General features: G+C 72.3%; 50 protein-coding genes and 1 pseudogene (1 of these 51 running past the window's edge). 14 read left to right on the top strand and 37 right to left on the bottom strand.

Annotated features, from left to right (window positions below; translation table 11 throughout):
• The 4 genes from V6U77_RS14245 to V6U77_RS14260 form a co-directional block, all read right to left on the bottom strand.
• The coding region (locus tag V6U77_RS14245; RefSeq protein ID WP_334606787.1) for an acyltransferase domain-containing protein at positions 1 to 2,474 on the bottom strand (2,474 nt) is incomplete at its 3' end.
• Between the two features lie 9 nt (positions 2,475 to 2,483).
• A complete protein-coding gene (locus V6U77_RS14250) occupies positions 2,484 to 3,689 on the bottom strand; it encodes a cytochrome P450 (protein ID WP_334606788.1) in 1,206 nt (401 codons plus the stop codon).
• A 63-nt stretch (positions 3,690 to 3,752) separates the two neighbouring features.
• On the bottom strand, positions 3,753 to 5,096 hold the full coding sequence (locus V6U77_RS14255; RefSeq protein WP_334606789.1) for an FAD-dependent oxidoreductase: 1,344 nt from the start codon (positions 5,094 to 5,096) through the stop codon (positions 3,753 to 3,755).
• A gap of 661 nt (positions 5,097 to 5,757) precedes the next feature.
• Positions 5,758 to 5,934 carry a hypothetical protein gene (locus V6U77_RS14260; protein ID WP_334606790.1) on the bottom strand — a complete coding sequence of 59 codons (177 nt, stop codon included), beginning with the start codon at positions 5,932 to 5,934 and terminating at the stop codon, positions 5,758 to 5,760.
• A 722-nt stretch (positions 5,935 to 6,656) separates the two neighbouring features.
• On the opposite strand from V6U77_RS14260, the gene V6U77_RS14265 reads away from it, so the two are divergent.
• Together V6U77_RS14265 and V6U77_RS14270 are read left to right on the top strand one after the other, a co-directional pair.
• On the top strand, positions 6,657 to 7,202 hold the full coding sequence (locus V6U77_RS14265; protein ID WP_334606791.1) for a hypothetical protein: 546 nt from the start codon (positions 6,657 to 6,659) through the stop codon (positions 7,200 to 7,202).
• Entirely contained in the window at positions 7,202 to 7,639 is a 438-nt protein-coding gene (locus tag V6U77_RS14270; RefSeq protein WP_334606792.1) for a helix-turn-helix transcriptional regulator, read from the top strand. The genes V6U77_RS14265 and V6U77_RS14270 overlap by 1 nt, the downstream gene beginning before the upstream one ends.
• A gap of 111 nt (positions 7,640 to 7,750) precedes the next feature.
• Here V6U77_RS14270 and V6U77_RS14275 read toward each other — a convergent pair whose 3' ends face one another.
• Complete coding sequence (locus V6U77_RS14275) at positions 7,751 to 7,924, bottom strand: hypothetical protein (RefSeq protein WP_334606793.1); 174 nt, start codon at positions 7,922 to 7,924, stop codon at positions 7,751 to 7,753.
• Between the two features lie 74 nt (positions 7,925 to 7,998).
• Between V6U77_RS14275 and V6U77_RS14280 the strand changes: the two are divergent.
• Together V6U77_RS14280 and V6U77_RS14285 are read left to right on the top strand one after the other, a co-directional pair.
• Positions 7,999 to 8,292 (top strand): annotated as a pseudogene (locus tag V6U77_RS14280) (glycosyl hydrolase family 18 protein); the annotation flags it as partial.
• Between the two features lie 49 nt (positions 8,293 to 8,341).
• Positions 8,342 to 8,947 (top strand): glycoside hydrolase family 18 protein, encoded by a 606-nt coding sequence (locus tag V6U77_RS14285; protein WP_334606794.1) that lies wholly within the window; start codon positions 8,342 to 8,344, stop codon positions 8,945 to 8,947.
• Between the two features lie 187 nt (positions 8,948 to 9,134).
• Here V6U77_RS14285 and V6U77_RS14290 read toward each other — a convergent pair whose 3' ends face one another.
• Positions 9,135 to 10,097, bottom strand: a complete 963-nt coding sequence (locus tag V6U77_RS14290) for a TauD/TfdA family dioxygenase (protein WP_334606795.1) — start codon at positions 10,095 to 10,097, stop codon at positions 9,135 to 9,137.
• 169 nt (positions 10,098 to 10,266) lie between these two features.
• Here V6U77_RS14290 and V6U77_RS14295 point away from each other — a divergent pair, with 169 nt between their 5' ends.
• Together V6U77_RS14295 and V6U77_RS14300 are read left to right on the top strand one after the other, a co-directional pair.
• On the top strand, positions 10,267 to 11,130 hold the full coding sequence (locus V6U77_RS14295) for a phytanoyl-CoA dioxygenase family protein (protein WP_334606796.1): 864 nt from the start codon (positions 10,267 to 10,269) through the stop codon (positions 11,128 to 11,130).
• Complete coding sequence (locus V6U77_RS14300; protein ID WP_334606797.1) at positions 11,114 to 12,049, top strand: TIGR03621 family F420-dependent LLM class oxidoreductase; 936 nt, start codon at positions 11,114 to 11,116, stop codon at positions 12,047 to 12,049. The genes V6U77_RS14295 and V6U77_RS14300 overlap by 17 nt, the downstream gene beginning before the upstream one ends.
• A 58-nt stretch (positions 12,050 to 12,107) precedes the next feature.
• On the opposite strand, the gene V6U77_RS14305 is transcribed toward V6U77_RS14300, so the two are convergent.
• From V6U77_RS14305 to V6U77_RS14325, 5 genes are read right to left on the bottom strand one after another with little or no spacing between them, the layout of a single operon-like run.
• The gene (locus V6U77_RS14305) at positions 12,108 to 13,250 is read right to left on the bottom strand and encodes a glycosyltransferase (RefSeq protein WP_334606798.1); all 1,143 of its coding nucleotides are present in this window, start codon (positions 13,248 to 13,250) and stop codon (positions 12,108 to 12,110) included.
• Positions 13,247 to 14,440 (bottom strand): hypothetical protein, encoded by a 1,194-nt coding sequence (locus V6U77_RS14310; RefSeq protein ID WP_334606799.1) that lies wholly within the window; start codon positions 14,438 to 14,440, stop codon positions 13,247 to 13,249. Before V6U77_RS14310 ends, V6U77_RS14305 begins: the two co-directional genes overlap by 4 nt.
• 28 nt (positions 14,441 to 14,468) lie before the next feature.
• Positions 14,469 to 15,740, bottom strand: a complete 1,272-nt coding sequence (locus V6U77_RS14315; RefSeq protein WP_334606800.1) for an ABC transporter substrate-binding protein — start codon at positions 15,738 to 15,740, stop codon at positions 14,469 to 14,471.
• Positions 15,741 to 15,774: 34 nt separating this feature from the next.
• Complete coding sequence (locus tag V6U77_RS14320; protein WP_334606801.1) at positions 15,775 to 16,629, bottom strand: carbohydrate ABC transporter permease; 855 nt, start codon at positions 16,627 to 16,629, stop codon at positions 15,775 to 15,777.
• A complete protein-coding gene (locus tag V6U77_RS14325; RefSeq protein WP_158241964.1) occupies positions 16,626 to 17,585 on the bottom strand; it encodes a carbohydrate ABC transporter permease in 960 nt (319 codons plus the stop codon). The genes V6U77_RS14320 and V6U77_RS14325 overlap by 4 nt, the downstream gene beginning before the upstream one ends.
• Before the next feature lie 722 nt (positions 17,586 to 18,307).
• On the opposite strand from V6U77_RS14325, the gene V6U77_RS14330 reads away from it, so the two are divergent.
• Genes V6U77_RS14330 through V6U77_RS14340 form a run of 3 tightly spaced genes read left to right on the top strand, consistent with a single transcriptional unit; the run spans position 18,308 to position 21,512 of the window.
• Positions 18,308 to 19,969: a carbamoyltransferase family protein gene (locus V6U77_RS14330; protein WP_334606802.1), complete on the top strand. Its 1,662-nt coding sequence runs from the start codon at positions 18,308 to 18,310 to the stop codon at positions 19,967 to 19,969.
• Entirely contained in the window at positions 19,966 to 20,853 is an 888-nt protein-coding gene (locus V6U77_RS14335; protein WP_334606803.1) for a PHP domain-containing protein, read from the top strand. The genes V6U77_RS14330 and V6U77_RS14335 overlap by 4 nt, the downstream gene beginning before the upstream one ends.
• On the top strand, positions 20,853 to 21,512 hold the full coding sequence (locus V6U77_RS14340) for an L-threonylcarbamoyladenylate synthase (RefSeq protein WP_334606804.1): 660 nt from the start codon (positions 20,853 to 20,855) through the stop codon (positions 21,510 to 21,512). Before V6U77_RS14335 ends, V6U77_RS14340 begins: the two co-directional genes overlap by 1 nt.
• Before the next feature lie 6 nt (positions 21,513 to 21,518).
• On the opposite strand, the gene V6U77_RS14345 is transcribed toward V6U77_RS14340, so the two are convergent.
• The 13 genes from V6U77_RS14345 to V6U77_RS14405 form a co-directional block, all read right to left on the bottom strand.
• The gene (locus tag V6U77_RS14345) at positions 21,519 to 22,289 is read right to left on the bottom strand and encodes a class I SAM-dependent methyltransferase (RefSeq protein WP_334606805.1); all 771 of its coding nucleotides are present in this window, start codon (positions 22,287 to 22,289) and stop codon (positions 21,519 to 21,521) included.
• Complete coding sequence (locus V6U77_RS14350; RefSeq protein WP_334606806.1) at positions 22,286 to 23,158, bottom strand: phytanoyl-CoA dioxygenase family protein; 873 nt, start codon at positions 23,156 to 23,158, stop codon at positions 22,286 to 22,288. Before V6U77_RS14350 ends, V6U77_RS14345 begins: the two co-directional genes overlap by 4 nt.
• Positions 23,159 to 23,205: 47 nt before the next feature.
• A complete protein-coding gene (locus tag V6U77_RS14355) occupies positions 23,206 to 24,156 on the bottom strand; it encodes an SDR family NAD(P)-dependent oxidoreductase (protein ID WP_334606807.1) in 951 nt (316 codons plus the stop codon).
• Positions 24,157 to 24,211: 55 nt separating this feature from the next.
• Entirely contained in the window at positions 24,212 to 24,958 is a 747-nt protein-coding gene (locus V6U77_RS14360) for a phytanoyl-CoA dioxygenase family protein (RefSeq protein WP_334606808.1), read from the bottom strand.
• Between the two features lie 33 nt (positions 24,959 to 24,991).
• Entirely contained in the window at positions 24,992 to 25,921 is a 930-nt protein-coding gene (locus tag V6U77_RS14365) for a TIGR03621 family F420-dependent LLM class oxidoreductase (protein ID WP_334606809.1), read from the bottom strand.
• A complete protein-coding gene (locus V6U77_RS14370) occupies positions 25,918 to 27,942 on the bottom strand; it encodes a hypothetical protein (RefSeq protein WP_334606810.1) in 2,025 nt (674 codons plus the stop codon). Before V6U77_RS14370 ends, V6U77_RS14365 begins: the two co-directional genes overlap by 4 nt.
• Positions 27,939 to 28,784 carry a class I SAM-dependent methyltransferase gene (locus V6U77_RS14375; RefSeq protein WP_334606811.1) on the bottom strand — a complete coding sequence of 282 codons (846 nt, stop codon included), beginning with the start codon at positions 28,782 to 28,784 and terminating at the stop codon, positions 27,939 to 27,941. The genes V6U77_RS14370 and V6U77_RS14375 overlap by 4 nt, the downstream gene beginning before the upstream one ends.
• Complete coding sequence (locus tag V6U77_RS14380) at positions 28,781 to 29,818, bottom strand: HAD family hydrolase (RefSeq protein WP_334606812.1); 1,038 nt, start codon at positions 29,816 to 29,818, stop codon at positions 28,781 to 28,783. Before V6U77_RS14380 ends, V6U77_RS14375 begins: the two co-directional genes overlap by 4 nt.
• Complete coding sequence (locus tag V6U77_RS14385; protein WP_334606813.1) at positions 29,811 to 30,956, bottom strand: enolase C-terminal domain-like protein; 1,146 nt, start codon at positions 30,954 to 30,956, stop codon at positions 29,811 to 29,813. The genes V6U77_RS14380 and V6U77_RS14385 overlap by 8 nt, the downstream gene beginning before the upstream one ends.
• On the bottom strand, positions 30,953 to 32,026 hold the full coding sequence (locus V6U77_RS14390; RefSeq protein ID WP_334606814.1) for a hypothetical protein: 1,074 nt from the start codon (positions 32,024 to 32,026) through the stop codon (positions 30,953 to 30,955). Before V6U77_RS14390 ends, V6U77_RS14385 begins: the two co-directional genes overlap by 4 nt.
• A gap of 5 nt (positions 32,027 to 32,031) precedes the next feature.
• The gene (locus tag V6U77_RS14395; protein ID WP_334606815.1) at positions 32,032 to 32,718 is read right to left on the bottom strand and encodes a hypothetical protein; all 687 of its coding nucleotides are present in this window, start codon (positions 32,716 to 32,718) and stop codon (positions 32,032 to 32,034) included.
• The gene (locus V6U77_RS14400; RefSeq protein WP_334606817.1) at positions 32,715 to 34,355 is read right to left on the bottom strand and encodes a B12-binding domain-containing radical SAM protein; all 1,641 of its coding nucleotides are present in this window, start codon (positions 34,353 to 34,355) and stop codon (positions 32,715 to 32,717) included. Before V6U77_RS14400 ends, V6U77_RS14395 begins: the two co-directional genes overlap by 4 nt.
• 420 nt (positions 34,356 to 34,775) lie before the next feature.
• Positions 34,776 to 35,582 (bottom strand): phytanoyl-CoA dioxygenase family protein, encoded by an 807-nt coding sequence (locus V6U77_RS14405; protein ID WP_334606818.1) that lies wholly within the window; start codon positions 35,580 to 35,582, stop codon positions 34,776 to 34,778.
• Positions 35,583 to 35,853: 271 nt separating this feature from the next.
• Between V6U77_RS14405 and V6U77_RS14410 the strand changes: the two genes are divergently transcribed.
• Positions 35,854 to 36,747: a metallophosphoesterase family protein gene (locus V6U77_RS14410; RefSeq protein WP_334606819.1), complete on the top strand. Its 894-nt coding sequence runs from the start codon at positions 35,854 to 35,856 to the stop codon at positions 36,745 to 36,747.
• A gap of 112 nt (positions 36,748 to 36,859) precedes the next feature.
• On the opposite strand, the gene V6U77_RS14415 is transcribed toward V6U77_RS14410, so the two are convergent.
• Positions 36,860 to 37,699 (bottom strand): class I SAM-dependent methyltransferase, encoded by an 840-nt coding sequence (locus V6U77_RS14415; protein WP_334606820.1) that lies wholly within the window; start codon positions 37,697 to 37,699, stop codon positions 36,860 to 36,862.
• A 434-nt stretch (positions 37,700 to 38,133) separates the two neighbouring features.
• Here V6U77_RS14415 and V6U77_RS14420 point away from each other — a divergent pair, with 434 nt between their 5' ends.
• The 4 genes from V6U77_RS14420 (at position 38,134) to V6U77_RS14435 (ending at position 43,493) form a co-directional block, all read left to right on the top strand.
• Positions 38,134 to 39,447, top strand: coding sequence for a condensation domain-containing protein (locus V6U77_RS14420; protein ID WP_334606821.1), 1,314 nt, complete (start codon positions 38,134 to 38,136; stop codon positions 39,445 to 39,447).
• A gap of 43 nt (positions 39,448 to 39,490) precedes the next feature.
• Positions 39,491 to 41,293: an ABC transporter ATP-binding protein gene (locus tag V6U77_RS14425; RefSeq protein WP_334606822.1), complete on the top strand. Its 1,803-nt coding sequence runs from the start codon at positions 39,491 to 39,493 to the stop codon at positions 41,291 to 41,293.
• Positions 41,287 to 43,146, top strand: a complete 1,860-nt coding sequence (locus tag V6U77_RS14430) for an ABC transporter ATP-binding protein (protein WP_334606823.1) — start codon at positions 41,287 to 41,289, stop codon at positions 43,144 to 43,146. The genes V6U77_RS14425 and V6U77_RS14430 overlap by 7 nt, the downstream gene beginning before the upstream one ends.
• A gap of 80 nt (positions 43,147 to 43,226) precedes the next feature.
• Positions 43,227 to 43,493 carry an acyl carrier protein gene (locus tag V6U77_RS14435; RefSeq protein WP_334606824.1) on the top strand — a complete coding sequence of 89 codons (267 nt, stop codon included), beginning with the start codon at positions 43,227 to 43,229 and terminating at the stop codon, positions 43,491 to 43,493.
• 22 nt (positions 43,494 to 43,515) lie between these two features.
• On the opposite strand, the gene V6U77_RS14440 is transcribed toward V6U77_RS14435, so the two are convergent.
• The 12 genes from V6U77_RS14440 to V6U77_RS14495 all read right to left on the bottom strand — a co-directional run.
• Positions 43,516 to 45,252 (bottom strand): hypothetical protein, encoded by a 1,737-nt coding sequence (locus tag V6U77_RS14440; RefSeq protein ID WP_334606825.1) that lies wholly within the window; start codon positions 45,250 to 45,252, stop codon positions 43,516 to 43,518.
• A gap of 343 nt (positions 45,253 to 45,595) precedes the next feature.
• Positions 45,596 to 46,369 (bottom strand): glycosyltransferase family A protein, encoded by a 774-nt coding sequence (locus V6U77_RS14445; protein ID WP_334606826.1) that lies wholly within the window; start codon positions 46,367 to 46,369, stop codon positions 45,596 to 45,598.
• The gene (locus V6U77_RS14450) at positions 46,366 to 47,010 is read right to left on the bottom strand and encodes a histidine phosphatase family protein (RefSeq protein WP_334606827.1); all 645 of its coding nucleotides are present in this window, start codon (positions 47,008 to 47,010) and stop codon (positions 46,366 to 46,368) included. Before V6U77_RS14450 ends, V6U77_RS14445 begins: the two co-directional genes overlap by 4 nt.
• Positions 47,011 to 47,036: 26 nt before the next feature.
• Positions 47,037 to 48,098, bottom strand: a complete 1,062-nt coding sequence (locus V6U77_RS14455) for a hypothetical protein (RefSeq protein ID WP_334606828.1) — start codon at positions 48,096 to 48,098, stop codon at positions 47,037 to 47,039.
• Positions 48,099 to 48,198: 100 nt separating this feature from the next.
• Positions 48,199 to 49,380, bottom strand: coding sequence for an MFS transporter (locus V6U77_RS14460; RefSeq protein WP_334606829.1), 1,182 nt, complete (start codon positions 49,378 to 49,380; stop codon positions 48,199 to 48,201).
• Positions 49,381 to 49,553: 173 nt separating this feature from the next.
• The gene (locus V6U77_RS14465; protein ID WP_334606830.1) at positions 49,554 to 50,948 is read right to left on the bottom strand and encodes an enterotoxin; all 1,395 of its coding nucleotides are present in this window, start codon (positions 50,946 to 50,948) and stop codon (positions 49,554 to 49,556) included.
• A 26-nt stretch (positions 50,949 to 50,974) separates the two neighbouring features.
• Positions 50,975 to 51,742, bottom strand: a complete 768-nt coding sequence (locus tag V6U77_RS14470) for a helix-turn-helix domain-containing protein (protein ID WP_334606831.1) — start codon at positions 51,740 to 51,742, stop codon at positions 50,975 to 50,977.
• A 162-nt stretch (positions 51,743 to 51,904) separates the two neighbouring features.
• The gene (locus V6U77_RS14475) at positions 51,905 to 52,315 is read right to left on the bottom strand and encodes a nuclear transport factor 2 family protein (protein WP_334606832.1); all 411 of its coding nucleotides are present in this window, start codon (positions 52,313 to 52,315) and stop codon (positions 51,905 to 51,907) included.
• Positions 52,312 to 53,499: a cytochrome P450 gene (locus tag V6U77_RS14480; protein ID WP_334606833.1), complete on the bottom strand. Its 1,188-nt coding sequence runs from the start codon at positions 53,497 to 53,499 to the stop codon at positions 52,312 to 52,314. The genes V6U77_RS14475 and V6U77_RS14480 overlap by 4 nt, the downstream gene beginning before the upstream one ends.
• On the bottom strand, positions 53,493 to 54,851 hold the full coding sequence (locus V6U77_RS14485; RefSeq protein ID WP_334606834.1) for an amidase: 1,359 nt from the start codon (positions 54,849 to 54,851) through the stop codon (positions 53,493 to 53,495). Before V6U77_RS14485 ends, V6U77_RS14480 begins: the two co-directional genes overlap by 7 nt.
• A complete protein-coding gene (locus tag V6U77_RS14490; protein WP_334606835.1) occupies positions 54,848 to 55,753 on the bottom strand; it encodes a ScbA/BarX family gamma-butyrolactone biosynthesis protein in 906 nt (301 codons plus the stop codon). The genes V6U77_RS14485 and V6U77_RS14490 overlap by 4 nt, the downstream gene beginning before the upstream one ends.
• Positions 55,735 to 57,671, bottom strand: partial view of a beta-galactosidase gene (locus tag V6U77_RS14495; protein WP_334606836.1) — the 3' portion only. The gene runs 19 nt beyond the window's last position; only the last 1,937 of its 1,956 coding nucleotides appear in the window; its start codon lies beyond the right edge, outside the window; it ends in the stop codon at positions 55,735 to 55,737. The genes V6U77_RS14490 and V6U77_RS14495 overlap by 19 nt, the downstream gene beginning before the upstream one ends.

The following is a 57,671-nucleotide window of genomic DNA, read 5'->3' on the forward strand; positions in this document are numbered from 1 at the left end:
ACGTGCGGTGTCGGCTCATCCACATGCAACGTCGCCGGCACCACCCCATGCCGCAACGCCAGCACCATCTTCATCACCCCAGCCACCCCCGCGGCGGCCTGCGTGTGCCCGATATTCGACTTCACCGACCCCAACAACAGCGCCCGCTCCCGGTCCTGCCCATACACGGCGAGCAACGCCTGCGCCTCAATCGGATCACCCAGGGTCGTACCCGTACCGTGCGCATCCACGACATCCACGCCGGAGGCCGACACACCCGCCGACGCGAGGGCCGCCCGAATCACCCGCTGCTGCGACGGACCATTCGGCGCCGTCAAACCATTACTCGCACCATCCTGATTCACCGCCGAACCCCGCACCACCGCCAACACCTGATGCCCAAGACGACGCGCATCCGACAACCGCTCCACCAACAGCACACCGACGCCCTCACCCAGCCCGAAGCCGTCAGCCGCCGAGGAGAACGCCCGGCACCGCCCATCCGCCGACAAGGCCCCCTGCCTGGAGAACTCCTCAAAGATCCCGAGCGACGACATCACCGTCACACCACCGGCCACCGCCAACGAACACTCACCCAGCCGCAACGACTGAACCGCCGAGTGCAACGCCACCAACGACGACGAACACGCCGTGTCCACCGTCATCGCCGGGCCCTCCAACCCGAAGACGTACGACACCCGGCCCGAGACCACACTGCCCGTGTTACCGGTCAGCAGGTAGCCGCCGACCTTGCCGGACGCCTGCGCGAGCCGAGGGCCGTACTCCTGCGCGGTCGCACCGATGAACACACCGGTCGCGCTGCCCCGCAGCGAGAACGGGTCGAAGCCACCACGCTCGAAGACCTCCCACACACACTCCAGCAACAACCGCTGCTGCGGATCCATCGCCAACGCCTCCCGCGGCGACACACCGAACAACCCCGCATCGAACCCGGCCGCACCACGCAGAAAACCGCCACCGCGCTGCACCGACCCACTCCCGTCGACATCCCAGCCCCGCTCGACCGGAAAGTCACCCACCGCATCGCCGTTCGCAAGCAACAACTCCCACAGCGCCTCCGGCGAATCCACCCCGCCGGGCAACCGGCACGCCATCGACACGATCGCGATCGGGTCGTCGAGGGCCACCGTGGCCGGCCGCGATGCGGTGCCGTCGTCGCGCCCGTCGAGGAAGCCCGCCAGCGCCCGTGGCGTTGGGTAGTCGAAGACCGCCGACACCGGGATCTTGCGGCCCGTCTCGGCGGCCAGCCGGTCACGCACCTCCAGCGCGGTCAGCGACGTGACGCCCCAGTCCCGGAACGGCCGGTCGGGGTCGGCCGAGCCCTCACCGCCCAACACGTCGGCCACCGCCCAGGTCACCAGGTCGACCAGGTCGCCGGAGGCCGGCGCCGGTGGCGGCGTCGCGGCGCGCTCGGCCGGGGGCGGCCACTGCGCGAAGACGGCGTCCCAGTCCACCGGCACACCCCGCAGGTGCAGGGTGGCCAGCGCGCGGAGCACCTGGTCGGGTGCCGTGCGGCGCAGCCCGGCCACCACGACGGCGTCCGCATCCTCCGCGTCGATCGTCTCCTGCACCCCGTAGGTGAGCACCGGGTGCGGGCTGATCTCCACGAAGACGTCGTAGCCGTCGGCGACCAGACCGCGGGTGGTCCGGGCGAACTGCACGGTGTTGCGCAGGTTGCGGAACCAGTAGGCGGCGTCCAGCGCCGGCGGTTCGCCCGGCGTCGTCGTCGACCGCATCGGGACCGTGCCCAGCCGCGGCGACACCGTGGCCAGCCCGGTCATCAGCTCCTCGTGCAGGTCGTCGATGTGCGGCGAGTGCGCGGCCAGGTCGACCGGGATCAGCTTCGCGGCGACGCCCTCGGCGACCAGCTCGGCCGTGAGCTCGTGCAGGCTGTCCCGCTCCCCGGAGAGCACCACCGACCGGGCACCGTTGACCGCCGCCAGCGAGACGCGTCCCTCGTACCGTGTGATCCTGTCGGTCAGCGCCCCGGGCGGCAGCGGGACCGCCGCCATGGCGCCGCGGCCGGCCAGCCGGGCCTGTGCCCGGCTCCACAGGGCGACGGTGCGCGCGCCGTCCTCCAGCGACAGCCGGCCGGCGACGCAGGCCGCGGCGATCTCGCCGTTGCTGTGCCCGATGACCGCGTCCGGCTCGACGCCGTAGTGCCGCAGCAGGTCGGCGAGGGCGATCATCACGGCGAACAACGCCGGCTGCACGACGTCGTCACGGCTCAGCCAGGAGTCGTCACCGCGCAGCGTCGCGAGCAGATCCCAGTCCGTGTACGGCCGCAGCGCCACCGCGCAGCGATCCATGGCCGCGGCGAACTCCGGCGAGCGGTCGATCAGGTCGAGGGCCATGCCGGCCCACTGCGACCCCTGGCCCGGGAAGACGTAGACGACCTTCGGGTCGGTCGTGGCGGTCCCGGCGGCCGGTGCGAGCTCCCGGGCCCACCGGTGGAGGGTGTCGGCGCTGGTCATACGTTCGAATCACCAGGTGACCGGCAGGCCCCAGGGGCCGCGGACCAGCATCGTGGTGCGCCACTGCACGTCCTCGGCCGGCACGGCCAGGGCGAGGTCGGGGAACCGGGTGATCAGGGCGGAGATCCCGATCTGCAGCTCCATCCGGCCGAGCTGGGCGCCCAGGCAGTGGTGCGCGCCGTGCCCGAAGGCGAGGTGCGGGGGCCGTTCGACGAACTCGATCTTCTCCGGGTTCTCGAAGACGGTCACATCCCGGTTGCCCGAGGCCATCGACGGCAGGACGGCCTCGCCGGCCCGCACGAGCTGGCCGCCGAGCTCCACGTCCTCGGTGGCGACGCGGGCCATGAACGCGTTCGGGTTGAGCGGGGTGATCCGCAGCAGTTCCTCGACGGCCTCCGGCAGCAGGTCGGGCTGGTCCCGTAGCGTGGTGTAGGTGCCGGTGGTGAGCAGCAGGTAGACGAAGTTGCTGAGGAAGTTGGCGGTGGTCTCGTGCCCGGCGACCAGCACGTCGACGCCGAGCCCGATGATCTCGTCCTCGGTGAGGCCGCCGTCCTCCCTCATGCCGGCCACCAGAACGCCGAGCAGGTCGTCGGCCGGCTCAGCGCGCCGCTGGTCGACCAGTTCGCCGAGGAACGCGCGCAGGTCGAGCTGCGCCTTGACGATCTGCTGCGGGTCGATGCCGACGTCCGGCGAGTTGACCAGGATGGTGTCCGCGTACCCGCGGAATCGTTTTTGCTGCTCGAAGGGCACACCGAGCAGGTCGCAGATGACCCGCATGGACACCGGAAGGGAGAAGCCGTGCACCAGTTCCGCGGGCGGGCCGGCCTTCTCCAGTGCGTCGAGGTGCTCGGCGACGACGCTCTCGACGGCGCCGCGCAGCGCCTCCACCCGCCGGGCCGTGAAGGCCCGGCCGACCGCCCGGCGCAACCGGGTGTGGTCGGGCGCGTCGGTGGTGAAGATGCTGTCGGGGCGCTGTACGAACGGCAGCACCCGGGGCTCGTCGTCGCCGACCGCCTGGGCGCGGCTGAACCTGCGGTCACCCAGCACGACCTTGACATCCTCGTACCGGACGGCGAGCCAGGCGGGCTGGCCGTAGGTCATCTTGACCCGCTGCAGGCCGGGCCTCTCCCGCAGCTCGGCGTAGCGCGGGTCCAGGTCGAGCGCGACCGGCACGCTGAAGGGGTAGGCAACGGGTTCGTTCTCGGTGCTGGTCATCGCGACTGTGCTCCTTCGGCGTACGCGGTATGGCGTGTGCTGGTCGTCGTGGTGTGCGGTTGTTCAGCCGACCTCGGTCACGGCGGGGCGGTGCCGGGCGGACCGGAGGACGCGCCAGACCATGTCCGGTGCAACCATCCGCTGAGGAGGGTCGAGCAGGTTCGCCACGCGCAGCAGCGCCCGCCCGACTGCCGGGTCGCGGCCGACGGCGGCGCCGACCGCGTTCAGGTAGAAGCCGGTCAGCCGACCGGCCAGGGTGCGACTCTTCGCCGGGTCGGTGAATCGTTCGTCGCCGCTGGTCGCCATCGACCATGGGACGGTGAGGATGCGGGCGGTCGCCTTGAAGAAGCGGCGGCCGATGCCGGTCGTGCCCTGTCGCAGGCAGGCCCGGAGGATCAGCGCTTCCTCGCCGGCCACGGTCATGCCCTGGCTGTAGACCGGGTTGAAGCTGCACACCGCGTCCCCCAGCACGAGGAAGCCCTCCGGCAGGCGGGTGAGGCGCTCGTACCGCCGCCGGACGCTGGCCGGAAACCGCGCCCGCAGGGCGTCGTCGATCGGCGTCGCGGCCGCGATGACCTCGGCGATCGCGGGGTCGGGCAGGCTGGCGGCGAAGGCCCGGAAGCCCTCCGGATCGAGCGGCGCTGGGTCGTCGGCGAGGCCGGCGAGGGTGACGACCCAGCGGTCGCCCTCCTCCCGGGCCAGGGCGCCGCCGCGGGGGTTCTCCAGGGACATAGTGACCACAGCGCCCTTGCTGCCGACCAGGTGCCCGGGCTCGCGCCGGAAATGCTGGGTGGCGTAGGTGATGCCGATCGGCACCCGGTCCTCGACGGGGGCGTCGTAGCCGAGGTCGGTCAGCCAGGTCGGTGCCCGCGAACCGCGGCCGGAGGCGTCCACCACCAGTTCCGCCGCCAGATCGACGCGCGCGTTCCCGTCGGCCAGCCGCACCGCGTGGACACCGGTGACCCGGCCGGCATCAGCGCCGGTGGTCAGGCCGGTCACCTCGTGACACGGGAGCAGGGTCACGCCGGGCAGCGCGAGCACCCGCGCCCGGACCCTGCGTTCCAGCAGGAGCCGGCTCATCGAGAGCCCGCTCAGGCCACAGTGGTGACGCACCAGCCGCCGGCCGTCGATCGTCCATCGGATGTCGTTCTGCAGGTCCGCGACGGTGGCGCCGTCGTCGATCAGGTCCTGGCTCAGCCCGGGGAAGAGCTCCTCGAGGATCTCCCGGCCGCGGGCCAGCAGACCGTGCAGGTGTTTAGCCTGCGGTACGCCGCTCCGGTACCCGTCAACGTCGGCGTGGTCGCGGTCCAGCAGCAGCACCCGGTCGTACTCGTCGCTGAGCACGCGGGCGGCGAGAAGGCCGCCCATGCTGGCACCGATGACGACCGCCGTTCGTACCGCGCTCACCATTGACGAAGAGACGACTCACAGTGCCCCATCAAGTGTCTCGACATATATCTCCCCCGCTCCACGAGCCGCCGTACCGTACATATGCTCCCTGGTGAACGACTGGAAGCCATCGATTCGGTTCATGCCGAATACGGATCATCCGCTGCACGACCGCAGGAACCTGAAGCCCTTGACGCGATCAGTTGCATGATGACCAGTGCGGCGGGGTGGGCCCGGTCTCGTGCGTCGGCCCCGAGCAAGGCATGGGTCCTGCATCGCCTGCGGATCGTCGTGACCCTCCCGTTCTGCAAGCGACCAGCAGGTGTTGCGTTCTACGCCCGACCGCAGCCCATCCACGAACTGCCCGGCGGTCCGACGGGGCTCCACCCGCACGAACCGGTCAGCGACACGCGTCACCGCCTCATCCAGGATGACCCGCCACCCGACGGGGTCTACGCTGTGGCACACGGCCACCGCGCGATTTTCGGTTGTCCTCACAAACATCGACGATCAAGGCGGTGGCCGGGGGCTATCTCGCTAACGGTGTTCTCGGCGATGTTGTTAGTAGGTTTCAACGGCTGGGAAGCGGTCGCTCAAGGTGATGGCAAAGGCGTCCAACGCGGGTTTCCAGCGCATCGTCCATCGGGTTTGCCTGCTCCGGTGGGGTCCAGGGATCGGGTCACGCCATCCAGAACTTCGCGCCTTCACCACCGGTACCGGCCCACAGCCCGAGGATGCCCTTCAGCGACAGGCCCTGCTCCTTCGCCCCTCGGACCAGCTCGGCCGCAGCTTTCGCCTCGGCCGACGGCTCGGGCCGCTTCCTCCGTCCGTTCTGGTCGTTCAGTGTCGCGGTCATCACGACACCCTCCTCACCAGGCACAACGCCCGTCAGGACGGAAACACCTTTAGATCCACAGACCCCCGGCCGGTCAACACACGATGACCGGGCAGTGGTGTGCGTCGGCGACATCTCTGGCAGTCGGGCACTTGGCCCTCCAACCGGGCGGGCGGCGAGAAGCGGAGAGCCCACGCGCGCAAGACTTCCTGCACTCCTGCTGATCTTCACCAAACGAGCACAGCAAGGTGCATGTGCGGCCCGGTGAACGGCACCCGGACCGGCCACGGCGAGCCGGATGGACGTGCCCGCTGCTACCGCAATCGTGTTTCGCGTGCAGGGCGCGGCGCAGCATGCCGGGCAGGCAGCATCCCGTGTGGGGCCACAATTCCGGCTGCGACCGGCACACCCAGGGACGCAACCCTCGCCCGCTCGGCGAAGCCGTGTGACGGTCAACCGACAGGTCTCATCGCCACCTGCAGCGTCGGCATCGATCGGCGGCTGTCGGTGGCCTGGGCAGCGACCAGACCGTGGGGTGGGAGGCGGGTGGCCTTGCCCGGCTGCTTGACCAAGGCACCCGCCGGATCGCCCCGGCAACGCCGCGAGGGGCGATCCACCTCTTGCATATCCGCCGTCGAAGCCCCATCGCCACGGGGACGGGCGGCGCACTACGCCTGTCGGGAAGGTGATGCGTATCGTGGATAGAAGGGTCGCCCGGAGTGTGGGGCGGGAGAGGCGTTGGCATGACAGATGGCACGGTCTACTCCGGCTCGCACTGGCAGCGCTACGCCACCGGCGACACCGATGAGGCGCACGCCTACATCCGGCGGGCCTTCTTCGACGTCAGGGTGCGGTTCTCGGGCGAGGGCCGCGACGGATTCGGCCTCCGTACCATCACGACCGGGCTCGCCGACGTCGGCGTGACCCGCCTGCACTATTCAGCGCGCACACAGCTCCAGACCGCCCCGGACGGGGACCTGAACATCACCCACATGATGACCGGCCGCTTCACCATCGCCAGAGACAAGGACGACTACCGTTTACGCCCCGGCGATGTGGCGCTGATGCTGCCGGATCATGCCCAGGACGCCGATTTCGACGACATCGACGCGTTCATCACCCGCCTTCCCCGCGCCCTGCTCGAAGAGGTCGCCCACGCCCAGACCGGCATCAGCGGCGCGGACTTGCGCTTCGACAGCTCCCGGCCGATCTCGGCGGCGCTCGGCCGGCACTGGACCCAGGCTGTTCTCCCACCTGACCCGCAGTGTGCTTGTCCGACCCTGCCCTGATGGCCAACCCGCTGGTCGCCGCGAACACCCGCCACCTGCTCGCGGCGACAGCCCTTGCCGTGTTCCCCCACACCGGCCACGCCGGGGCCCTGGGGGCCGCCGGCGAGGTCACTCCCCGGGCGTTACGCCGAGCCGTGGCCTACGTCAACGACAACGCCGAACAACCGATCACGGTCGACCAGATCGCCGCCGCGGCCGGTGTGCGTCCCCGTGCGCTGCAACTCGCCTTCCGCCGCCACCACGACACCACCCCGATGCGATACGTCCGCCAGGTCCGCCTCGAACGCGCGCACCGCGACCTGCAGGCCGCAGACCCGACCACCGGTGTCACCGTCACCATGATCGCCACGCGCTGGGGCTTCACCCACCTCGGACGATTCAGCACCGACTACCGCGTCGTCTATCGCAGCAGCCCCAGCCACACACTGCGCACCTGACGCCAGCCTCACCGTCGGGAGTGCGGGAAGCGTGTGCACCGACCGACACCACCCCAGACCCGCATGCAGGGTCAGCTTCCCTCCGTTTGCCACTGCCCCATCCGAGTGGGATCACCGACCAGCGGCCGTTGTCGGCACGTCCGAGTTCATACGGATGCCGGTTGCCGCCAGCAGGTAGGTGACGCACGGGGCGGCCCCGCGCAGGGTCAGCGTGACCCCGGCGCGGGTGGCGGCGTGCTGTGCTCGTAGCAGGACGCTGATGCCGTGCGCGCTGAAGAAGGTCACCCGCCCAGGCATCGCCGTCCAGGGCGTCCCAGCGGGACGGCTTCTACCAGGTCGGCTACTTCACGCAGTGGGGCATCTACGGCCGGGCCTTCCCGGTCAAGAAGCTCGACACCTCCGGGGCCGCCGCGAGGCTGACCCACATCAACTACGCGTTCGGCGACGTCGCCGCCGAAGGGCTGTGCGCCTCGGGCGACGTCTGGGCGGACTACCAACGCCCGGTGTCGGCCGAGGAGAGCGTCGACGGGGTCGCCGACGCGGCCGGCGAGTCGCTGAACGGCAACTTCGGCCAGCTGCGCAAGCTCAAGGCGAAGCACCCCGGTCTGCGGGTGCTCCTCTCGCTCGGCGGCTGGAGCTGGTCGACGTACTTCTCCGACGCGGCCCTGACGCCGGAGTCCCGGCAGGCCTTCGTCACCTCCTGTGTGGACCAGTTCATCAAGGGCGACCTGCCGGTGGTCGGCGAGGTCGGCGGGGGCCGGCTCGGCCGCCGGTGTCTTCGACGGCATCGACCTGGACTGGGAGTGGCCCGGCTCGGCGGGTGAGCCCGGCAACATCGTCCGCCCGGAGGACAAGCAGAACTTCACCGCGCTGGTCGCCGAGTTCCGCCGTCAGCTCGACGGCTACGGCCGGGTCACCCGCAAGCACTACGAGCTGACCGCGTTCCTGCCGGCCAACCCGGCCGCGATGGACGCTGGCTTCGAAACCAAGAAGATCTTCAAGGACTTCGACTTCGCCACCGTCCAGGGCTACGACTTTCACGGCACCTGGGAGTCGGTGACCAACCAGCAGTCCGCGCTGCGCCGGTCGGCCGCTGCCCCGGACAACCCGGACTTCACCGTCGCACGAGCCATCGACGGCTGGCTCGACCGGGGCGCGCCGCGCGGCAAGCTGGTGCTCGGCATCCCGTACTACGGTCAGGGCTGGACCGGCGTGACCGGCGGCGGCGCTTCATCGCCCCCGCCCAGCCGGCCACCGCGTCAACCAGCCGGGCGGTCGCCTACTCGGTGGTCAGGTCGGCGAAGGTGAGCCGGTCGAGCCACCCGGCCAGCGAAGCCGCCAGCCGTTCCGCGTCGCCGCTGTCCGTCACGCCAGCAGGGTACCGGTCGTCCTCACCGACGGGCGACGTCCGGACGGGCCTCTCGTCGGCGGCGGCCTCGCTGTCGGCGAGAGATCCGTGGGGAACCCTCAGATCGGGTATCACCGGGGCGGTGCGTCAGTACACCTCCCGCGAGGAGGCGAAGCAGCTCGCCAGCGGCGGGCCGTCGTGCTGCCAGATCCAGGTCCGCAGCAGATGGCGTACCTGGCCGGAGACCGCCTCGTCGGCGAACGCCTCGCGGGCGTGCAGGATCGTGTAGTTGTTCAGCCACATGCTCTCGCCGCGGCTCAGGCGGTAGGTCAACTGAAGCTCGGGGCGGCGGGCCACTTCTTCGAACCGGTCGAGCGCGGCCACCTGCTCGGCGGTCAACCGGCCGCCCGCGCGGGCGGCGCCCTGCCGGAGCAGCACCGAGGCGTAGCGGCAGCGCAGCCGGCCCGCGTAGTAGCTGAACACCGGCGAGGACAGCGTCGGGCCGGTGCCGGGGCGTTGCTGGCCCCGCACGTCCCACTCCCACAGCCGGTAGTACTCGTGCACCAGCTCGGGCACCTCGTTCACGAGCACGTCGTGGACCGATTCGGCGCTGGCGAAGGCGTTGCTCCCACCGCTGGAACCCTGTTGCAGGCAGAGCAGCCCGGCGATGTCGGCGGCGTCGGTGTGCATCAGGAGTGCCTTGTTGGTGCGGTAGCCGCGCGCCTGGGCGTCGCCCGGATGCTCGTCCAGCACCGAGACGACCCGTTCGCCCGCCGGGTTCTGGGCCATCGGCCTGCCGAGCACCAGCGACAGCCCGTACAGCAGGTAGCGCAACTGCCCGTCGGTGAGGTCCGCCAGGCCGGCGCCGGTGACGACGGCCATGCCGCAGCCGTGGCCGACGGGGCGCTCGATCCTTGCGGCGAGCGCGCCGAGCAGCGCCGCGGCGTCCGGTCGGTGCCGGTCGGCGCCCACCTCGTCGCGGGGGGCCTCGAACTGCTGGGGAAGCTCCTTGGCCAGGTGCGCCACCTCGTCCCGGCTCACAGTGACGAGAAAGGAGCCGTCGGCTCGCAGCGACGCCCCCGTCCACCGGCGTGCGTCTACACCGTCCACGTCGCGATCCTCTCCAGGAGCAATCGATGACTGTCGACGACCTTAGCGCAACAGGCAATCGTCGGTCATCTATGGGGTTGAGGTCTGTCGGGACGTCCGGGCGTGTACGGTGGAGCCGACGGTCAATGTCCTTTGCGTGGCGACAGATCGACGATCCGAAGGGCCACCGATGAACACTCCGAGCATCACGCTCGACAGCGTGGAACGCGGGCTTCCGTTGCTGGAGCGGGACGGCTACCTCCTCGTCCGCGACGTCCTCTCCACCGCACAGGTCGAGCGGGCCCGCGCCCGCTGCGACAGCTACCTGCTCGCCGACGCCGACGCCGAGAACGAGATCGAGGCCACGGCGCTGCTGCGGATGCCCGAGATGAACTTCATCTTCGACGAACGCGTCATCGCGGCACTGACCACGTGGCTCGGCGGCAGTCTCGCCTACTATCCGAACTACGTGGCCCGGCTGAACCGCCGCACGGAATGGCACGTCGACAACGGATTCTCCCCGAAGTTCCTCTCCGACGCGAGCCATGTGTACGACCCGCGGTTCAGGCACGTCCAGTGTGTCGTGTACCTACAGGACAACTCGCCGGGGGCGGGCGGCGGGCTCGACGTCCGGCCCGGATCGCACAGGTGGGCAGCCGACAACGAGGTACCGGACGACGACTACCTCATGCGCGCCTACCCTGACGTCGTCTCGATCGATTCCAGGGCCGGCGACCTCATCGTCTTCGACGGCAGGGTGATGCACCGCGGCACCCCGCAGGACGGCTCGGCCACGCGCCGCAAGTACGGCGTCTTCTGGAGCGCGTCCCGCAACGACCAGCGGCAGCTCGACCGGTACATCGAGTACTTCCTGGCCCGCATGGACTATCTGCGCACCCGCAACCTGCCGTCCGAGGAACTCCAGCGTGACACCGAACGCCACGAGCTGATGCACCGCGTCCGCTTCCCCGGCAGCTACCTCCCGCAGGCGGCCGAGGTACTCCGCCGGCACCGCGTCGTCCTCGCCGAGATGCCGCATGCCGACGCCAGGTGAGGGCGGGCCCGCGCCGTTCCGCTTCTGCGTCGCGAGCGGCGGCGCCAGGAGCGTCGAGCAGTGGCGGGAGCTGGCACGCAAGGTCGAGGGCTCGGGGTACGACCTGCTGACCATGACCGATCACATCCACCAGCCGATGGCGCCGTTCACGGCGCTGGCCATGGCGGCCGCGGCCACCACCACGCTGCGGCTCGGCACCTACGTCCTGTGCCAGGACCTGCGCAACCCGGTGATCATGGCGAAGGAGTTCGCGACGCTGGACGTCCTCAGCGGTGGGCGCGCCGAGATCGGGCTCGGCGCCGGCTGGCGGCGGAGCGACTACACGCAGACGGGCATCCCGTTCGGCACCCGTCCGGAGCGCTTCGAGCGGTTCGTCGAGTACGTCGAGGTCGTCTGCGCGCTGCTCGCCGGCGGCCCGGTCAGCTACGAGGGCCGCCACGTCTCGGTCGCCGACGTGACGAACCTGCCGGCGCCGGCGAAGCCGATCCCGCTGCTGATCGGCGGGTCACGGCGACGGCTGATCGAGCTGGCGGCCAGACGGGCCGACACGGTGAGCATCGCGCCGAGCAGGCGACCCGACGGCCGCCGGTCGACGTACTGGGACACCGAGATCGACGATCGGGTGCGCTGGGCGCGCGCCGCCGCAGCCGGCCGGCCAGCGCAGCCCGAGATCGACCTCGCCATCCACGAGTGCCGGGTCGTACCGGACCCCGCCGCGACGATCGCCGAGTTCAGCGCCACCTTCGGCGTACGGGAAGACCAGATCGCCGAGATCCCCAGCCTGCTCGTCGGCACGCCCGAGCAGGTCACCGAGGCGCTGCTGGCCCGGCGTGAGCGGTGGGGGGCGTCGCGGGTCACGATCCCGGACACCGCGATCGACGCGATGGCCCCCGTCGTCGCCCGGCTCGCCGGCACCTGATCCCGCGCGGCGAGGGGCACCCGCCCGAGCGCCCCTCGCCAGGCCGGGTCGGAAGGCGTCAGGCCAGCCGGTGACGGGCGAGGATCCCCTGCCGGGCGGCGGCCGACGGGCGGTGGAAGTAGAGCAACTCCCGCGGCGTCGTGACGCACTGCACCGGCCCGACCAGCACGGCCCCCGTCGTGTCGTCGATGACGACCAGGTCCCGCTCGGCCGCCAGTTCCGGCAGCCGGGCGAGGGTCGCCGGCGCGGTGGCGTCGTCCACCTCGACCAGCTCGTACGCGGACGGCTCCGGCAGCCTGCCCGCCAGCGCGCGCGCCGCGAACTCCATCCGGATCATGCAGTCCAGCCAGTCGAGGCTGCGGTCGGCCGGGTCGAACGCCCGGCAGATGACCTGCTGGACCGCGACCTCGGCCACGCCACCGTGCTTGTCGACGAAATGGTCCAGGTTGCGGCGCCACTGCCCGAACATCTCCGGCGTGACCTCGCGCTTGCGTTGATAGGCGAGAGCCCCCGGGTGGAACGCGAACGCCAGCCCCCGGCGGTGCAGCCGGTAGCCCAGCTCGGAGTCCTCCAGGCCCCACCCGAGGAACCCCTCGTCGAAGCCGCCGACCGCGAGAAGATGCTCCCGGCGCACCGACAGGTTGCAGCTGAACGCGTAGTGCCAGGAGGTGGCCAGGTTGTTGAAGTTCTGCGAGAACGCCGCCAGTACGCGGTCACGACCATCCCAGCCGACGACCGCCGGCAGCGCCTCCAGCGAGAACTCCCGGGCCAGGCGCTCGTCGTCGATCCTGCCCGGACCCAGGTCCCCCCGCGGGCCCGCCACCACCAGATCGGCGCGCAGCCGGTGGTAGCGGGCGTGCGCGGCGACGAAGCCCGGCGCCACGATCTGGTCGGCGTCGGCCAGCACCACCACGTCGCCGGTGGCCTTCCCGATCCCGGCGTTGCGGGCGGCGGCCCGGCCGGAGGCCGCGGTGCGCGGCAGGAACACGTACGTCAGCGGGTACGGCAGCTCGAGATCGGCCAGCAGCTCTCCGGTGCCGTCGGTGGAGCCGTCGTCGACCACGATGACCTCCAGCGAGTCGCCGGCGTCGAGCTGGCACAGCGCCAGGCACCGCAGTAGGCGGCGCACCTGCGGACCGGCGTCGTAGGAGGGGACGACGACGCTGAGGCGCAGGGCGGGCCCGGGGTCACTGGCGGTCACTTCGGCTCGTCCTCCTTCTCCGTGCCGTCGTTCCACCGTGGCCGCATGGCGTTGCCGTCGGGGTCCCACAGCGCCCGCAGACCCGGCCAGGACTCGATCGCGCCGAAGCCGGCGCGCATCCCCGTCACGCACAACGGGGTGATCAGCGCGGCCGTGTCGAGAATCCGCTCGCGCGGACACGTCTTGCGCAGCGCGCCGGCGGCGAACGTGCCCAGCGCGAGTCGGGCCCAGGGCGCGGCGTCGAGCTGCTTGTCGAACGTCGTCGGGCCGGCCGGTTCCAGCATGCCGCGGGCGATGACGCCCTGCGTGAAGCTCGTCAGCCAGAACTGGAACAGCATGCTCGGCCCGAATCCGGTCGTGACGGCCTCCGGGTGGTAGTCGAGGTCGCTGGCGAACGCCTCCTCCACCTCAGGCGCCGTCATCCCGGCCGGGAACAGGACCTCGTTGATGTTCATGGTGGACCGCTCCCGCCGACCGAGCGGCTCGTAGTGGCACAGCGACTCGAAGTCGCCCAGGCCCATGTGCGCCACGGCGGGCGGCTCGGCCACGGCGCCGGTAAACGGCTCGGCCCCGAGGTCGTGCCCCAGCGGGAACACGGCCGAGTTGCGGACGCCGTAGAACAGGTCGTTGAGCAGGAGGCTCCCCGAGGGGCGGTGCTCGACCAGGTTGGGCACCGCGACGTACGTCCTGCGGCCGTGCTCGCTCAGGAACTCGAAGATGGCCCGGTTGTCGGGCTTGTCGACGTCGTAACGCTCGGCGTACCCCGCGAACTGCCGGGCGAGCGGGGCTGGCATGACCAGGGCCTGGGTCGGCGCCCACGAGTCGATCACCGGGGTCCAGGAGGCGCCGGTGAACGCCGCCAGCCGGACCGCCTGCGCGGTGGCCATCACCCAGTTGCCGTGCAGGGCGACCGCGCCCTCCGGCGCCACCCGCAGAGCCTGGTGGACCGCCGCGGTGAAGCCGTCGCAGAGCTGCACGTCCTCCTGGAGCACGAGGTGGTGGGTGGCGTCCTCGCGTACCGTGCTCCAGGCCAGCTTCGCCGTGCGCAGGGTGGCCGGACGGCCGCCGGGATCCGGGTCGAGCACGATCTGGATGTCCAGGTCCGGGTGGCGTCGCCGGAGTTGCTCGGCCTGGTGTCGCCGGTCGGGATGGGCCATCACGACCGTCGACAACCTGATCTCATGCACCATGTCGCCTGCGTCCTCCTGCTCGGACCCGTCACTTGTCGAGAATCTCATTGACTTCTTTCTCTGCCTTGATGAGCGCGTCTTCGACGGTCTCCTCGCCGCGCACGGCCGCGAGTAGGTGGACCAGGATGGCCCCGGCCAGTTGCGGCCACGACTGGACGGTCGGCGGGTCGATGGCGTGCTCCATCTGCGCGACCGCGACGGCGGGTACGGAATTCTGCGCGTAGAAGCCCTTGAGCTCCTCGATCGTGCTCCGGCGGTTCGGCAGGTAGTTGGAGGCCCTGACGAAGTCGCCGTTCTTCGACGTGCTCAGCAGGTAGGTGATGAACCGGAACCCCGCCTCCTGCACCTTCTTCGGCGCCTTGTTGAACAGACAGATGTTGGCCCCGCCCATCTCGGCGAAGGTCCCTGCCGGCCCGGCCGGCATCGGCGCGGCCGCCATCTCGAACTTGTCGCCCACACTCTGTTGGATGAAGGACAGCGCGGTGCTGTCCGACACGTACAGCGCGGTCTTGCCTGCGCCGAAGTTGAGCTGGCCGGCGGACGGCTCCGACGACACGCGGATGTGCTTCTTCTGCGCCAGGTCGACCCAGAACCTCAGCGCGTCGCGGCCCGCCGGGGAGTTGAACGCCGCCTTCGTCTGCCCGTCGTCGAGGACCTTGCCGCCGTACGCGTGGACCATCGAGTTCCACACCGACACCATGAACGGCGAGTTGAAGAAATCGGCCGCCCAAGTGTCGGCCGTGTTCAGCTTCGCGGCGTACTCCGCGAACTGCGCCCACGTGGCCGGCGGCGCGGTGAGACCGGCCTGTCGCAGCAGCCCCTTGTTGTAGTACAGGAACGAGATGTTGCGGTCGAACGGCAGGGTGAGCTGCCGGCCGTCGATCTTCGTGGACTTCAGCAGCACTGGGTGGAAGTCGTCGAGGTCCTGGGCCGTCATCGCGCCGGGCGCGCCGAACATGGTGCTCACGTCCGCGAGGCCGTTGGCCTTCGCGTAGGCGGCCGCCCACGACGGCTGGCACGGTGACAGCGTCGGCGGCTCGCCCGCCGAGAGCTGCACCAGGGTCTTCTGCAACAGGGTCGCCGGGTCGGGGTACTGCTGCAACTTGACGGTGATTCCGCTCTGGCTGGCGTTGAACGAGCCGACGATCTCCGTGAGCGACTTGAGCACCGCGCCCTGGTTGGCGGTGCCCACCGTCACGGTGATGCGCCCGTCGGCGGCCTCGTCCCCGCCGCCGCCACAGGCCGACGTCCCCGCCAGCACCGCTACGGCGGTGAGCGCCACCAACCGTCTGACACGCAACGACTGTCTCATCCGTGCTCTCCCATAATCGTCGTCATCGGGCAGCGGACCTCTCCTCCGGCGTGTCACCGGTCATCGCCGCCGTCACCTGGCGGCGGGCCAGCAGGTACACCGTGAGCACCGGCGCGGTCACCAGCACTCCCGCCGCCGCGAGGATCGTCGGCGACGATCCGGCGTCGACGTTGTTGAAGTACGACAGCGCGACCTGCACCGGCCGCACCGCCTCGTCCGTGGTGAAGATCAGCGGCCACTCGAAGAGGTTCCAGCCGGCGATGAAGCTGATGAGAGCCGTCGCCGCGACCGCCGACCTGCTGCTGGGCAGGGCGATCGTGAAGAGGTACCGCAGGTGCGAGCAGCCCTCGACGTAGGCGACCTCCCACAGCTCGCGCGGCAGCGAGAGGAAGCGCTGGCGCATGATGAAGATGCCCAGCGGGCTCGCCATGAACGGCACGATCAGCGCCCAGTAGGTGTTGAGCAGACCCGCCGTGCGCAGCACCGCGAAGTTGGGCACGAAGCTCAACTCGCTCGGCACGACGAACGCCGCGATGACGATGCCGAACAGGATCCGCTTCGCCGGCAGGCGTACGTTGACCAGCGCGTAGGCGGCCAGGCAGGACGTGAGCGTGGCGAGCAGCGTGATCGACAGCGCGACCACGATGGTGTTGGTGAAGTAGCGGGGCCAGTCCTGCGCCGTCAGCACCGCGTCGAAGTTGCGCCACGGTGTCGTGGGCACCAGCGGCGGCGACACCGCCGCGGCCTGGTCCGGCCGGGACATCGAGAGCACGAGCATCCAGTAGACGGGCAGGGCGAAGAGCAGGCAGGTGCCGTAGAGCAGCACGCTGCCGACCCGGTCGCGCCAGGTGCGCGGGCCCCGCAGCCAGGGCGTCACCGGTAGAAGACCCTTCGCTGGCCGAGCGCCGCGCCGACGGCGAGCACGGCCATGATGACGGCCGTCAGCGCGGTCGCCACCGCCGCACCGTAGCCGCCGTCGAAGTTCACGAAGGCCTGCTGGTACTGGTAGAGGTTGACCGTCAGCCCGCTCAGCCCCGTGCCACCGGTGCCGGTGGTGAACATGAAGCTGACGACGAACACCTTGAGCGCCACCGACGTGTTGAACACGACCAGCAGGTAGGTGGTCGGGCTGACCAGCGGGAACGCGATGCTGCGCAGCATGCGCCCGGCGCCCGCGCCGTCGACCGCGGCGGCCTCGTAGACCTCGCGCGGGATGCGGCCGAAGCTCGACAGGTAGAGCACGAGGCTGAAGCCGGTGCCCTGCCACACCGCGTAGACGGCCATCGCCGGCACGATCCAGCGCGGGTCGCCGAGCCAGTCGACGGGGCCGATGCCGAGGTGGCCGAGCAGCGAGTTGAGCACGCCGTAGTCGCCGTGGAAGATCCACGACCAGGTGAGCACCGTGGCGACCGGCGGCAGCACGTACGGCGAGAAGATCACCGACTCCAGGACGTGGCCGGTGCGGATGCGCCGGTAGAGCGCCCAGCCCAGCACGAAACCGAGCACCGTGGTCGTCGGCACGGTCAGCAGCGCGAAGTAGGCGGTCTGCCGCAGCGCCTGCCAGAACTTCTCGTCGCCCGCCAGCTCGCGGTAGTTGTCGATCCCGACGAAGGTCGGCGAGTCACCGAGCAGGCTCCAGTCGTAGAGCGAGATCACCGCCACGAAGAGGCTCGGCACGACGAAGAAGACGAGCAGCGGCAGCACCGCCGGCGCCGTGAGGAGCAGGCCGAGCAGCGTCTCGCCGTTCCGCCGTCGCCGCTGCCGCGAGGCCGGCCGCTCGGCACGCCGAGGTGTCGGTGGGCGCGGCCGGGCACGCGCATCCAGCTTGGTCATGACGCCCCCCGTACGCATGAACGAGCACCACAGATGCAATGGATCTACGACTGGGCAATGTCGCTGATGAATAGCTGGTGGCATGTGCCCATCGGCTTCGGGCGCTGTGTGGAGCAGATCGACGCCCGGGAATCACCTGATCGGCAGACTATCACCGTCCCCGCGACTCTGTAACCCGGATTCCGCTCGCCCGCGACCCGCGCGGTCGACGGGCGACAATGGCGCAGCACAGGCGACATTCAATGGCAGAAAATAGCCGATCCGGACGCGGCCCGTCACAGCGACACGGCCCGGATCGAACCGTCGCCGTCGACGGACGACCGTGCGGGTGAGAGCCGAGCGGCAGCGCAGAGCGGGTGCCGCTCGCCCGGCGGGCACCCCTGGAGGGGGTGTGGCGACCCGGCGTGGCCCCGGCTCGCGCGCCGGGGCGTACGCGTGCAGGAGCTCGTGGCGCCGGCGGCCCGCGCTACGCCGGCACCAGACGCGGCATCGACGCCGGTCGCGCCCGACTCTTTCGTCTATGACGGCATTCGATGGCCGTTTCGAATGTCGAGGCACCGGCATTTCCGTTCCACCATTCGATGCGTGCGTCTTGCGGTGAGGGCTGGACACGCTGCCGAGGTTCGGCAAGGCTAAGGCGGACGCCGGTCTGCCGACGCAGCCAGGCGGGCGCGTCGGCGCAGGCGAACCGAAGCCCGGCAACCGGATCACGGGGTGACGCCATGATTGTTCTCGGCCTCGCTGGCGGCCTGGGTCACGACGCGTCGGCGGCCCTGGTGGTCGACGGACAACTCGTGGCGCTGGCCGAGGAGGAACGCTTCATCCGCCGTCGGCACGCGCACGAACAACTGCCGGCGGAAGCGAGCGCCTACTGTCTGGCCACGGCCGGGATCACCATGGCCGACGTCGACGTCATCGCCACGAGCTGGCTGGCGACCGACTCCGCCGACGTGCAGCTGGACATGCTGGGCGGCCTGCTCGCGCACCCCTACTTCGCCGGCGGCCGGCGGCCTCGCTGGGAGCAGGTGTCGCACCCGATCTCGCATGCCTCCGCCGCCTACCACACCTCCGGGTTCGACGAGGCGACGATCATCAGCACCGACGGCGTCGGCGACCGCATCTCGACTCTCGTGGCCCACGGTCGCGGCACGGCCATCGAGGTGAAACGCCACTGGCCGATCAGCGAGTCACTCGGCATGTTCTATCTCGGCCTGACCAACTACCTCGGCTTCCGCTTCGGTCAGGAGGGCAAGGTCATGGGCCTCGCCTCCTACGGCGCGCCCGACGAGAGCTGGATGCCGTTCGTCCTGCACGACGACGGCGGCTACCACACCGGCCTGAGCCCGCTCGGCGAGGACCGGCCGAACTTCGGCCCGCCGCTGGTGCAGGCGTGGGCGGCCCGCGTGGCCGAGCGCTTCGGTCCGCCCCGCCCGCGACGGTACGCGTACAACCCCGTCAACGCGCGGCTCGAGGTGTCGGCCGAGACGGGCGAATCGCAGCGCCACGTGGCCGCGTCGGGCCAGCGCGCCCTGGAAAGGGCGTTGCTGCACCTGGTCGGCAGCGCGGTACGGGAGACCGGCTGCCGCAACGTCGTACTGGCCGGCGGCGTCGGGCTCAACTGCACCGCCAACGGCGTCATCTGGCAGTCGGGCCTCGTCGACCAGCTCGCCATCTTCCCGGCCAGCGGGGACGCGGGCACCAGCGCCGGCGCGGCGCTGGCCGTCGCCGCCGCGGCGGGTGAACGCCCCGCCCGGGGGCTGGGCAGCGCCGGCCTCGGACCGCAGTTCGGCGACGACGAGATCCGCACCGTCCTGCGCGACAGGAACGTGCCCTACACCGACGTCGACGACATCGCCGACACCGTCGCCGAACTCATCACCGACGGCCAGGTGGTGGGCTGGTTCCAGGGGCGCGCCGAGTTCGGGCCCCGGGCGCTCGGGCAGCGCTCCATCCTCGCCTCACCGCTGCGCCGCCCGATGCACCACCGCGTCAACGCGATCAAGAACCGTGAGCAGTGGCGGCCCCTGGCACCCAGCATGTCCGTCGCCGCCGCCGAGAAGTACCTGGTCGATCCGGGTCCCTCGCGGTTCATGCTGGCCGCCTGCCAGGTGCGCGAGGACAGGCGCGACGAGATCCCGGCCGTCGTGCACGTCGACGGCTCGTGCCGCCCCCAGATCCTCGACGACGACGCCCCGGCGCCGTACCGTCGCCTGCTGGACCGCCTGGCCGCCCGGGGGCATCCCGAGATCGTCCTGAACACCTCCTTCAACCTCGCCAACGAGCCGATCGTGCACTCGCCGCAGGACGCGCTGCGCTCGTTCTTCGGCTCCGGCCTGGACGCCCTGGCCATCGGCTCGATGCTGGTCCGGAAGCCCGTCGGATGACGGCGCCGCAGGAGGGACGGCAGGAACCGGACGGGGTGTCCGGCGACCCGGCGACGCCCCCGGCGGACGGCCACGTGCACAGCGAGTGCTCCTGGGACGCGCCCTACTCGTCGATGGAGCTGGCCTGTCGCCGCGCCGTCGACATCGGGCTGCCGTCGATCGCGTTCACCGACCACGCGGACTTCACGCCGCGCCGCATCGCCGCGGCCGTCACGCCGCCCGAGTGGAAGCGCGGCCTAATCACCGACCGGGTGCTCACTCCCCCGCCGCTGGACGTGCCGCGCTACGTCCGCAGCATCGAGGCCTGCCGGCGGATGTTCCCGGGGCTGCGCATCCTGTCCGGCGTGGAACTGGGGGAACCGCACCGGCACCCGCGGACGGTCGCCGACCTGCTCGGCGGCGCCGGCTTCGAACGCGTCCTCGCCTCCGTGCACACCCTGCCGGCCGGCGCGGGTGCCAGTACGGTCGACGCGGCGCTCGACGTCAGCACGCCCCGCGAGGTCGTCCGCCGTTACCTCGGCGAGGTGCGGCAGCTCGTCGAACGCTTCGACGACTTCCACGTCCTGGCCCACATCGACTACGCCGCGCGGTTCTGGCCGCGCGAGCACGCGGAGCACCGGGCGGCCGACTTCGAGGACGACTACCGTGCCGTGCTGGCCGTACTCGCCGCCAAGGGCAAGGCGCTGGAGGTGAACACCCGCGTCCCCCTCAGCCTCGACATCCTGCGCTGGTGGCGCGACGAGGGCGGCGAGGCGATCACCTTCGGCAGCGACGCGCACCGACCCGAGCAGGTCGCTCGCGGCTTCGCCGACGCCGCGGCACTCGCCGCGACGGCCGGGTTCGCGCCCGGCCGATTCCCCGACGACCTGTGGCGGCGCCGCTGATGGCCCCGGTACGCGTCCTGCCCGCCACGAACGCGACCGCGACCCTCGACGCCTGCGCCGCGGTCGTCGACGCCGGCGGTGTCGTCGCGCTGCCGACCCGCCGCTGGTACATGCTGTGCGCCGACTCCGGCGACGAGGCCGCGTGCCGCGCCCTGTTCGTCGCCAAGGGACGTCCGGCGGCCAAGCCGCTGGCGCTGGTCATGCCGTCGAACGCGGCGGTCGCGGCGCGGTTCGTGCTCTCCCCCGCCGCCGGGCGGCTCGCCACGCGGCTCTGGCCGGGCGACCTGGCCCTGCTCCTGCGGTGGCGGCGCGCCGAGGACGCCGAGCGGCACCCGTGGCTGGGCAGCGGCACCGCGATGGTCACCCGCGACCCGTGGCTGCTGGGCGGCCTCGCGGCTCGTACCCGCAACCCGCCCGCGACGACGGTCGTCAGCCGCAGCGACGGACGCACGCCGGCCGAGCGTGCGCCCGCCCTCGCCCCGGCGGCCGTCCTAGCTTTCGTCGAGGCCCAGGGCGCCCCGGTGGAGCTGCTCGTCGACGGCGGGCTGTGCCCGCTCGGCGTCGGCCTGACGGTCGTGGACTGCTCGGCGGAGCCCACCGTCGTGCGCGCCGGCGCCGTGCACCCGCGCGCGGTCGAGACGGCGCTGCGGGAGCCGTGAGCCCGTTCACGACCGCTTGCGGACGCTCCAGATCACGTCGATGGGCCAGCGGCTCGTCCACTCCGCCGGCCGGTCGCCGAACGTGGTCCGGGCGTCCGCCGCCGGGGCCTCCTCGACGAGCCGTTCGACGACCAGGTCGTGCACGCCGAACAGCCGCACCCACTCGCCGTAGCCGAGGACGAAGTCGACGGCGTCCGGCGCCACCCGCCGCATGTGCAGCCCGAAGTACGCCTGGCGCAGCTGCCCGGTGAGGGTGCGGCTCTCGTGGTCCCAGCACATGGCGAAGAGCGGCGAGTTGGTGCAGAAGGCGAGCTGCCCGCCGGGGCGCAGGACCCGGGCGAGCTCCGGCACGGTGCGGTACGGATCGGCCCACGACATCCCGCCGTAGTCGGAGAATGCCACGTCGAACGAGGCGGCCGCGAACGGCAACCCGTGCGCGTCGGCCTGCACGAGGGCCGGCCGGCGTACGGGGTCGCCCCGGCCGTGTCGGCCGGCGTGGCGCAGCTGGGCCAGCGAGATGTCCAGGGCGACCACCCGGGCACCGCGCCGGGCCAGGGACCGCGCCCAGTGCGCGGCCCCGCAGCCCAGCTCCAGCACGTCGCGACCCGCGACGGGATCCAGCACCCGCAGCTCGTCCTCCGGGCGGCGCCACAGGCCCCACGCCTCGGCGGCCGAGCGCAGCAGTTCGCCGTGCTTCTGCTGGTAGCCGTCGCTCCACGTGTCCCACGTACGTTGGTTGCCGCGGGCGATGTCGCCGCTCGGAGGCCGGGCGCTCACCCGGCGCCGCCGCCCGCCGCCGGTTCGTAGACGACCGGGAAGTCGGGGTGGTCGAGAACCTCGAACGGCTCGATGCCGCGCTCCGCGATGGTCGGCGACGGCACGCCCATGTAGACCGCGTCGGCGGGGAGGAAGGACGGCCGGTACACCCACCGGGCCCGGGTGCCGACGTTGGCGTCGGTGCCGTGCACCACCCAGCTGCAGTGCGCCATCACGTCACCGGGCTCGAACGACATCTCCTCGGACATCCGGCAGGACCGCAGCCGCGGCGCGAGGCGGTAGGCCTCGTCGAGGTCGACGCAGGCGCCGCCGCGCCACAGCGGCCCGAGCTTGTGCGAGCCGGTCAGGTACCGCACCGCGCCCTGCTCCGGCGACACGTGGTCCAGCGGGATCCAGAAGTAGATCCACGACCGGTCGGTGGGATTCTTGTCCTGGTGCCAGCCCAGCGCCTGGCCCCGGTCCTGCCGCTGGCTCAACGGAAGCTTGACGAGCAGGATGTCGTCGAAGAAGCGCTGCGCGTGGTCGCGGCCGAGCAGCAGGGCGGCGTTGCGGCCGAGCTGCCTGGACAGCACCACGCGCTCGTAGAGGTCGTCGACCTCCGACGGGCTGCGGAAGGACTGCGACGCGGGCGAGGTCTCGAAGTCGAAGCCGAGGCGTTCCTCGTTGGCGTCCCCGTTCGGACCCATGAGCTGCTGCGCCCGCCGCAGCAGCGAGCCGACGAGGGCCGGGTCGATCAGCCTCGGCAGGCGGACCCAGCCGTCCTCCCAGAACCGTTCGATCTCCGCCCGGGTGACCTCCCTGATGCCCGGAACGTCGGTGCCGGCCGACCGTGGCGCCGTGCCGGTACCCTCGGCGTGCTGAATGCTCATAGCGTTCCCCTGCGATGTCGTCGTCTCTGGCGTCGGGCGGACCCGGCTCAGAACTCCCGGTGCGGTCCCTGCAAAGCCTTGTACTCGGGGTGGGCGCCGAACAGCCGGCGCAGGCCGAAGCGGGTCTCCTCCAGGGTCCAGAACCCCGGCTTCTCGATCGACTCCGCCAGGTCCCACGGGCGGTAGCGGCCGATCAGCCCGCCCATGACCCGGAACACCTGCCCGGTGATCCAGCCGGCGTCGGCGGAGGCGAGGTACGTCGACAGCATCGCGGCGTGCCTCGGCGAGCTGGCGTCGCCCGCGTCGTGCGACTCGGTGGTGCTGGCGCCGACGTGCCGCGCCATCCGGCCCCGCACGTTCGCCGCGTTGACCGCGTTGACAGTGACGCCGTACGGGTACATCTCGTGCGCGAGCTCCAGCGTCATGCCGGCGATGGCGCCCTTGGCGGCGGCGTGGGTGACTCCCAGGTCGGGGCGGCCGACGAGGCCCGTGGCGGCGGTGAAGGTGATCAGCGCGGAGGGGGAACCGGCCCGTTGCGCGCAGTTCGCCCGCCACCGCCGGCAGGCCGCCGCCCCGACGAGGTACGTGTGGGTGGCGTGCGACTCCAGCACGTTGCGCCAGTCGTCGATCGTGGTGTCCCACACCGGGCTGGTACGCAGCGTGCCGGCGGCCGCGACGACCGCGTCGACGTTGCCGTGCGCGGCGAACAGGTCGTCGACCAGCTCCTCCACCTGCTCGGCGTCCGTGACGTCGCAGAACCGGCCCTCGATGCTGCCCCGGTCGCCGGACTCGGCCGCGAGCCGTTTGGCCACGTCCGTGGCGACGGCCGTGTCCTGGCCGACGCCGTCGACGCTCGTGCCGTTGTCGGCGATGACGACGGTCGCGCCGAAGCGGGCCGCCTGCACGGCGACGGCGCTGCCGATGTCGCCGGCGCCTCCGGTGACCAGGACCACCCTTCCCGCGAGATCGATCGGTACGGACAGCGGCGTCAACTTCATGCGTCTTCACCTGTGCCTTTCGGAGGGGGTCACACAGCGGGCGGGACTGCCCCGGCTACGCCGGGTTCTGCACGGTGCCGTCGGCGCGGTACCAGGTCTGTGCGCGGTAGGCGCCGAAGCTGAGGCTGCGGGCGGCGAGGCGCCGCCCCTCGGTCACGATCCCCGCGTGGTGGGCTATGTCGCTGTCGAAGAGGATGAGCGTCCCGGCGTCGCCCAGCACCGCGACGCGGTGCTCGTGCAGCTCGGCGGGCAGCACCCGCGCGTCGTCGTCGCTCGGCACGACGTGGCGCTCGCGGTTGTCGCGCTGGAGTTCCCGCGTCAACAGGTGCGAGCCGGGCACGCAGTGGAACGGGCCGTTGTCCGGCCCAACGTCGGTCAGGTAGACGAACGACTTGAGGTGGCGCATCTTGTCGTAGTGCAGTTCCTGCACCCGGGTGCTGCTGCCGACCACGTCGAGGATCGCGTAGACGGTGCGGCTGAAGATGTACCCCTCGCCGAAGAAGCCGCTGACCACGGCCTCCAGTTCGGGGCGGGCGAAGGCGGCGGTGAGCGCCGGGAACTGCGCGGCGTCCATGTCGGCGCGTTCCATGCGGACGGACTGGCCGAGGGAGTACTCCTCGTGGTGCGCCCAGGGCGGGGTCCGCTCGAACAGCTCATGGCACTCCCGGACGGCCGCGGCGGTCTCCCGCGCGTCGAGGTAGCCGGGCACGAGCACCACACCGTCCTTCTCCAGTACGTCCAGGACCGCCGGGACGTCGTGGACGGCGGCGCGCTGGATCGTCTGGTCCTGCTGCGTCGTCATGTTCAGCCTCCGTTGTGAGATCGTTGCCGGCGCTCAGCTGCCGGCCAGCCGTTCGATCACCGGGCGGACGAGGTCCAAATGCGCGTCGCGGAACACGTGGTAGCTGATGCCGGTACGCGCGCGGCGCTCCCACAGCAGGTCCGCCAGCTCCTGCGGGTCGCGGCCCAGCAGGTGCTCCGGGGTCTGCCGGGCGGTCGTGTCGCTCACCCCGGTGGCGGCGACGTGCTCGTCCAGTTGCCGCTGCGCCTCGGCGCCGGTGCCGGCCCGTACGACGAGGACGTGCAGCTCGACGTCGGCGGCGCGCGCGCCGAGATGCTCGCGCAGGACGGCGGCCTTGCGCTCGATGGACTCCAGCGACGCGTCGTCGGCGATCTGCCGTGGCGTGGAGCCGGCCGACATGCTGCGAGAGAAGCTGACGATGTCGGCCGTACGCGCCGCGAGCCGCAGCATCCGGTCACCACCCGCGCCCACCAGCAGCGGCACCCGGGGACCGTCGAGGCCCCGCAGTCCCTGCACCGTGTAGTGCTTGCCGTGGAACGTGTACGGCTCGGCCGCCCAGCTCCTGTGCAGGATCTCGATCGCCTCGGTGAGGCGGTCGACGCGCAGCCGCCCGGGGTCCATCGGGATGCCGAGCTGCTGGTAGTCACGCTCCATCCAGCCGGCGCCGACGCCCAGCTCGAACCGACCGTCCGACAGCAGCGCGAGCGTCGTCGCGTCGCGGGCGAGGAGCGCCGGGTGCTGGAGGTCGTTGTTGTGCACCAGGGTCGTGACGGTCAGCGACGTGCGCGCCGCAGCGTCCGCCAGCGCCACGAACGGGGCGAACTGCGGGGTCGTGTGCAGCGGGACGTGCAGCGCGGTGAAGCCGCCGTCCACCACCCGCGCCAGCAGGTCGTGCCACGCCGCGCGGGTCGGGGCGCCCTTGGTCAGCACCCCGAACCGGAACGGGCGTACCGGTGTGTTCATAGCCGCCTCACCTCGTAGGACAGGTCGGTCGGAAGCAGGTGCCCGGGGTCGGCCCCCGGCGGCCTCAACAGCGTCGCCGGCAGTGCACAGCCGGCGGCGCGCAGTTCGCTCAGCAGCGACCACCGGGTGAGCCCGTTGGCCGCCAACGTGTCCCACGGCGTCGCTCCCCAGCGCTCGCGGTAGCCCAGCCACGCGGTGGGCGCCGGGCGTACGGCGCAGTAGACCGCCGCGAGGTGGTGTGCCGCCACCCAGGACACGCACACGGCGGGCCTGGGCGGTGCGAGGGCCTCCCGCACCGCGGCCAGCGTCGCGCCGTCGAGACGGCCGGGTTCCACCAGCGCCACCACGCCGATCCGTACGCCATGCGGCGCGGCCAGCCGCATCGCGGCGAGTGCCTCGGTCACGGCCACGTCGCCCACCGCCAGGATCGTCGCGTCGTCGGCGCCGGCGCCGCGCAGCCTCATCCCGACCGCCGGGCCGCCCGGGTCGGGCGGGTCGAGCAGCGGCTGCTTCGAGCACACCACCGTGGCGACGACGTCGCGGTCGTCGAGCAGGTCGTCGAGCCGGGTCGCGGCGGACCGCGCGCCGGTCGGGAAGACCACCCGCACCGGGCAGTCGCCGCCACGGGCCAGCAGCGCGCCCGCGAGGTCGGTGTTCTGGTGCGTCGGCGCGTTGCCCCAACCGAGGCTGGTCAGCACCACGGCGAGCGGCGGGCGGCCGGCGGGCGGCCGGGTCGTGAGCAGCTTCAGGTACTGTGCGAGCTGGGTGGCCAGCAGCGGCGCGAACGCCTCGTAGGAGACCACCGCCGCGGGCATGCCGGCCTCGGTGAACCCCCACGCCCAGGCGGAGCAGAGTTCCTCGGCGAGGACCTCGGTGACCAGGCCGGCGGCGAGGCAGCGGTCGAGGCGGTTCGACGCGCCCTCGTCGGGTGACAGCACCCGTACCGCCCGCCGCGCCAGCACCCGGTCGACCTCGCGCATCGGCGCGGTGCCGGCCGGCGGTGGCGTACGGGCGCCGGCGCGGGCCGGGGGGTCGGTGCCGATCTCGGTGCGGATCCGGTTCGCCAGGCGCCGGACGTGGGCGGCGACGCCGCCGTCGGCGCCGATCACCGGCGGGTCGTTGAGCGCGCCGAGCCACGTGCGCACGTCGTCGCGCAGCGCCGCGTCGGCGAGGTCCAGCCCGGCCGGCTTGTGCGCGTGGTGGCCGCGGAACGGTTTCCCGCCCAGTTCGGCGGGGGCCGGCCAGCCCTTCTCCGTGACGCTCAGCCACACGACCGGGTCCCGGGTCCCGGCCAGTTCCCAGGCACGTCGCGCGGCCCGCGCGGCGTCGTCGCCGCGCGGGCCGCTGCCGAGCACGGTGTAGCCCATGCCCTCGAGCAGCCCGCGCAGACGCTCCGGCGAGAACCGGGCGGCCGAGCCCATCCGGGCGCCGTTGACGTTGACGACCGGCAGCCAGCAGGCCCCGTCCGCCGGGCGGAGCACGTCGTGGTGCGCGAACGCGGCCAGCGCCGCCGGGGTCTCGCACTCGCCGTCGCCGACCACGACCGCGACGCGCAGCCCCGGCCGTGCCGCGGCGAGACCCTGGGCCACCCCGAGCGCCGGGCCCAACTCCCCGCCGACGTACGGCACGTCCGGCTCGCCCAGCAGCTCCGACGGGTCGCCGCCCGGCGCGCCGTAGCGCCGGATGGCGGCGCTGACCTCGGCCGCGGTGCCGCCCCGACGCAGGACCCGGTGCGCGAACGTGAAGCTGCCGGCGTGCCCGGTGCCGACGACGAGGAGGAACCCGTCGTCGTCGCACTCCTGGGCCAGGTGCGCTGTCACCCAGGCGATGCCGGGGTTGCAGCCCCAGTGCCCCACCGCGCGGGACCGCTGCGGCTCGCCCGGCGGCGGCCAACTGAGACCGGTGGCGTGGCTGAAGGCCAGCAGGCAGGCGGCGCGCCAGTAGTCGGCCGCCGCGCCGCCGGCGGGCGCGTCGACGTCTCGGAGCTCCTGCCCGGCGGCGACGCCCTCGATCGCGGTCACCCCGCGCCGCCTCCCCCACCACCGCGACGCGCGACGATCACGTCGGTGTGCTCCACGGTGGGGAACCCCTCGTCCGGCACGATGTCCCGCAGCCGCCGCCCGAGTTCCCGCCGGAACTCGGGCAGCCGTTCACCGAACTGCACCGGGGACGCGTACGACGTCGACAGCTGCTGCCCGATCACCTCGTCGACCGACAGCAGCCGGTGCGTGGTGAAGCGACGCTGCTCGACGACGTGGAACGCGGAGTCCGCCAGTACCTGCTGGTGGGTGCGTTCCGGATGGCTGTAGGTGCCGCCGCCGGCCCTGCGGCGCGGCCCGAGGAACTGCGTGACCACCTCGCGGGTCACCTCGACCCAGGGCCCCTGCAACGTGCCGTCGCGCGACCAGATGCTCGCCGAGCCCGACACCAGGGCCACCCCGCCGTCGGGCTCCACGACCCCGTCGAGGAAGGCCAGCACGCCGTCGCGGTCCATCCAGTGGAACGAGGCGGCCATCGTGCACAGCCGCATCGTCGGCAGGTCGCTCGCGCGCAGGTCCTCGGCCCGCGCCACGAGCCAACGGATCTCGCCGGCGAGGTCGCCGGGGACCCGCCGGCCCCCCTCGTCGACCATCTCCGGGTCGGGGTCCACGGCCCAGACCCGGCAACCGGCCACCGCGAGCGGTACGGCCAGCTGCCCGGTGCCGCAGCCGAGGTCGAGCACCGGCGAGCCGGCGCCGAGCCGGAAGACGTCCACCAGGTGGTCAATGGCCTCCGCAGGGTACGGCGGCCGGTACCTGGCGTAGTACGCCGCCGTGCCGGCGAACAGGTCCTGGTCGTAGGTCGCGCTCTCGTGCCGGTTCATCCGACTCCGCCTTTCCCGCGATCTCTGAGGAAGAGCACCAAATCGGCCATTCTCTCGGACACCGCCGTGCTGGAGCGGGCTTCCCGGATCATCGCCAGCGCGTGTCGGCGATCCGAGGCGGAGAGCACGTCCAGGCTCAGTCCCTCCGCGTCGAGCAGCGCCCTGAGCTCGGCGGGCGCCTGGTAGGGCCGCCGGTCCCGGGGCAGGTGCAGCCAGGCCAGGTCGGGCAGCGCACCCGAGGCCGCCACGACCGCCGGCGGCAGGGCCCGGCGGCGTACGACCACGGCGGCGGTGCCCGCCGCGCCGGCGGCGAGGCGTACCCGGGCGCGGGTGACCCGTACGACCAGCGGGGCCAGGTGCGGGGCGACGATCATGTCGCGGCCGGCGAAGTGCTCGCGCCGGCCGGCAACCACCGCCGCGGCCTCCTGCGGACGGGGACCGGCGGCGCGGAGCTGGGCGGTGAGTGCCGCCGTCGCCGCGCCGTCGCCACCCACCAGTCGGGTCTGCAACCCGGCCGCCTCCGGTGCCCGCTGGTCGGCCGCGAGGTCGTCCCCGACGACCAGGGCGGCGCGGGCGTCGACCTTCTCCTCCTCCCGCAGCCTGGCCCAGAAGCGCGGGTCGTCCTTGACCATGCCGTAGCCGCGCGACTCGACGACGGTGTCGATGTGGCGGGCGAGCGGCTGCGGCAGCGGCGGGGTGCCCGGGCCGGCGTTCGTCGCGACGATCATCCGCCAGCCCAGCCGGGCGGCCGTGTCGAGCAGTTCCTCGGCGCCGGGCAGGATGACGGTGTCGCCCGGGTCGTCGGTCAGCTCCGCGAGCACCGCCGCGCGGACCCGCGGTTCGAGCGGGCCGAGGCGCCGCAGGCACGCGTCGGGGTCGGCCGCCGTCAACACCGCGGCCCGCACCTCGGCCTCGGGTCGGTCGGCGGCGGCGGCGCGTACCGCCCGCACGACCCGTCCGGCCAGGCCGGGTCGGGTCCGGGTGACGAGGGTCCCGCCCGCGTCCACGATGAGCACGGGCTGCCGGTCAGACATCCGTCAGGTCCAATCCGAGGTCCGTACGCAGGTCGCCGCCCCATCCCGGAGCGGTCGGCACCGGCAGGGCGCCGGCGGGTTCGGGGACGGGCGCCTGCGCGAGGTGGTGGCAGCGCCGTGGTTCGAGCAGCAGGTGAAGCTCGATCACGTCGATCGGCACGCCGATCGCGGCCAGGTGCAGGGCCGGTAGCAGCCCGCCGCCGTGCGGCGCGCAACGCGCACCCGCCCGCGCCGCGGCCCGGACGATCGCGAGCAGGCTCATGAGGCCGCCGCAGAAGACGGCGTCCGGCTGCCAGACGTCCACCCGGGCGGCCCGCAACTGCGCCGCGTCGGCCGCGCCGTAGCAGTGCTCGCCCGCGGCGTGCGCCACGCCGAACTCGCCGGGTCGCGCCCGGTCCACCTCGTCGGGGTGGTACGGCTCCTCCACCCAGGCGAGGCCGCCGGCCATGGGTGCGCAGGCGGCGCGGACCCGTTCCGGGCGCCACCTGCCGTGGAAGTCGACCGCGAGGCGCCCGGGGCCGTGGCGGCGTACGAAGTCGGTGGTGACGTCGATCAGGTCCGGCCCGAGCACGACCGGGTCCCACTTCTGCACGGCGTACGTCTCGGCCACCGCGTCCATGACGGCCGCGACCCGGGCCGCGTCGCCGCGTACCCCGAAGCACGTCGCGTAGGCGGGCACCCGGTCGACGACGGCCGTCGGCGCCAGCAGCCGCCAGACCGGTTGCCCGGCCCGCTTGGCCGCCAGGTCCCACAGCGCCAGCTCGATCGCGCCGACGGCGACGGCGAGCAGCCCGGTGTGCGCGTGCCGGGTCGCCCGGCGCAGCAGCCTGCCGAAGCCGACGGGGTCCGCCTCGGCGGGCAGCCGGGGCAGCGCCGCCGCCACCAGGCCGGGCACCTGCCGGACGGCCGCGTCGTCGATCGGCCCCCACCAGCCCCAACGGTCGCCGTCGCTGACGCCGACCAGCCAGCCGCGTACCGCGTCGGTGCGCACGTCCGGGCGCACCGCGGCGTGGTGGGCCCGCGGTGCCGGGGCCGGCAGGTCCAGCTCGCGCAGCGCGACCCTGACAACCGGGACGGCAGGCGTGTCCGGCGCGTCCCGGCCGGAGTCGGTGGCGACGAGGTCGGGCGTGGGGCTCACACCCGCGGCCCCGCCACGGGCCGGCCGGCGAACCGCGAGTACCACAGCGGCCGGTAGTTCTCCCACGAGCGCGGCGCCAGGCCGGTCGGCTCGAACACGGTCTCCAGTTCGCCGCGCAGCCTGAGGTAGTAGCGCAGGTCCTCGGCCTCGCGGTGCCGCGCCCGCCGCATGTAGTCGTTGTGCGCCTGGTACACCTGGATCCGCGGGAACGTGCCGACGTGCGGCGCGAGGTAGGACAGCCCGCTCAGGGCCCTGTCGTAGGAGTCGAGCCCCGCGACGTAGGTGAAGTCGCACAGGATGTCGAGGTCGCGGCAGTCGTCCATGATCTCGGCGGAGCGCTCCAGGGTCAGCGACGCCTTGGTGTCCTTCAGCAACAGCGTCCGCCGCTCGAAGCACTCCAGCGTCAGCGTCAGGTGGAATGGGCCGCACTCCTCGCGCAGCCGCACGAGGTCGTCGTGGTCGCGCAGTACCGACGAGAGCAGGTGCAGCCGGCCCTTGAAGCCGTACCGGTCGGCGGCCCGGCGCAGCGCCGACATGTGCTCGATGGCCATCCCTGGGTAGTGGAAGCACCCGCTGCACACGGTGATGACCTCGGCGTGGCTGAGGTCCGGCCAGCCGTTGTCGGCCTGTAGCCACTCCAGCAGCTCGGTGAGCTGGCTCTCCGACGTCAGCGTGTCGTCCGAGGCGTCCTCGATGACGTTGGGGCAGAACATGCAGCCGGTGCACCGCGACCGCGAGTGGGTGTTGAGGGTGATCGACCGCCCGCCGGCGCGCAGGTAGGTCAGCACCACGTCGTCGTTCTCGAGCGCGACGACGTCGGCGACCGGCTCGCCCTCGAACAGCAGCGCGCCGTCGAGGACCTCGAACCGGGACTGCTCGTTGTCGAACGGCAGGATGATCTGCCAGACCTCGTCCGAGCCGACGGGCCTGAGCTGCATGCGGGCCCGCGGGTAGTCGCGCAGCGGGCGGGCGCCCTCCGCATTGGCGGCGATCAGCGCGACGTCCACGAACGGCACGTCGAACTCCTTGGACAGGGCTCGCAGCTGTTCCACCGCGGAGCTCATCGCCATGCTGGTCACCATCCGCCTCCGATCTTGGTCGGGTGTTCGATGCCGTTCTGGCCGGGCGCCTCACCGAGGGACACGGTCCCCAGGTCGGCCACGACCCCTTCCAGGTGGGCGCCCGCGAGCCGGGCGCCTTCCTTCATGGAGAACAACCGCGCGTCGACGGCCGACACGAGGATGCGGTAGGCGCTGCGGGCTTGCTGCGGTTCGAGGGTGCAGCGCTCCAGGGTGGCCAGCGCGAAGCTGCACGGCCGTGGGGAGGACACCTTCAGGTCGTGGCACAGGCTGTGGATCTTCTGGAGGAACGCGTCGTGACTGAGTCCGGCCGCGGCGACGATGACCTCGTCGCCGCCGAACGTGCCGCAGATGTGGAAGTCGACGTCCTTAAGTTCCAGCGCCGCCCACTCGCTGGTCAGCGCGCCGATCGTACGCATGCAGGCGTTGCCCGCGAGGTGTCCGAAGCTGTACGGGTCGACGGCCCGCCGCTCCATCACGTACTCGCGCAGCCCGTCCACGTCGCCGATCGCGATGTGCATCTCGTCGGCGGCCAGGGCCGGCAGCATCTGGATCAGGTACTGCTCGAAGGAGGGGTAGGCGACGAGTGAGGTGAGTGGGTCGCAGTAGAGCACGCCGCGCTCCGTGCCGGCGGGGGTCTCCCCGACGCGGAGGTAACTGGTCTGATAGGCCGGGTTCGTCACGCCATCTCTCCTGACCGTCCGTCCGGCGAGTGATTGGTTGCCCGCACGCCGAGAAGCTCCAGCGAGTCGAGGAGCGTGGCCGCGGCGTCGACGCGCTCCCGCGGGTCCGGGACGTCCACCGGCAGCATCCCGAGGCGCTCCACGAGCTTCTCGGCCCAGAGGTTGTCCTTGACGGACAGTCCCGGGACGAGAGGGGTGTGGTAGTCCGTCTGCCACAGCAGCAGCACGGCCCGGTCGTTGCGCAGACGCACCTCGTCGAGCGTCCGCCGGTGCAGCTTGCGGGCGGTCGTGTGGTCCATGCCCGCGTGGGTCCAGCCGGAGTCCGGATCCTCGAAGTCGTCGACGTGGATGCCGAGACGCTCGGCGTCCTGCCAGACCGGCATCGTCTCGTCCGTCATGGAGAAGACCGAGAGCATGAAGTGGCCGGTGTACTCGCCGGCGAGGAACTCGTGCGTGAGTTCGTAGTCCTCGGGAGCCTCGCCCGGGTAGCCGACCATGAACGAGCACCGGTACTTCACCGGCCCGTCGGAGAGCGCCTCGTGCGCCCGCCGGTTGTGCTCGGCGCGTACCTGCTTGTGCATCAGGTCCAGCGACTTGGGGCTCATCGACTCGAAGCCGATCGACAGGGTGGCGCAGTGCGCCTCGGCGAGACGGTCGACGGTCTCGCGTCCGGTGATCACGTTCGCCCGGGTGTACGCCTCCCACGTCACGTCGACGGCCGGCAGCAGGTCCAGCAGTTGCCGCATCCGCCGCGGCGGGACCGTGAAGGTGGAGTCCATGGCCCGGATGTGGCCGGCGTCGTTGAGATCGTGGTACCGCGCCCAGTCGGCGGCGATCTTCTCGGCCGACTTGTACCGCCACCGTGGGGACGCCATCGGAAACGAGCAGAACCGGCAGGAGAAGGGGCAGCCCCGCATCGACTCGTAGGGCACGACCGGGCGTTGCAGCCTGCCGAAGCCCGGCGACGGGTACGCCTCCAGGTCGATGTAGCGAAACGGCGTCTGCCGGTGGGTCTCGGGGCCGGTGCGCACCACCAGGTTCGGCACCTCGTCGAGCTCGCCGCGCCCGTCGAGCGCCGCGAGCAGCAGCGGGATCGCCTCCTCGCCGTCGCCGCGGACGATGATGTCGACCTCGGGGTGCACCCGCATGATGCGGTCGTACTTCAGGTTGCTGTACTGCCCGCCGAGCACCACCAGGGCGCCGCCGCAGCGTTGCCGGATCCAGTCGAGCGCCCGGGTCAGGGTGCGGCGGTCGCAGATGAACGTGGTCGACAGGAACACGACGTCGTGGTGCGCGGCCGGTTCGCGGTTGAGGTCCCAGACGTCCAGCAGGTCGAGGATCTCGAACGGTCGCTCCGCGGCGAGCAGGATCGACTCCAACGTGTACGACGTCAGGTGTGGCACCGCGCCGCGCTTGGGCCGCAGCAGCGGGCTCCAGCGCGCGCCGTCGCGGTAGCGCAGGTCGGTCAGGCGCAGGCCGCCGAGGGGGTGCCGGGGGTACTCGGGCGCCAGCGGGTGCGTGCCGCCGCGGTCGAACATCGTGCCGTGGTAGTAGGAGCTGTTCTTGAAGTACGGCCCTTCGCCGGCGAGGACCAGGACGGATTTCTTGGTCGTCGCGCGCTGCGTGGGTGTCGTCAAAGCTCACCACCTCGTCGGTCTTCGCCTCGCCCGTCCGCGTCGGTCGGGCACGCACGGTGCACTCGTCGTTGTGAACACCGCCGTGGCGCGGGCCGGGCCTTCCAAAAAACCGCGCCGGCCGCAATTCGTCCTCGTTACGGCCCGACCAGAGCGTCCCGACGCATTTCCCGCCATCGGCGTGAGCGCCACACGGCGCCGACGATCACAAGGCGCCTGTCGGACGTTCGAATGGGAGCGCCCAGGGCGCGTCACGCCCGCGACCGCAATTTCTCGTTCACTCCCCGTTTGTGATCCTGCCGGTGCTTTCTTCGGGCGGCGGCTCCACCAACAGCAAACCCGCTGACGCGGACGAATGTCAAGACCGTCGAGTGAAGAACGTCTATGGGCATGGGAATCGCCACCAAATGAAAAGCGATCTCCTCACCTTGCGAGAAGCCGCGCGTCGCCGTAGACGACCGGTGCCAACGCCTCGTCGCGAAGGTGCTCGCGCCGGGCGACGGCCGCCTCGCCATCCAGGACGCACCGCTCCGTACGCACCCGGATCGCCAGCGACCGCCGGGGCTGCGCGGACCGGTTCGGCCCGCTGGCGTGCAGCGTGTCGCGCTGGTGCAGGGCGAGGCCGCCCGCGGCCACCTCGGCCGTCACCTCGCTCCAGCGGAACCCGTCCGGCAGCGGGAGGCCGGTACGGGCGGGGTCCAGATCGGTCCGGAACAGGTCCACGCGACCGAGCGGGCCGAGCCGCTGCGAGCCGGGTACGTACCGCAGCGGCGACGCGTCGGCTGAGACGGCGGAGAGCGCCAGCCAGACCGTGAAGATGTCGCCTTGCCAGTACGGCGCGAAGGGGCCGTCCTGGTGCCAGCCGATGTTGCCCACCGGCGCCTCCTCCGTCGGGCGCTTGATGAACAGGTCCACCGCCCAGATCTGCAACGCCCGGGCACCGGTCACCGCGGCCGCGAGCCGCCAGATCCCGGGATGCGCCACCAGGCGGCGCAACACGTGGCTGCAGTTGTGCGGTTCGGCGATCTTGACCAACCGCTGCGGTCCGTCGCCGCGCTCGCGCTCGCGCAGCTTCGGCGCCAGGCCCGTGTCGCTCTCCCCCGCGGCGACGGCCTCCGCGGCGACGGTCGCCTCGTCGAGGACGTCCTGCGCGACAACGGGCGGCGCCACGCAGAACCCGTCGTCACGGTACCGCCGGCGGAGCATTTCCACATCGAGGACGTCACGCATGCGGGATTCCTTTGCGGGATGGATCGCCACACCGCCGACCGCGTCATTGTGATCGCGTGGTCCACGGTGCGGTGGCGGCGACCGGGCAGGACCGACAGATGCCATGAATGCATGGCGAGCACTCCTTGCCACAGGGGCACAGCGACATCCTAAAGACAGGAATGATCGACAGGAAGCGCTCTCACGCATCGAGAATGATCAGTTGAAGTTCGAATGGGGAGCGCCTAGGGTTGCGTACCGTGCCGCCCGCCGGGATCGTCCGAGGAGCGCTATGACAACATCCACCGACGGCACCACGACGCTACGTCTGGTGCAGATCTCGGACACGCACCTGTCCCGCTGGGACGGCCCGTTGCGTCGCAACTTCCGTACGCTCGCCCGGTTCGTCAACGAGACCCTGCGACCGGACCTCGTCGTCCACGCCGGCGACTCGGTGCTGTCCAACCCGGACTCCGAGGAGGACTACCAGGCGGCCAGGGAACTGCTCGGCCTGATCGACGCGCCCATGCTCCTCATCCCCGGGAACCACGACGTGGGCGAACCGTACGAGCGCACCTGGTGGACCGCCACGGCCGAGCGCCTGGCCCGGTACCGTCGACACTTCGGCCCGGCGCCGTGGCTGCACTGGTTCGGCGACGTGGCGCTGATCGGGCTCAACAGCCAGATCTTCGGCACCGGCCTGCCGGAGGAGGACCAGCAGTGGCGGTGGTTGGCCGATGTCGCGCCCTCGGTCGAGGACCGCGCCGCCGTGTTGTTCCTGCACAAGTCCTTCTGGACCGGCTACTGCGGCAGCGACGGCCGGCAGGGCGCGATCGACCCAGCCGACCGTGACCGCGTCCTCGACACGCTGCGCGCGGCGCGACTGCTCGGCGTCTCCAACGGCGACGTCCACCGCTACCGCAAGACCTGGCACGGCGCACAGTTCGAGCTCTGGGGGCCCTCGACCGCGTTCCTCGTGCACCGCGAGGAGACCGAGAAGCTACCCGCCGGGCTGGAACAGCTCGGCGTCGTGCTGTTCGAGTTCACCGGGGAACGGGTCAAGGCCACGTTCCAGACCACGCCCGGGCTCGAGGAGGTCGAGGTCGGCGGGTTCGAGGAGTCCCGGCTCATCCGCAGCGAGATCGCGGCGGCGATGCGACAGGCGCAAGGCGCGGCCACGACGTGACGTGACGCCCCGCGGCCGCCGGCGTCAACCTGTCCGCCCCGGGGCGACCCCGGGGCGGCGGCCAGGTCACCACGCCGCCGCCCGGGAGGCAGGACCGGCGACGATCGGGCGATCAGTCCAGCGGCTTGCGCCAGTACCAGATCTCCGTGTCCGGCAACTGCTCGGCGAACACGCCGTCGGGCGAGACCTCGCGCAGCAGCGCGCGCAGGTCGCGCTCGAACTCGTCGAGGCGCTCGCCGTACAGGTGGGGCGCAGAGTCCGACCGGGAGAACACCCACGCCACGACGTCGTCCGCGCTCCGCTTGACCACCGCGCCGGAGGGCACGACCAGACGCTGGTAGCCCGCGAACCCGGCCCCCTCGATGATCGCGCGTTCCCCGCTCTGCGTGCCGTGCCGCAGCACGCCCTGCCCGGCGCGGCGTACCTCACCGAGGTACGTGCGCACGAGCGCCGCGATCCCCTCGAACGGCGGCGCCGGGTGCGGCAGCGGAACCGGGTGCGCCGGCGGCTGCTTCAGGTCGCTCATGTGCACGAAGTAGCCACCCGGCTCGATCATCTCGAACGCGGTGGCGGCGACGCGCTCGCGGTCGGTCCAGTGGAACGACTGGGCGAAGAGCACCACCCGGAAGGCCCCGAGGCCGGCCGGAAGGTCCTCGGCGCGCGCCTCCGTCCAGCTCACGTTCCGTACACCGAGATTCTCTGCGCGACGGCGAGCCTCGGCGAGCATGTCCGGATCCGGGTCGGCGCCGACGGCCTCGGCGAAGTAGGGTGCCAGCGCCAACGTCACCGTGCCCGGCCCACATCCGACGTCCAGCAGCCGGCCCTGACCGTGCTGGCCGAGGTCACCGGCGAGCCGCGCCGCGTATCCGGGTGCATAGGGCAACCGGCCCCGGTCGTAGTAGGCGGCACTACCGCGGAACAGGGTCTGATCCCACTGCCAGCCTTCGGGCATCTGTGCTCCTAGAAGTGATATGGGCCGATTGTCCGCTCCTCGGGCACCCTACCGCATCCACGCGCAGCCGGCCGATCGCCCGCTGTGTCCGGCCCTGGCGGCGGCCACCGGGTTCGTCGGCCACCATGGACCGTCCCTTTGCGACGAACGCCGAAAAGCTTCGGGAACGGTCGAGGAGCCCTCTGGACCGTCGATGCGACCAGGCGTTAGGGTGACGTGGCGTTCGCTGGCGCACACGGACCGCGCCGACCGGGGGTCGCATCGCGCTCCCCAAGCATGGTCGACGCGCCGCAGACCGCCCGCCGCAGGCGCCCCGATTCAACCGAGCCGGCGTTGCGCGCCAGGAGGCGGTGGCATCCCGACGGGTGGCGGCTCCGCTGAGCGTGTCCGGTCCGCCCTGGTCGGACCGGACGCCGACAGATGGGAAGGCGACCATGGGCGACGACGAGACCGAGACGGACGACGCGATCGAGGTGACCGTTCCCGCCTCGGATCAGCAACGGGACTGGTACGGGCGGGAGGGCGTCCACCGCAACCCGGATCTGGTCATCTCCTTCCGGATGTCGCTGACCGTCGGCCTCACCCCCGAGGTGTGCCGGAACGTGGCGGACAAGCTGATCCGGCGCCACGGCGCCCTCCGGACGAGCTTCGCGGTAAGCGACGGCGTGGTGTACCAGCGGGTGCACCGGGACCTGCCGAACACGTACTTCTGGCACGAGGACCTCCGCCGAACATCCGGGGACGAGCGGGCCGGGCGGTACGCGGATCTGGTCCGGCGCGAGCGCGGCACCGGGTTCGACCTGGAACGCGTACCGCTCGTCCGCGTCGGCCTGATCCGCATGTCGGACGACCACGCGGTCGTCTCGATGACGATGCACCACATCGTCGCCGACGGGTGGGCGGTCGACATCCTCCGGCGGGAGTTCGTCGAGCTGCTCGCCGCAGAACTGGCCGGAGAACCGGACGAGCTGCCACCCGCGATGCAGTGCCATGAGTGGTCGGAGGCGGAGCGGCGCTGGGCCGCCGGCGCCGAGGCGGCCGGGCAGCTGGAACACTGGGGGCGGACCCTGGCACCGGTACGACCGCTGGCCGTGCCGGTCACCCGCAAGACCGACCAGATCGGATGGTTCGACCACGCGGAGATCCGTGTGCCTACCGGCCCGCTGGTCGACGAGAAACTGCGTACGGCGGCCCGCACCCTGCGCGCGACCGCCCCGATGCTGACGCTGAGCGCGTACCTCAAGCTGCTGTCGACCGTGACCGGCCTCGACACCGTGGCGACCTTGACCATGGTGACCGGCCGGTCGATGCCCGGCTACGACACCGTGGTCGGCTCGCTGACGAACGTGCTCACGGTGCACGTGGAGGGCGCCCTCGGGCGCACGGCGGCCGAGCTCGTCCCGCAGCTACGCGACCGGTTGGTCGCCGCCTACGCGCACCAGCGGATCTTCGTCTCCCGGGTCTGGGACCGGTCCCACCTCGACCCGGGCGACGTGGACAGCCTGTTCATCTTCGACGCGGTACGGCAGGAGCCGAGCCGTCCCGGGCCGGTCCGGCTGGCCGCCGCCCCGCAGGAGCCACCCCGTTCCTTCCGACGGCAGGGCAGTTGGTGGGAGAACTTCAAGTTCCGCTACATCGCCGCCGGGGACGAGTCGGCCGTGACCGTCGAATACAACGCCAACACGTTCGACGAGGACTTCATCCGGTCGTTCGTGGCGGACTATCTCGAGTGCCTTGGCACCCTCTGACCGCACCGACGCGCCGGACCTCACGGGTCCCGCGCCACCCCCCGTGACCGACCCGGCAGCACCGCCGGCTCCGCCTCGGCGGGCGGCGCCCCGGTTCGCCGCCCGGCAGCTCCGCCGGCACCCGGCCGCCCTCGCGGTCCTGGCGCTGACTCTGATCGGCGGCGTCGCGCTCGACCTGCTGGCGCCGCTGCTGATCCGGTGGTACATCGAACAGGAGGTGACCCGCTCCACCGCCGCCATCGCCTCGGCCTCGTTGCTGGTCGCCGGCTACCTGGTGGTGAGCCTGCTGGCCCGGTTGGTCGGCGTCGCCGAGGCCGCGGTGGCCGAACGCCTCGCCTGGACCGTGATGGATCAGGTCCGGGTCGACGTCACCCGCCACTGCCTGGCGCTGGGCATGGACTTTCACAGCACCACCCGCCCGGGCGACCTGGTCGAGCGGGTCGAGGGCGACGTCAGCCTGCTGGCCAACTTCCTGTCCCGCTTCGTGCTGACGGTGGTGGGGCAGTCACTGCTGCTGGCGGGGCTGATCGCGGCGCTCCTGGTGGTGGACTGGCGGATCGGCCTCTGCGTCGGCGTCCTGGCTGTGGTCGCCGCGGTGGCGCTGCGTCGCCTCGCCCGCAGAGGGCAGGCGTCGTTCGACGACCTGCGCCAGGCGTCCAGCGACCTGAGCGGCCTCCTCGGTGAGGCGTTGAGCGCCACGCCGGACATCAGCGGCAGCGGCGGCGGCCCGTACGTGCGGCAGAGGCTGCTCCAGGCCAGCCGGGCCGTTTTCCGCACCGAGCAGGGGGCCGCCCTCTGGGGCATGATCGCGCTCTGGTCGGCTGCGTCCTTCACGGCCTGGCTGGGCACGGCCGTGGCGTTGTCGTGGTCGGCCTGGCTGTACTCCATCGGCGCGATGACCCTCGGCACGGTGTACCTGGTCTTCGTCTACACGCAGCAGATGATGCAGCCGCTGGACCAGATGGCGCTCCAGATCCAGGACTACCAGGCCGCTGCGGCCTGCGTGGGGCGGCTCCAGGGCCTCCTGGACCTACCGGCGCCCGGCCCCGGTGCCGGTGGGCGCCCGTTCCCGTCGGGGCCGGTGCGCGTCGAGTTCCGCCGGACGAGCTTCCGGTACGCGCCGGAGCGTCCCGACGTGCTCCGGAACATCGACGTCGTGGTGCCGGCCGGTGAGACCGTCGGCGTCGTCGGCCGCACCGGCAGCGGCAAGAGCACCCTGGCGCGCCTGCTGACCGGTCTCTACGCGCCCACCGGTGGCGCCGTCCTGGTCAACGGCGTGGACGTCACCGCCGTGCGTCCCGGCAGCGCCCGCGAGCGGCTGGCGGTCATCTCGCAGGAGGTTCAGCTGTTCAAGGCGACGTTGCGCGACAACGTCACGGTCTTCGATCCGGACCGCTCCGACGAGCAGGTGCGTCGCGCGTTCGACACGCTCGGCATGACCGAGTGGCTGGCCCGGCTGCCTGACGGGCTCGAGACGGTGCTGGGTCCCGGTGGCCACGGCCTCTCCGCCGGCGAGGAGCAACTGGTCTCCTTCATCCGGGTGGTCCTGGCCGACCCGAGTGTGGTCGTGCTCGACGAGGCGTCGTCACGTCTCGACGCCGCCACCGAGCAGTTGTTCAAGCACGCCATGACCATTCTGCTGGCCGGCCGGACCGGCCTCGTGGTCGCGCACCGGCTGTCGACCCTCAGCGCGGTGGACCGGATCCTCTACCTCGAGGACGGGCGGATGGTCGAGTACGGCCGCCGGGAGGACCTCGCCGGTGATCCGGGGTCACGGTTCAGCCGACTACTGGCGCAGGGCGTGAACGACCTGGACACGGACGAGGTGGGCGACCGGCGATGCTGACCCGCAGACGCGCCGATCGGTTGCTCCTCGTGCTGTTGTCGCGACGTCGCCTGTCGTTCCTCGTGGACGCGACCATCGGGGCGGCGTTCTTCCTCGTCGGCATGGTGCCCGGCCTCATCACCAAGTGGGTCCTCGACGCCCTTGCCTCCCCCGCCAACGACTCCCCCGTCTTCTGGCTGATCGCGGCCCTGGTGCTGGTCAAGATCGTGCACGTCACGCTGGGGATCGGCTGGATGGTCGCCGACACCGCGCTCCGTGGCGTCCTGCTCGCGCTGCTGCGGCACAACCTCTTCGATCGGATCATGGCGCTGCCCGCCGCGCGGGCGCTACCCATGCCGGTCGGCGACGCGCTCAGCCGGTTCATGGAGGACGTGCGGGAAGTCGTGGACGCGCTGTGCAAGCGCAGCGGCCTCATGAACCTCACCTCGTCGCTCTCGTTCGCGTCGGTGGCGGTCGCGGTCATGCTGCACATCGACGCCCGGATCACCGTCCTGGTCCTGCTGCCGGCACTCAGCGTCGTCCTGATCAGCTACGGCGCCGGCCGGCGGGTCACCAGGTTCCGCGCCCGCAGCCGGCAGGCGGCCGGCGACGTGTCGGCCTTCCTCAACGAGGTCTTCTCCCACGTCCAACTGATCAAGCTCAGCGGGGCCGAGGAGCGGGTGATCGGCCGGCTCGCCGAGCGCAACAGGATCCGCCGACAGGCCGCCGTCCGCGACAACGTCTTCTTCGCGATCCTGCACTCGTCGTCCCGCTACGTCCTGGCGCTGGGCACCGGCCTGATCCTGCTCGTCGCCGCCGACGCGATGCGCCGCGGCGACTTCACCGTGGGCGACTTCGCCCTGTTCACCTACCTGTTGGAGGAGGTCGGCATCGGGGTGGCGGTGCTCGGCGACTTCCTGCGGCGGTGGCGGCAGGCCAAGGTCTCCGCCGAGCGGTTGACGCCACTGTTGCAGGGACGACCCACGACCGAGCTGGCCCTGCCGCAGCCGCTGCGCCTGCGTGCCCGGACCCCCGCCGTCGCACCGGACGCGCCGCCGCCGTCCGTCGCCGCCGCCGACCGGTTGCGGCGACTCGACGTGCGCGGCTTGTCCTACCGGTACGGCACGGACGGTTTCGCGCTGCGGAACGTCGATCTCACCCTCGCGCGGGGATCCACGACGGTGATCACCGGCCGGGTGGGATCGGGCAAGAGCACGCTCGTGCAGTGTCTGTTGGGGATGCTTCCGCCCGAGACCGGCACCGTGCGCTGGAACGACCAGCCGGTCGCCGATCCGGCCACCTTCCTCGTACCGCCGCGCTGCGCGTACCTGCCGCAGGCCCCGCAGCTCTTCAGCGACACGGTGCGGGAGAACATCCTGTTCGGCCTACCGAGCGACGGTCGGGTGGAGCGCGATGCCGCGTACGTGGCGGCGTTCGACGAGGACCTGGCGGCCATGCCGGAGGGATTCGAGACCGTGGTCGGGCCACGCGGCCACCGGCTCTCCGGCGGACAGCGGCACCGGCTGGCCGCGGCGCGCGTGATTGCTCGCGGAGCAGACCTGCTGATCGTGGACGACGTCTCCAGCGCGTTGGACCTACAGACCGAGAAGGTGCTGTGGGACCGGCTGTTCGCCAGGGCCCTGGCGGCGGGATGGACCCTGCTGATCGTGTCGAACAGGATCCCCGCGCTGACGCGGGCCGACGTCGTGGTGGTGATGGACGCGGGGCGGGTGGTGGGCACGGGGACCTTCCGGCGACTGCTCGTCGACTGCCCGCAACTGCGCGCGTTGCACCCCGATCTGCCCACCGAGCCGGCGGCGGTGCCGGTCACCGACAACGTGCGAGCGGACGCCACCCGGGACGACGACGGGTGAGGTGGTCGTGACCGCCCGGCCGCCGACGACTCCACTCGAGCGCCCTCAACCACGACCCGTCACACGGGTAGCATGGCCACATGACTGGGGCGGCACAGGGAGCCGAGGACAGCCATCAACGCATACTTGTCGCTCTGGTGCGGGCCCGCGGCTTCCCGCAGGCGGACGCGGACGACGACCTGCTGGCGCTGGGCCTCACCTCATTGGACCTCCTACAACTCGGCGCGGACATCGAGAAGGAGTTCGGAGTCCCCGTCGACCTCGGGGTGCTCCTGGCCGCCCCGAGCATCGACTCGCTGGCGGGAATCCTGCGCAGCGGTGCGCAGGACGAGGCAGCCGCGACGTGACCTGCCCGGCGCGGCGGGACGGCTAATCCTGGCCTGCATCTGCGGTCCGCTCACGACCGTCGCCCCGGGAGAGCACCGGCAGGCGTGACCACGCCTCGTCGTCGCACGGATCGGCCGGCGGCTCCGCCACGATGACGTACGTCGACGGCGCGACAGCCGGCTGCCCGGCCGGCAGGGCCGCCATCACGGCGACGTGCGCCTCGCCCGGCGTGCCGACCAGTCGCGGACCGGCCAGGTAGCACAGGGTCCCGATGCTGTCCGGGTCGTGGCGGCGGACGCGAACGGCCCGCGCGCCGGTCGCCTCCGCCACCACCCGTTCACAGCCGGACATCGACAGTTCGAGATTGTCGCCACGGTCGGTCCCACAGCGCACGCCGTGGCCGCGCAGGTAGGCCCGCACGTCGGCGACACCGACGTCGCCAGCCACGCTGGACACGATCGCCCACTCCATCGTCCGCAACCACGCCTCCGCCTCACCGGGCGCCATCAGGCTCGTGTCCACCCGCGCGCCCAGGACGAACTCGGTCGCGGTCTGCTGCGCGTCGAGGTACAACCCGAGATTCTCGGCGTTGGTCGTCCCGGTCCAGGTGAAGGTGGTCGGAGCGGGCGTGACGGTCGCTCCGGGGACACCGGGCTCGTCGGCCAGGAGGTTCAGTACGATCGCGGAGCCCACGGCGTCGAAACAGACCCCTCGACGCCACTGCGCGGCTTCGCGGGTCGCCTCCATCGCCTCGGGCGCGTAACACGCACTCTGCAGGGAACGCATCGTCAGCGCCATGGCCGAGCGCATCGTCCCGGTCACGTCGTCGCGTACGGGCAGGTGCAGGATCGCCTCCTGCGAGAGAGGGCCCGGGTAGCCGCGCCAGGCCGCGTCGAACCGGTTGCTCGAGATGGTGAACAGCAGCGCCGCAGGCAGACCGGCGACCGTCGCCGACACGGTGGCGAGTGCACCGGTGAGGATGCCGATCCGACGCAGACGTCGCTGCCGGGTCAGGGCCTCCATGGCCGCGAGCAGGTCGAAGGAGCGCAACTGGCCGTACCAGAAGCGCTCGGGCTCGGGCCGCCGTCGGGGGCGCGGCCACATGGTCGGCGACGCTTCGGCGTAGATCCGCGCGGCGACGTCGACGGCTCTCCGCTGGACCTCGACGCCGTCGGGACCGTTCTCGAAACGGGCCCTGTCCACTGGTGACGGCGTTTCCGCGGGCCCGTCGACTCCCTGACGACCAACGAACGACGCGGCGAGGTCGTCGGTGAGCAGCCGCAGCCCCCCGGCGTCGGTGGCGAGGTGGCTGATGCGCATGGCGACCCGGACGACCCTGTCCCGATCGAGTGCGAACAACGGGCGGCACAGCTGCGCCTCCGTCGTGCCGGGCACCAGGTCACGCTGGCGCTCGAAGTCCGCCTCGACGCCATGCGTCAACGGGACACGTACCCTTGCCGACGCCCGGACGCTCTGCACCGGAGTTCCCTGCCCGGTCCGTGAGATCGACGTACGCAACACGGGATGGCGGCGCAGGAAGTCACGTACCACGCCGAGCGCCTCGTCGGGGGTGACGGGGACGGCGAGGTCGTGGACGAGAAGCAGGTCGAACGCCTCCGGTGCGACTCCGGCGGCGGCGATGACGTCCCACATGAAGCGTTGCGCCCAGGTCAACGGCGCGGGCCCGGAAGCGCTGGCGTCGTCGTAGGCGCACTCCACGGCGTTCGCGTCGTCGACATCCACGGCGTGAGCGTCGACGGCGTAGCGCTCGGTTCCCATGGGCCACCCCTCCCGTCACCACTGATCACGACTGCGTCCGTGGTCGGACCGCTCCACCGGCCGACGGGCCGACGGGCCGACGTCGGACACTCGACCACACACGCGGGCGACCCCGCCGTCCCGTACCGCCACGGCCACCGCCGGCATCGACGACGGGCTGCCGTGGTCACGGTCGCCCTGCCCGCGGGAGGCGGCCAGCCGGACGCCGCCCGCGACGGCGTCGGGCCGACCAGACGACGCCCAGCAACACTATCGACAGACGTCGACAGATGTCGAGTACGCCGCGATCGCCTCCCGGGCACTTGACGTCCTGAGCGGACAGCAGCGGTCGGCGGGACGCGGCTCAGTGCGGGCTGGGCCGTGGTGCGCTGATGGGCGGCAGGCCCGCCCGCCCGCGACGCGCGTTGACGGCCGCCTCGATCGTCGCGAAGGCGTGCACCTTCGCGTCGTGGTACCCCGTCCTGACGATGGTCTGACCGGGCCAGCGCCGGTAGAGCACGGTCACGGCGGGCAGCGTCAGACCCGGCCCGGCGGCGGCCACGTTGAGGCAGAATCCGACGTCCTCGTTGACTCCGAGGCCGGGCCAGCCGAAGGTGGCGAGGGCCACCGACCGGCGGACCATGATGTTGTTGGGGTGGAAGGGAAACGGCGAGACCCACTCCTCCTCCAACTGGTACCGGCGCCAGCGGCGCGGCTGATCGATCCATCGCGGCGTACGCGACAGGTCGTCGAGCCAGCGGCGGTTCGTCGCCACCCAGGTGGTCCCGTCCGGGTACGAAGTCGCCACCACCTCCTCGAAGCCGTCGACGTCGAGCACGTCGTCCGCGTCCAGCGGGAAGACCCACTCGCCGGTGCTGGCCGCCAGGGCGTGGTTGCGCGCCGCCGACACGCCCTGCGCGATGGGCAGGCTCAGCACCCGGTCGGGGCCGGCCTTGTCCACCGTGGCGCCGTCGGCCCCAGGGCCGTCGACGACCAAGCACCACTCGATCCCGACGCCGTGCGGCAGCAGGCGCGACCGCAGGGCGGCGACGCTCTCCGCCGTCTCGTGCAGGAAGTCCGTCCGACGCGGATGGGCGGCGGTCAGGAAGGACACCCGGGGCAGCCCCGCCGCCGTCACCGCGGCCTCGCCCGGATGTGCGCGGGCAGCGGGGATCCGCGCCAGGACTCGCAGCGCAGGGCACCGTCGACACGAACGGCATCGACCTGCTCGGTGTTGTCGATGCCCGGGTCGGCGAGGACGAACTCCGCGGAGAGGTTGGCGCACAGGTGCGGCAGGACGATCCGGAAGAGGGTGCCGTGACCGACGAGGACGAAGGTCTGCTCCGCGCCGCCCGGGCCGTCGAGCCGCTCGACGAGGCGCCGCACCCGGCTCACCGCCGCGCGGGCGCACTCCCCCGTCGGCGAGAAGGGATGGTCGAGGTCACCGAGGCGCAGCCAGCGGTGCCACGTCTCGTCGATCTGCGCGGCGATGTCGTCGTGCAGGCGCCCCTCCATCTCGCCGGCGTCGCACTCGGCGAGTTCCTCGGCGACCCGTACCGGCGCGCCCACCGCCGCCGCCACGATGTCGGCGGTCTCGACGGCCCGCCGCAGCGGGCTCGTCAGCACGCCCGCCACGCCGGGCAGCGCGGCCAGTCGCCGGCCGGCCTGCGCGGCCTGCCGGCGACCGGTCGCGTCCAGCGGCGGGCCGGGACGTCGGGTCGATACCCGTCGCACGGTGTTCTCCGCCGTCTGCCCGTGCCGCAGGAAGACAAGACGCACGTCACGACCCTTCGTCTCGGCGGGATTCACACCCGGGCGGTCTGTCGCTTCGGCCGGTACGCCACCGCGGCCTTCGGGTTGCTGCGGAACAGCTGGTCGATCTGGGTGGCGTCCAGGCCGATGGAGAGCATGTTCGCCCGCTGGAGTTCGTACCCGGACGAGCCGGCCGCCACGGCGCCGTCGTCGCGCAGCCGCAGCCGGCTGTAGGCGTCCTGGGTCAACACCTCGCCGGCCATCGTGTCGATCTCGGTGTGGTCGGTCAGCGCGATGAGCCGGTCGCAGCCGAGGAAGTCCACGGTGCGACGGCAGATGGCCAGGTCGACGTGGCGCCCGTCGAAGTTGAGGCAGGGCATGAGCCGGCCGTCGAGCGCCGCGGTGAGCACGGCAGCCGGAACCGGCCCGAGCAGCTCGGCGATGTTCTGCCGCGTCCAGGTCGGGCCGATGACCGCGGCGAGCTGCTCCGGCTTGCGCGCCAGGGCCACCTCCGTCCGCCAGGCGTGGACGAACCTGCGGGGCATGTCGTTGTAGAGGTGATCGGTCAGCACGAGGTACGGCGACGACTCGTAGCGGGAGTGCAGGTAGTCGAGCACCTCGCCGACGCGCCGGGCGCTGCGGTCGGGATCGTCGCGGTGGAAGTGCCCGACGGCGATGCGCACCTCGTTGTCATAGCAGCGGTCGAGCAGGTCGGCGAACGTCATCCCGGCGTCGAGCGGCTCGTCCAGGCCGGCGCCGTCCGGGGCCATCACCACGTACCGCAGCCCGTGCGGGCCGAGGTCGGCGAGCTGGCGCCACTCGTCCGCCGTCGGGCGCCACTTGCCCTTCCTGGGGATGCCGCCGTCCGGACCGAGCAGCGGACCCTCGATCGCGAAGCCCGCGATGTTGGGCAGGGCACCCTCGGCGGACAGGACGCCGTAGCGCTCGACGAGGGCGCGCAGGGCCGGAAGCTTCTCCCGCCGGAGGTAGATCGTCGGGACGATCTCCACGTCGCGCTCGGCGGCGAGCTGCTGGAGCGGGGCCAGGTCGTCGGGGGACATGGCGGAGAAGTCGTGCGGACCGAGGCCGTGGAAGTGGTAGAGGAAGGCGGTCATCTGTATCTCCCCAGGAGGTGCGGCGGGCGGTCGGACTGGACGGCCCGGGTGGGTGCGATGGTCGGCTGCCGGGTCGGTACGCCGTCATCGCGTGCCGACCTCATTCGTCGTCGGCCTCACCTCCCCCTTTCGGCGTCGTCCCCGCGGCCGTCGCGCCGGCGGCGAGCGCGAGCGCCACCCCGGCGAGCGCCACCGTCAGGAACGCCACCCGCAGTGAGGCGAACTCCGCCACCTGGCCCACCAGCACGGGCGCGACCAGCCAGCCGGCGTGCCCCATCGCGCTCACGGTGGCGATGGCCGAGCCGGAGTCGCGGGCGCCGCCGTGCCGGCCCGCCGCGCTGAAGATCAGCGGCACCAGCACGGACAAACCCGCGCCGAGCAGGACGAAACCCGCCACGGCCATCGGGGCGGCCACGGCGGCGACCACGACCGCCGACCCCACGACGGACACGGCCGCCGCGACCCGGGCGGTCGTCACCGGACCCACGACGCGTACGACGGCGTCGCCGACCAGCCGGCCCGCCACCATCGCCGCCGCGAAGCCCACATAGCCCACCGCGGCCGGTCCCGCGGCCACCCCGGTGACGTCGTGGACGTACACCCCGCTCCAGTCCGCTCCGGCGCCCTCTGCGTACATGGCGAGGGCGGCCAGGGCGCCGAGGCCGAGCAGCGGCGCGAGCGGCGGTCGCCGTCGCGTCGGCGGCCCGGGGACCTCGGCCAGCGCCACGACACCGACCAGGGCGGGAACGGCGACGGCGAGCAGCAGCACCGCCGCGCCGACGAGCAGGGACGAGGGGCCGAGGCCGGCGGTCGCGCCGGCCACCGCGAGCGCGGCCGCGGCGAGCGACCCGGCGCTCCAGGCACCGTGCAGGCCGGACATGACGGGCCGGTCGAGTTCGCGTTCGACCGCGACGGCGTAGGCGTTCATCGCCACGTCGCTCACGGCTCCCGTGGCGCCGAGCAGCACCATCACCCCGAGCAGGACGGCGAACGAGGGTGTCAGCGCGATGGCGAGCAGCACCAGGACGTAGCTCACCAGTCCCACGCGGATGGCCGCCGGAGCGCCGTGGCGGCGCACCAGTCGACCCGCGAACGCCAACGCCGCCAGTCCCCCGACGACCTGGAGCAGCAGCGCGAAGCCCAGGTCACCGGCGGACAGGTGCAGGCTCTCCCGGACCGACGGGATCTGGGCGGCCCAGACCCCCTGCACCGCGCCGTGGAGCAGGAAGGTGACCCTGATCGGCGCAACACCGACGGCGGGTACGGGACGCAGGCGTACCACGTCAGGCCGTCGTCGGGCGGTGCGGCCCCGCAGCCACGACCGGCATGCGGACGACGTGAGACATGAGCACTGCGAACCAACCCCCCGTTGTCGCTTCGTGGTCGTTCGTAACACTGACAGCGACATCTGTCAATGCACATGCGTGCCCTGACACCGCGTGCGACCGCCCCGCGTCAGAGCGCGTCATGCCGCACCATCGCCAGTTCCCGAGCCGTGAACGGCGGTCCGGACGGCGGCGCCGCGCGCGGGCCCCGAAGCGTCGCCAGCGCCACCCGCGGGCTGCGCAGCCGGCTCGACGGCGCCGAGAGGCTGAAGACCCTGATCAGTTCCTCGGCGATCGGCCGTCGATCCAGCGCGGTGCGGAACAGGCGGTCCTGGTACCGCCACCGGATGCGGTCGATCGTCGACGGCGCGGCTCCCCGGACGTCCGGGAAGCGGATGTCGGAACCCGCCGCGTGCTGCCAGCCCTCGTCGGCGATGGCGGCGACGGCCCGCTGCACGGAGCCGGCCAGCCCCGGGGCCAGCCCGTGCCGGTCGAGTTCCGCCCTCAGGATCGCGGCCTCCTTCGCGGCGACGGACATGCCGTGGCCGTACACCGGGTTGAAGCTGGCGACGGCGTCGCCGAGCACGACGAACCCCGCCGGCCACCGGTCCATCCGGTCGAAGCGCCGGCGGCGGTTGGCGGTGCTATTGGTCACCCGGACCGGTCCCAACGGCTCCGCGCCCGCGATGAGGTCGCCCACGACCGGATGGCGCATGCCGCGCGCGAAGGCGACGAAGCGTCGTTCGTCGGCGGGCGGTTCGCCGCCACGGGTGCCGGAGAGCGTGACCAGCCACCGGCCGCCCTCGATCGGCACGAGGGCGGCGGTCTGCCCGGGCCGGCGCGGTGTCGGATCCGCCTGGACGTTGACGACGGGGAACCCCCGGGCCGCCGACTGCGGGGCGCGGAAGATCCGCGTGGCGTAGCGCAGACCACTGTCGACCAGGTCCTCCGTCACCGGCCCGGCGCCGAGCTCGGCGAGCCAGCGCGGGGACCGGGAGGCCCGACCGGACGCGTCGACGACCAGGGCGGCGGGCAGCTCCTCGTCGACGCCCTCCCGGCGGACGCGGACGCCGCTGACCCGGCCGGCGTCACCCAGCAGGCCGGTCACCCGGCTGCGGTCCAGGACGCGGACGCCCGCCCGGCGGCGGACCCGCTGGCGCACCACGTGGTCGAGGAGCGCCCGGCTGCAACTCACCACGAACTCCTCGGTCTCCCAGCGCGGCAGCCAGCCCTGTGGCAGCAGCATGACGTAGCCGTGGGGCAGGCCGAGACGGTGCGCGCCCGCGTCAAGCCAGGCTCGCGTGACGCCGGGCAGCAGGCCCTCGATGATCCGCGCCCCGCTGGACATCAGCACGTGGGCGTGGTGGCCCTGGGGCAGGCCACGGCGTTCGGTCGCGTCGTCGGGCAACTCGTCGCGTTCGACGACGGTGACCGTGTCCACCGTCGGATGCCCGGCGAGCACGGTCGCGGCGAGCATGCCCGCCAGTCCTCCGCCGACGACGACGGCATGGGTGGGGCCGTACATGATTGCTCCTCGACCAGGTGGGACCGTCACAGGGGTTCGATCTTCTCGGCCAACTCGGCCGTGCTCCGCAGCAGCTCACGCAGCGCCTCGTCGCGGTGGCCGTCCATCCAGGACGTCGGGCCGGTGACGCACACGGCCCCGGCGAGGTGGCCGTACCTGCGCAACGGCGCGGTGACCGTCTGCCATCCGGCGACCGGCGAGGGCCCGAAGGAGTAGCCGTTGGCGCGGATGGCGGCGATGCCCGGGTCACCGGCGCGCGCGTCGGCGAGCCCGGCGAGCATGACGCGGCCCGGCGCGTCCACCGACAGCGGTGCGCAGAACAGGATGTCGGAGGTCAGTTGCCGCTCGGCGTCGCCGAGCAACTCGTCGCGGCGGGGCGCGAAGTAGGCGAGGCAGTACCGCATCGGTGTGTCCAGCATCAGCGGCACGTACAGCAGCACCGTCTGGCCGGTGGCCTTCTGCAGGGCCGCGAGCAGCAGCCGGATACGCCGGGAGAGGGCGAGCATGGAGCCGGTGCCGTTCTGCACCGACAGGCCGGGCGACGGCTCCGGCGCCACCTCGCAGTCGGCTCCGCCGGCGCGGCTGGTCAGCAGGTACCGGCCGCGCTCCGTCTTCGACACGGTGCCCACGCGGATGGCGGACTGGAGGATCCGGTGTGCCGTGGACGGCTCCAGCCCCGCCTGTGCGGCGAGGTCCCGCAGCCGGTGGGGGCCGGGCCCGAGTGCGGCCATCGCGTCGAGCAGCAGGAAGGCGCGATCATTGGCGGTTCGGTTGGAATTGGCGGCGATCGTCACGCTCGTCTCCCCGTTGTCGAAGAATCGATGTGGCCCGCCCGGCACGCCCTTCGCGGTGTCGCCGGCCTGCCGGGCGGCATCAGCTGATGAACTCTTCGGGCCCCCTCGCCGCAGGCGTCGCCCCCGCCCACCGGCGGGTCGGTCGCCTGCGCGGGTGCGATCTCAGAACATTCCGTTGGGGACCCTCGTCGGGTCGGGCACGGGCTGCTCCACGTCCCAGTGCTCGACGATCCTCCCGTCCTTCAGCCGCCACAGGTCCACCACCGCGAGGCCCGCGCCGTCGTCGCCGGGAAGGGTCATGTGATGGTGTACGGCGACGAGGTCGCCGTCGGCGAGGACGTGCTTGACAGAGCAGGTTCCGCCAGCGAAGGCCGCCTCCGCCAGGTGCTCCAGGTAGGCCTCGCGCCCCGAGGGCGCGTCCGGGCTGTGCTGGACGAAGTCCTTGTCGATGACCTCGGCCAGGAAGGTCAGGTCCCGCCGGGTGAAGTAGGAGTCGTAGCTGTCCTGGATGATCTGCCTGTTGCGGCTCGCGAGATCGCGTACGGGGTCGGTCATGTCGTTCCCTTCGCTCACCAGGTCACCGGAAACGTCCGGAGCCCGTGGAAATCCATCGATTCCTTGAAGTGCCGGCCGGTCACGGGTACGGCCGGACACAGCCCGGGTAGCCGCCGCAGCAGCCTCGGCAGCGCCGACGCCAACGTCTCGCGCGCCAGGAGGTGGCCGACGCAGTGGTGCGCGCCGAAGCCGAAGGCGACGTGCTGGTGGGCGTTGTCGCGGCGCAGGTCGAGCGCGTCCGGACCGGCGAACCGGGCGGGGTCGTGGTTGGCGGCCGGCAGGCTGAGCACCACTCCCTCGCCGCGGCGGATGACCCGCCCGCCGACGGCGACGTCGGCCGTCGCCACCCGGGCCACCCCGAGCTGGATGATGCTGTGGAAGCGCAGCAACTCGTCGACGGCGGTGCGGTCCAGCTCGCCGCCGGCCGCCAACCGGTGCCGTTCCCGCTCGTCACCGAGCAGGCTGAGCGCGCCGAGGGCCAGCATGCTCGCCGAGGTGTCGTGCCCGGCGCCGAGTAGCAGGGCGACGTTGTCCACGGCCTCCCGCTCGGTCAGCCCGCCGGTCGCCACGTGCTCCGTCATCAGCCTGCTGACGAGGTCGTCGCGCGGGTTCGTGGCGCGGTCACGGACCAGGTCGCGCAGCAGGTCGGTGATGGCGACGCCGGCCCGCCGCTTCTCCTCGTCGTCCCGCCTGCCGTCGGTGAGCACCTCGGTCAGGTGCTCGAACTGTTCGTGCAGGTCGTACGGCACACCGAGCACGTGACAGACCACCCGCGACGAGACCGGCAGGGCGTACGCGCTGACCAGGTCGGTGGGCCGGGGACCGCGCCCCATCCGGTCGGCGCACCCGTCGGCGATCGCGTCGATCGTCGGACGCGTGCGGCGCACGGCGGCGACCGAGAACTCGGCGGCGATCATCCGGCGCAGACGCGCGTGCGGCGGGCCGTCCGACCCGATGAACGTACGGTTCAGCGGCTCGGTCTCGACGGCGGCGCCGAAGCGCGGATAGCCCTCCCGGGCGGAGTCCGAGCTCAGCCTCGGGTCACGCAGCAGCCGCCGCACGTCCTCGTACCGGGTGACCAGCCAGGCGGTCGCGCCGCTGGGCAGCACGACGGGGGTGAGCGGCCCCTCCGCGCGCCACCTCGCGTACTGCGGGGGCGGTCGCAGCGGCTCGGTGCGCGGCGCCGGGTACGGCCTCAGCATGCCGGCACCGCCGGGAGGACCGGCAGGGCAGGTACCGCGTCGCGCACCCGCTCGACGTCACGGCCGGCGCGCAGCAGGGCGACGTCGGTGTACGGGGCGCCGATGAGTTGCAGGCCCACCGCGTCTCCGGCCACGGTCCGGCCGCAGGGCACGGTCAGCGCCGGGCAGCCGGCCATCGTGGCGAGCGTCGTCAGCGGCCACTGGGCGGCGACGGCCGCCAGCTCCTCCCCCGCCGGCAGCGGGTCGAGGCCCTCCCCGACCGGCCACGGGGGCCGGCCGAACGTCGCGGTGACCAGCACGTCGTACCGGGCGAACAGGGCCCGGACGCGGCCGGCGAAGTCGGTACGCGCCCAGCCGGCGTCCGCCACCTGCCGGGGTGTGCGGTCGCGTCCGGCCGCCACCTCGGCGCGCAGGGCCGCCCCCAGGCGGTCACCGTGCCGGTCGACCCGTGCCCCGTGCAGGACGGCGGCGCGGTGGGCCAGCAGCGTCAGGCATGCCTCGTGCACCCCGTCGACCGGCGGCGCGTACGCCTCCACCCGGTAGCCGAGTCCCTCCAGCGCCGCGACCGTACGGGTGCAACTGGCGGCGATCTCCGGGGTGACGGGGACGCGCCCGCCGAGGTCGACGGTGAAGGCGACCCGGCGCAGCGGGCCCGGCGCGACGTACGGCACCGCCTCGTCCGGCACCATCGCCCGCAGGAACAGCGCCGCGTCGGCGACGTCCCGGGCGATCGGCCCGTGCACGGTGAACCCGGGCACGGGGTCGCCGGTCCCGGCGGCGGTGACCAGCCCGGGTGTCGGGCGCAGTCCCACCACGCCGCAGAGGGCCGCCGGGATCCTGATCGAGCCGGCGGTGTCCTCGCCGTGGGCGCACCAGGAGGTGCCGGTGGCGACCGAGACGGCCGCGCCGCCGCTGGACGCGCCGCAGGACAGCGTGCCGTTCCACGGGTTGCGGGTGCGCCCGAACAGGGCGTTGACGGTGTCGGCGCCGGCGAGGAACTCCGGCACGTTGGTCTTGCCGACCACCACGGCGCCGCGCTCCTCGAGGCGCCGGACCAGGGGATCCGAGTGCCGGGCCACGGCGTCGCGGCGAAGCGGCGAGCCGTAGGTGGTGGGCAGCCCGGCGACGTCGACGACGTCCTTGACCGTGATCGGCAGCGCGGCGAGCGGCCCGAACGGCCGCCGCCGATCGCGGCGCGCCCGCTGCACCGCCACGGTGGGCACGGCGTTGACGAGCGGTTCGACGCGGCGCAGCCGGTCCGCCACCGCGTCGAGCACGCTCGACCGGTCGATCTCGCCGCGGCCGAGGGCACGGACGACCTCGCGGGCGGGCAGCCGGATCAGATCGTTCATGGCGCGCCCACGGTCGACCAGTTCGCCCGGGCGGCCACCCTGTCGAACTGGCGGACCTCGGTGTGCAAGCCGTCCGGCCCCGGCCGCACGGAAACGTCGGCCGGGGCATCGAGTTCGACGAAACGGAAGAACTGGACGGACAGCGCAAGCGGCGTGTAGTGCGGGTCGTCGGACACGACCACCGCTGCCTGGCGCATCGCCTCCGTGAGCAGCATGCCGGGCGTGTGGTCGGTCGGATTGTCGAAGAAGTTGGGGTGTTCGGGATCGACGCGCAGGTGGAAGTGGCCGGCGTCGGTGCCCGGTGAGATCACCACGTCCCGCTCCAGGAGTCGGCCGGCCCTCCTCGGTTCCACGCTCGGCCCCATCCCGGCCCGCGACGGCACGACCTCGCCCGGGTCGCGGCCACGGACCCGCAGGTACCGGTCGTCGGGCGGCACGACCGCCCGTCCCGAGCCGCGCGCAATCAGCGCGCCGCCACGGTAGAGCCGCAGGCTGATGCCGGTCTGCAGGATGCTCTGCCGGTCGCGGCCCTGCCGTTCGGTGGTCAGCACCGCGGTCACCTCGGTGGGTTCCGCGGTGACCGCCAGCCCGGAGCGTGTCGTGCTGAACTCGACCGACCGCATGATCTGCATGGTGGCGAGCGGGACGTCGTCCACCACGTGCGCGATGAGCAGGGCCGCCTGGCGGAAGGTCTCCAACACCAGCAGCGGGTCGTGAATGTCGTCGTCGAGCAGGGTGTAGTAGCCACCGAGCCGGGACCAGACCGCCCCGGCGGTCAGCTGGTCGCCGTCGGCGTGCCAGTCGGTGATCAGGACGGTCGTGGTGTCCCCGCGATCGACAAGGGCCCGCGGCACGAGCCGGTCGAACCTGATGTCGGGGGCCTTCATCGGGGCCAGGTCCACGGTGTCTCCTCCGAGAGGACGGACAAGGCGATGGCCGCGCTTGTCGGGGGGAAGGGCGGGAAGTCGACCTCGCTCGTGTCGGTGACGATCTCGAAGGTGTCGCCGACAGGGCACAGGTACGCGGCGCCGGAGCGCGGCAGCTCCACCGACACCGGCCGGCCACGCACGGTGCGGCGCACGGTCACGGTGCGCTCGGTGACGTTGAAGGCGAAGATCCCCACCGGCGCGCCGGCGTCGTCCTCGTGCACGAACACCACGCCCGGATCGCTGCCCGGGTGGGCGTAGCGGGGCGCCGACAGCAGCCGGGGCAGCGTCTCGTACGCGACGGCCATCGGCACCAGCACGTCGCCGATCTCCGGCCACCCGGGCCGGGCCCGTTCGGCGAGCACGACGACCGTGCCGCCGTCGTCGCGGTGCCGGCGCAGCAGGGCGAGCAGTTCGTCGTCGGGCCCCTGCGCGCCGAGCGGCACCAGCCACAGGTCGGTCGGGTGGCTCAGGCCGGCGGTCTGCTCGGTGATGACGTCGACGCGGTACTGGTGGTCGGTCATGAGGGTGAAGGCCGCGTCGACGGCTCCCCGCAGGATCGCGCCGGCCGGCCCATCGGCCTCCTCCCAGGCGGCGGCGCGGGCGAGCACCCCGGGCACCAGCAGGCGTACGTCGGCGCCGAACCTGCCGCCGTGCGGCGTGCCGGGGCGGCGGAGCAGGTCCCGCAGGGTGTGCAGGGCCGCGAGGTTGGCTCCGGTGCGGCCGTCCTCGTGCAGCGGCGCGCCGGGGCAGTACGGCGGCCCGTAGTCGACCGGGTCCAGGCCCTCCGATCGCAGTCCGGCGGGGTCGAGGTCGATCTCGGGACCCCAGTGGGCCGTGCCGCAGGCGGTGTAGACGCTGCACGTCGCGGAGCCCAGTCCGAGTGCCAGCAGGGCGTGGAACAGGGTGGTGACGGGACGGGCGAAGGATTCGTCCGTCCAGGTGAAGCCCCAGTTGTCCTCCACGTTGCTCAAGCGGCGGGCGCGCACACCGAACCAGTGCGCCGCGAAGGCCGACCTCGACCGGGCGGCGTTGCCCACCCAGCTGGTGTAGCCCTCGCGCAGCCCCAACCGGGCGATCTCCGCGGTGCGCACCAGCCACGAGGCGGCGCCGCCCGGGGTGTCGAGGCTCGGCAACGGCAGGTTGACCGTCGCGACCGCCCGGACGGGCGCGGAGAGCCCGGCGGCCAGCTCCTCGTACTGTTCCCGCAGCACCGCGCCGGCCTGCCCCGCCCAGGCCAGGCGCACCGCGGCCGGCCAGCGTCGCGGCGGCAGCAGTGCGGCCTCGGCGAGCGCCGGGTCGCCGCCGCGTAGCCGCTCGGCGAACGCGCGTACGGCCGGTGGTGAGAAGTCGTGGGCGCTGGCGGGTCGGGCCGCGTCGCTGTAGATCCCCTCGTTGCCCAGTTGCACGGCCACGATCGGCCCGTGTGCGGCGAGGTGCGGCGTGAGAACCTGCTGGTCGACCGCGCGCAGCCAGCGCCGCACCTGTGCGCGGTAGTCGGGGCCGAAGGTGCTGGGCAACGCGCGTCCCTGCGACGTGACCGGCTCGCCGGCCGCGTCGCGTACGGGAGGATGGCCAGGGTCCACGCTGGGACTGACCCGGTCGGGCAGGCCGCCCAGTTGCACCTCGCCGTGCACGAACGGGCCGGGCTTGAGGACGGCACGCAGCCCGTGCGCGGCGATCAGCCGCAGCAGGCGCAACAGGTCGCGCTGGGCACCGGTGGCGCCCGTGAAGTCGTAGCCGCCCGGCGTCTCGTGGAACCGCCACGGCACGTAGCAGGTGACGACGTCGACGCCGGCGTACGCGAGCGCGGCCAGGTTGGCGTCCCAGTGTTCCGGCAGGGCCCGGTAGTACGGGTACTCCCCGTACAGCACGGGCCGGTCCATGCCGTACG

Source organism: Micromonospora sp. CPCC 205546 (assembly GCF_036902715.1).
Taxonomy (GTDB): domain Bacteria; phylum Actinomycetota; class Actinomycetes; order Mycobacteriales; family Micromonosporaceae; genus Micromonospora.

Bases quoted from the DNA above. Each gene is read 5' to 3' on its own strand.
- V6U77_RS14265 (WP_334606791.1), top strand. From the start codon at position 6,657: ATGACAGATGGCACGGTCTACTCCGGCTCGCACTGGCAGCGCTACGCC.
- V6U77_RS14350 (WP_334606806.1), bottom strand. From the start codon at position 23,158: ATGAGCATTCAGCACGCCGAGGGTACCGGCACGGCGCCACGGTCGGCC.
- V6U77_RS14355 (WP_334606807.1), bottom strand. From the start codon at position 24,156: ATGAAGTTGACGCCGCTGTCCGTACCGATCGATCTCGCGGGAAGGGTG.
- V6U77_RS14270 (WP_334606792.1), top strand. From the start codon at position 7,202: ATGGCCAACCCGCTGGTCGCCGCGAACACCCGCCACCTGCTCGCGGCG.
- V6U77_RS14340 (WP_334606804.1), top strand. From the start codon at position 20,853: ATGGCCCCGGTACGCGTCCTGCCCGCCACGAACGCGACCGCGACCCTC.
- V6U77_RS14390 (WP_334606814.1), bottom strand. From the start codon at position 32,026: ATGGCGATGAGCTCCGCGGTGGAACAGCTGCGAGCCCTGTCCAAGGAG.
- V6U77_RS14435 (WP_334606824.1), top strand. From the start codon at position 43,227: ATGACTGGGGCGGCACAGGGAGCCGAGGACAGCCATCAACGCATACTT.
- V6U77_RS14380 (WP_334606812.1), bottom strand. From the start codon at position 29,818: ATGTCTGACCGGCAGCCCGTGCTCATCGTGGACGCGGGCGGGACCCTC.
- V6U77_RS14365 (WP_334606809.1), bottom strand. From the start codon at position 25,921: ATGAACACACCGGTACGCCCGTTCCGGTTCGGGGTGCTGACCAAGGGC.
- V6U77_RS14420 (WP_334606821.1), top strand. From the start codon at position 38,134: ATGGGCGACGACGAGACCGAGACGGACGACGCGATCGAGGTGACCGTT.
- V6U77_RS14430 (WP_334606823.1), top strand. From the start codon at position 41,287: ATGCTGACCCGCAGACGCGCCGATCGGTTGCTCCTCGTGCTGTTGTCG.
- V6U77_RS14295 (WP_334606796.1), top strand. From the start codon at position 10,267: ATGAACACTCCGAGCATCACGCTCGACAGCGTGGAACGCGGGCTTCCG.
- V6U77_RS14480 (WP_334606833.1), bottom strand. From the start codon at position 53,499: ATGCTGAGGCCGTACCCGGCGCCGCGCACCGAGCCGCTGCGACCGCCC.
- V6U77_RS14335 (WP_334606803.1), top strand. From the start codon at position 19,966: ATGACGGCGCCGCAGGAGGGACGGCAGGAACCGGACGGGGTGTCCGGC.
- V6U77_RS14410 (WP_334606819.1), top strand. From the start codon at position 35,854: ATGACAACATCCACCGACGGCACCACGACGCTACGTCTGGTGCAGATC.
- V6U77_RS14415 (WP_334606820.1), bottom strand. From the start codon at position 37,699: ATGCCCGAAGGCTGGCAGTGGGATCAGACCCTGTTCCGCGGTAGTGCC.
- V6U77_RS14310 (WP_334606799.1), bottom strand. From the start codon at position 14,440: ATGGTGCATGAGATCAGGTTGTCGACGGTCGTGATGGCCCATCCCGAC.
- V6U77_RS14375 (WP_334606811.1), bottom strand. From the start codon at position 28,784: ATGAACCGGCACGAGAGCGCGACCTACGACCAGGACCTGTTCGCCGGC.
- V6U77_RS14360 (WP_334606808.1), bottom strand. From the start codon at position 24,958: ATGACGACGCAGCAGGACCAGACGATCCAGCGCGCCGCCGTCCACGAC.
- V6U77_RS14330 (WP_334606802.1), top strand. From the start codon at position 18,308: ATGATTGTTCTCGGCCTCGCTGGCGGCCTGGGTCACGACGCGTCGGCG.
- V6U77_RS14260 (WP_334606790.1), bottom strand. From the start codon at position 5,934: ATGACCGCGACACTGAACGACCAGAACGGACGGAGGAAGCGGCCCGAG.
- V6U77_RS14440 (WP_334606825.1), bottom strand. From the start codon at position 45,252: ATGGGAACCGAGCGCTACGCCGTCGACGCTCACGCCGTGGATGTCGAC.
- V6U77_RS14325 (WP_158241964.1), bottom strand. From the start codon at position 17,585: ATGACCAAGCTGGATGCGCGTGCCCGGCCGCGCCCACCGACACCTCGG.
- V6U77_RS14300 (WP_334606797.1), top strand. From the start codon at position 11,114: ATGCCGACGCCAGGTGAGGGCGGGCCCGCGCCGTTCCGCTTCTGCGTC.
- V6U77_RS14250 (WP_334606788.1), bottom strand. From the start codon at position 3,689: ATGACCAGCACCGAGAACGAACCCGTTGCCTACCCCTTCAGCGTGCCG.
- V6U77_RS14485 (WP_334606834.1), bottom strand. From the start codon at position 54,851: ATGAACGATCTGATCCGGCTGCCCGCCCGCGAGGTCGTCCGTGCCCTC.
- V6U77_RS14465 (WP_334606830.1), bottom strand. From the start codon at position 50,948: ATGTACGGCCCCACCCATGCCGTCGTCGTCGGCGGAGGACTGGCGGGC.
- V6U77_RS14405 (WP_334606818.1), bottom strand. From the start codon at position 35,582: ATGCGTGACGTCCTCGATGTGGAAATGCTCCGCCGGCGGTACCGTGAC.
- V6U77_RS14455 (WP_334606828.1), bottom strand. From the start codon at position 48,098: ATGACCGCCTTCCTCTACCACTTCCACGGCCTCGGTCCGCACGACTTC.